The 57671-nt window shown below is 40.6% G+C and carries 49 protein-coding genes, 1 tRNA gene and 8 pseudogenes (1 of these 58 only partly in view); 3 read left to right on the forward strand and 55 right to left on the reverse strand.

Annotated elements, in window-relative coordinates; all coding sequences use genetic code 11:
* From HSISS2_RS05875 to HSISS2_RS11460, 13 genes and pseudogenes are all read right to left on the reverse strand, one after another.
* A partial coding sequence (locus HSISS2_RS05875) for a carbamoyl phosphate synthase small subunit (RefSeq protein WP_042767036.1) occupies positions 1–1057 on the reverse strand: 1057 nt, incomplete at its 3' end.
* Between the two features lie 164 nt (positions 1058–1221).
* Positions 1222–2148: an aspartate carbamoyltransferase catalytic subunit gene (locus HSISS2_RS05880; RefSeq protein ID WP_008534002.1), complete on the reverse strand. Its 927-nt coding sequence runs from the start codon at positions 2146–2148 to the stop codon at positions 1222–1224.
* A gap of 24 nt (positions 2149–2172) precedes the next feature.
* Complete coding sequence (locus HSISS2_RS05885; RefSeq protein WP_002889465.1) at positions 2173–3450, reverse strand: solute carrier family 23 protein; 1278 nt, start codon at positions 3448–3450, stop codon at positions 2173–2175.
* Between the two features lie 176 nt (positions 3451–3626).
* Complete coding sequence (gene pyrR, locus HSISS2_RS05890) at positions 3627–4148, reverse strand: bifunctional pyr operon transcriptional regulator/uracil phosphoribosyltransferase PyrR (protein WP_002886175.1); 522 nt, start codon at positions 4146–4148, stop codon at positions 3627–3629.
* A gap of 219 nt (positions 4149–4367) precedes the next feature.
* The gene (locus HSISS2_RS05895) at positions 4368–5258 is read right to left on the reverse strand and encodes an RluA family pseudouridine synthase (protein ID WP_021145856.1); all 891 of its coding nucleotides are present in this window, start codon (positions 5256–5258) and stop codon (positions 4368–4370) included.
* Positions 5230–5702, reverse strand: a pseudogene (gene lspA / locus HSISS2_RS05900) (signal peptidase II). Before lspA ends, HSISS2_RS05895 begins: the two are co-directional and overlap by 29 nt.
* Before the next feature lie 8 nt (positions 5703–5710).
* Positions 5711–6616, reverse strand: a complete 906-nt coding sequence (locus HSISS2_RS05905) for a LysR family transcriptional regulator (RefSeq protein WP_021145859.1) — start codon at positions 6614–6616, stop codon at positions 5711–5713.
* Between the two features lie 116 nt (positions 6617–6732).
* A complete protein-coding gene (locus HSISS2_RS05910) occupies positions 6733–7956 on the reverse strand; it encodes a hypothetical protein (RefSeq protein ID WP_021145860.1) in 1224 nt (407 codons plus the stop codon).
* A gap of 172 nt (positions 7957–8128) precedes the next feature.
* Entirely contained in the window at positions 8129–8836 is a 708-nt protein-coding gene (locus HSISS2_RS05915) for a PoNe immunity protein domain-containing protein (RefSeq protein ID WP_276201963.1), read from the reverse strand.
* Positions 8833–9882, reverse strand: coding sequence for a hypothetical protein (locus HSISS2_RS11820; protein ID WP_021145862.1), 1050 nt, complete (start codon positions 9880–9882; stop codon positions 8833–8835). The genes HSISS2_RS05915 and HSISS2_RS11820 overlap by 4 nt, the downstream gene beginning before the upstream one ends.
* A 175-nt stretch (positions 9883–10057) precedes the next feature.
* Entirely contained in the window at positions 10058–10501 is a 444-nt protein-coding gene (locus HSISS2_RS05925) for a hypothetical protein (protein WP_021145863.1), read from the reverse strand.
* Positions 10502–10596: 95 nt separating this feature from the next.
* Positions 10597–11382, reverse strand: a complete 786-nt coding sequence (locus tag HSISS2_RS05930) for a hypothetical protein (RefSeq protein WP_021145864.1) — start codon at positions 11380–11382, stop codon at positions 10597–10599.
* A 65-nt stretch (positions 11383–11447) separates the two neighbouring features.
* Positions 11448–12854, reverse strand: coding sequence for an MFS transporter (locus HSISS2_RS11460; RefSeq protein WP_021145865.1), 1407 nt, complete (start codon positions 12852–12854; stop codon positions 11448–11450).
* A gap of 287 nt (positions 12855–13141) precedes the next feature.
* Here HSISS2_RS11460 and HSISS2_RS05940 point away from each other — a divergent pair.
* Together HSISS2_RS05940 and HSISS2_RS05945 are read left to right on the forward strand one after the other, a co-directional pair.
* A pseudogene (locus HSISS2_RS05940) lies at positions 13142–13898 on the forward strand (peptidylprolyl isomerase).
* A 141-nt stretch (positions 13899–14039) separates the two neighbouring features.
* Positions 14040–14666, forward strand: a complete 627-nt coding sequence (locus HSISS2_RS05945) for a hypothetical protein (protein WP_021145868.1) — start codon at positions 14040–14042, stop codon at positions 14664–14666.
* Positions 14667–14749: 83 nt separating this feature from the next.
* Here the strand turns inward: HSISS2_RS05945 and HSISS2_RS05950 are convergent, their stop codons facing one another.
* From HSISS2_RS05950 to HSISS2_RS05985, 8 genes and pseudogenes are all read right to left on the reverse strand, one after another.
* Positions 14750–16141 (reverse strand): amino acid permease, encoded by a 1392-nt coding sequence (locus HSISS2_RS05950; protein ID WP_021145869.1) that lies wholly within the window; start codon positions 16139–16141, stop codon positions 14750–14752.
* A gap of 170 nt (positions 16142–16311) precedes the next feature.
* Positions 16312–16569: a DUF896 family protein gene (locus HSISS2_RS05955; RefSeq protein ID WP_002887595.1), complete on the reverse strand. Its 258-nt coding sequence runs from the start codon at positions 16567–16569 to the stop codon at positions 16312–16314.
* 47 nt (positions 16570–16616) lie between these two features.
* Positions 16617–18653 (reverse strand): glycine--tRNA ligase subunit beta, encoded by a 2037-nt coding sequence (glyS, locus tag HSISS2_RS05960; RefSeq protein ID WP_021145870.1) that lies wholly within the window; start codon positions 18651–18653, stop codon positions 16617–16619.
* 279 nt (positions 18654–18932) lie between these two features.
* A complete protein-coding gene (gene glyQ / locus HSISS2_RS05965; protein ID WP_042767038.1) occupies positions 18933–19823 on the reverse strand; it encodes a glycine--tRNA ligase subunit alpha in 891 nt (296 codons plus the stop codon).
* 232 nt (positions 19824–20055) lie between these two features.
* Positions 20056–20427: a GFA family protein gene (locus HSISS2_RS05970; protein WP_042767039.1), complete on the reverse strand. Its 372-nt coding sequence runs from the start codon at positions 20425–20427 to the stop codon at positions 20056–20058.
* Between the two features lie 278 nt (positions 20428–20705).
* Positions 20706–21946, reverse strand: a pseudogene (locus HSISS2_RS12200) (hypothetical protein).
* Between the two features lie 109 nt (positions 21947–22055).
* On the reverse strand, positions 22056–23204 hold the full coding sequence (gene nagA / locus HSISS2_RS05980; protein WP_021145874.1) for an N-acetylglucosamine-6-phosphate deacetylase: 1149 nt from the start codon (positions 23202–23204) through the stop codon (positions 22056–22058).
* Positions 23205–23289: 85 nt separating this feature from the next.
* Positions 23290–24921 carry a Na/Pi cotransporter family protein gene (locus tag HSISS2_RS05985; protein ID WP_021145875.1) on the reverse strand — a complete coding sequence of 544 codons (1632 nt, stop codon included), beginning with the start codon at positions 24919–24921 and terminating at the stop codon, positions 23290–23292.
* 446 nt (positions 24922–25367) lie between these two features.
* On the opposite strand from HSISS2_RS05985, the gene HSISS2_RS05990 reads away from it, so the two are divergent.
* Positions 25368–25874, forward strand: a complete 507-nt coding sequence (locus tag HSISS2_RS05990) for a YgjV family protein (RefSeq protein WP_008533980.1) — start codon at positions 25368–25370, stop codon at positions 25872–25874.
* A 19-nt stretch (positions 25875–25893) separates the two neighbouring features.
* Here the strand turns inward: HSISS2_RS05990 and HSISS2_RS05995 are convergent, their stop codons facing one another.
* The 34 genes and pseudogenes from HSISS2_RS05995 to HSISS2_RS06150 form a co-directional block, all read right to left on the reverse strand.
* Complete coding sequence (locus HSISS2_RS05995) at positions 25894–26715, reverse strand: Cof-type HAD-IIB family hydrolase (RefSeq protein WP_021145876.1); 822 nt, start codon at positions 26713–26715, stop codon at positions 25894–25896.
* A 23-nt stretch (positions 26716–26738) separates the two neighbouring features.
* Positions 26739–27395 carry a glycoside hydrolase family 73 protein gene (locus tag HSISS2_RS06000; RefSeq protein ID WP_042767040.1) on the reverse strand — a complete coding sequence of 219 codons (657 nt, stop codon included), beginning with the start codon at positions 27393–27395 and terminating at the stop codon, positions 26739–26741.
* 97 nt (positions 27396–27492) lie between these two features.
* Positions 27493–27798 carry a P-II family nitrogen regulator gene (locus tag HSISS2_RS06005; RefSeq protein ID WP_021145878.1) on the reverse strand — a complete coding sequence of 102 codons (306 nt, stop codon included), beginning with the start codon at positions 27796–27798 and terminating at the stop codon, positions 27493–27495.
* Between the two features lie 45 nt (positions 27799–27843).
* The gene (locus tag HSISS2_RS06010; RefSeq protein WP_021145879.1) at positions 27844–29079 is read right to left on the reverse strand and encodes an ammonium transporter; all 1236 of its coding nucleotides are present in this window, start codon (positions 29077–29079) and stop codon (positions 27844–27846) included.
* Positions 29080–29219: 140 nt separating this feature from the next.
* The gene (rsmI, locus tag HSISS2_RS06015; RefSeq protein ID WP_021145880.1) at positions 29220–30086 is read right to left on the reverse strand and encodes a 16S rRNA (cytidine(1402)-2'-O)-methyltransferase; all 867 of its coding nucleotides are present in this window, start codon (positions 30084–30086) and stop codon (positions 29220–29222) included.
* A gap of 2 nt (positions 30087–30088) precedes the next feature.
* Positions 30089–30409: a DNA replication initiation control protein YabA gene (gene yabA, locus HSISS2_RS06020; RefSeq protein ID WP_002887582.1), complete on the reverse strand. Its 321-nt coding sequence runs from the start codon at positions 30407–30409 to the stop codon at positions 30089–30091.
* Positions 30396–31200: pseudogene (ricT, locus tag HSISS2_RS06025) on the reverse strand (regulatory iron-sulfur-containing complex subunit RicT). Before ricT ends, yabA begins: the two are co-directional and overlap by 14 nt.
* Positions 31197–32072 carry a DNA polymerase III subunit delta' gene (locus HSISS2_RS06030; RefSeq protein ID WP_021145882.1) on the reverse strand — a complete coding sequence of 292 codons (876 nt, stop codon included), beginning with the start codon at positions 32070–32072 and terminating at the stop codon, positions 31197–31199. Before HSISS2_RS06030 ends, ricT begins: the two are co-directional and overlap by 4 nt.
* A gap of 8 nt (positions 32073–32080) precedes the next feature.
* Positions 32081–32709: pseudogene (tmk, locus tag HSISS2_RS06035) on the reverse strand (dTMP kinase).
* Positions 32710–32855: 146 nt separating this feature from the next.
* Positions 32856–32928: transfer RNA gene (locus tag HSISS2_RS06040), tRNA-Thr, on the reverse strand.
* Positions 32929–33032: 104 nt separating this feature from the next.
* The gene (gene tkt / locus HSISS2_RS06045) at positions 33033–35018 is read right to left on the reverse strand and encodes a transketolase (protein WP_021145885.1); all 1986 of its coding nucleotides are present in this window, start codon (positions 35016–35018) and stop codon (positions 33033–33035) included.
* Between the two features lie 393 nt (positions 35019–35411).
* Positions 35412–36170: pseudogene (tpiA, locus tag HSISS2_RS06050) on the reverse strand (triose-phosphate isomerase).
* Positions 36171–36422: 252 nt separating this feature from the next.
* Positions 36423–37619: an elongation factor Tu gene (gene tuf / locus HSISS2_RS06055; RefSeq protein ID WP_002887576.1), complete on the reverse strand. Its 1197-nt coding sequence runs from the start codon at positions 37617–37619 to the stop codon at positions 36423–36425.
* Between the two features lie 243 nt (positions 37620–37862).
* Positions 37863–39143 carry an FtsW/RodA/SpoVE family cell cycle protein gene (locus HSISS2_RS06060; RefSeq protein WP_021145888.1) on the reverse strand — a complete coding sequence of 427 codons (1281 nt, stop codon included), beginning with the start codon at positions 39141–39143 and terminating at the stop codon, positions 37863–37865.
* 262 nt (positions 39144–39405) lie between these two features.
* Complete coding sequence (locus tag HSISS2_RS06065) at positions 39406–39822, reverse strand: F0F1 ATP synthase subunit epsilon (protein WP_002887575.1); 417 nt, start codon at positions 39820–39822, stop codon at positions 39406–39408.
* Between the two features lie 12 nt (positions 39823–39834).
* Positions 39835–41241, reverse strand: a complete 1407-nt coding sequence (gene atpD / locus HSISS2_RS06070; protein WP_002887574.1) for a F0F1 ATP synthase subunit beta — start codon at positions 41239–41241, stop codon at positions 39835–39837.
* A 75-nt stretch (positions 41242–41316) separates the two neighbouring features.
* A complete protein-coding gene (locus HSISS2_RS06075) occupies positions 41317–42195 on the reverse strand; it encodes a F0F1 ATP synthase subunit gamma (RefSeq protein WP_002887573.1) in 879 nt (292 codons plus the stop codon).
* A gap of 18 nt (positions 42196–42213) precedes the next feature.
* Positions 42214–43719 carry a F0F1 ATP synthase subunit alpha gene (atpA, locus tag HSISS2_RS06080; protein ID WP_021145889.1) on the reverse strand — a complete coding sequence of 502 codons (1506 nt, stop codon included), beginning with the start codon at positions 43717–43719 and terminating at the stop codon, positions 42214–42216.
* A 15-nt stretch (positions 43720–43734) separates the two neighbouring features.
* Positions 43735–44271 carry a F0F1 ATP synthase subunit delta gene (locus tag HSISS2_RS06085; RefSeq protein WP_008533962.1) on the reverse strand — a complete coding sequence of 179 codons (537 nt, stop codon included), beginning with the start codon at positions 44269–44271 and terminating at the stop codon, positions 43735–43737.
* Positions 44271–44768: a F0F1 ATP synthase subunit B gene (gene atpF, locus HSISS2_RS06090; RefSeq protein WP_002887571.1), complete on the reverse strand. Its 498-nt coding sequence runs from the start codon at positions 44766–44768 to the stop codon at positions 44271–44273. The genes HSISS2_RS06085 and atpF overlap by 1 nt, the downstream gene beginning before the upstream one ends.
* Positions 44769–44788: 20 nt before the next feature.
* Positions 44789–45496, reverse strand: coding sequence for a F0F1 ATP synthase subunit A (gene atpB / locus HSISS2_RS06095; RefSeq protein ID WP_021145890.1), 708 nt, complete (start codon positions 45494–45496; stop codon positions 44789–44791).
* Between the two features lie 30 nt (positions 45497–45526).
* A complete protein-coding gene (locus HSISS2_RS06100) occupies positions 45527–45727 on the reverse strand; it encodes a F0F1 ATP synthase subunit C (RefSeq protein ID WP_008533960.1) in 201 nt (66 codons plus the stop codon).
* 538 nt (positions 45728–46265) lie between these two features.
* Positions 46266–46586: a hypothetical protein gene (locus HSISS2_RS10930; protein WP_021145891.1), complete on the reverse strand. Its 321-nt coding sequence runs from the start codon at positions 46584–46586 to the stop codon at positions 46266–46268.
* Complete coding sequence (locus HSISS2_RS10935; RefSeq protein ID WP_021145892.1) at positions 46541–47092, reverse strand: hypothetical protein; 552 nt, start codon at positions 47090–47092, stop codon at positions 46541–46543. Before HSISS2_RS10935 ends, HSISS2_RS10930 begins: the two co-directional genes overlap by 46 nt.
* A 139-nt stretch (positions 47093–47231) precedes the next feature.
* A complete protein-coding gene (locus HSISS2_RS10940) occupies positions 47232–48905 on the reverse strand; it encodes a hypothetical protein (RefSeq protein ID WP_021145893.1) in 1674 nt (557 codons plus the stop codon).
* Positions 48906–48977: 72 nt separating this feature from the next.
* Positions 48978–51629 carry a valine--tRNA ligase gene (locus HSISS2_RS06110; protein WP_021145894.1) on the reverse strand — a complete coding sequence of 884 codons (2652 nt, stop codon included), beginning with the start codon at positions 51627–51629 and terminating at the stop codon, positions 48978–48980.
* A 503-nt stretch (positions 51630–52132) separates the two neighbouring features.
* On the reverse strand, positions 52133–52657 hold the full coding sequence (locus HSISS2_RS11835; protein WP_021145895.1) for a hypothetical protein: 525 nt from the start codon (positions 52655–52657) through the stop codon (positions 52133–52135).
* A gap of 62 nt (positions 52658–52719) precedes the next feature.
* A complete protein-coding gene (locus HSISS2_RS06120; protein WP_021145896.1) occupies positions 52720–53289 on the reverse strand; it encodes a GNAT family N-acetyltransferase in 570 nt (189 codons plus the stop codon).
* The gene (locus tag HSISS2_RS06125) at positions 53276–53854 is read right to left on the reverse strand and encodes a flavin reductase family protein (protein WP_021145897.1); all 579 of its coding nucleotides are present in this window, start codon (positions 53852–53854) and stop codon (positions 53276–53278) included. The genes HSISS2_RS06120 and HSISS2_RS06125 overlap by 14 nt, the downstream gene beginning before the upstream one ends.
* A 394-nt stretch (positions 53855–54248) precedes the next feature.
* Positions 54249–54499, reverse strand: a pseudogene (locus HSISS2_RS06130) (hypothetical protein).
* A gap of 129 nt (positions 54500–54628) precedes the next feature.
* Positions 54629–55246, reverse strand: coding sequence for a PepSY domain-containing protein (locus HSISS2_RS06135; RefSeq protein ID WP_021145900.1), 618 nt, complete (start codon positions 55244–55246; stop codon positions 54629–54631).
* A gap of 111 nt (positions 55247–55357) precedes the next feature.
* Positions 55358–56242 (reverse strand): EamA family transporter RarD, encoded by an 885-nt coding sequence (gene rarD, locus HSISS2_RS06140; RefSeq protein ID WP_042767042.1) that lies wholly within the window; start codon positions 56240–56242, stop codon positions 55358–55360.
* Positions 56235–57095, reverse strand: coding sequence for a homoserine kinase (gene thrB, locus HSISS2_RS06145; RefSeq protein WP_021145902.1), 861 nt, complete (start codon positions 57093–57095; stop codon positions 56235–56237). Before thrB ends, rarD begins: the two co-directional genes overlap by 8 nt.
* Positions 57096–57177: 82 nt before the next feature.
* Positions 57178–57671, reverse strand: a pseudogene (locus HSISS2_RS06150) (homoserine dehydrogenase) (it continues 792 nt past the right edge of the window).

The raw sequence follows: 57671 nt of genomic DNA on the forward strand, positions 1-57671 counted from the left end.
CAATCAATTCCAAGAACTCATCAAAGAGATAGCTAGCATCGTGTGGACCAGGTGCTGCATCTGGGTGGAATTGCACTGAAAAGGCAGGGAAGTCACGGTGACGAACACCTTCAACTGACTTATCGTTAATCTCTTCGTGTGTTACCATGAGGCAATCTGGAAGCGTGTCACGGTCAATAGCATAACCATGGTTTTGGCTGGTAAAATCAACACGACCAGTCGCAATTTCACGAACCGCATGGTTAAAGCCACGGTGACCAAACTTCATCTTGTAAGCCTTGGCACCATTCGCCAAACTAAACAACTGGTGACCCATACAAATCCCGAAAATTGGAATTTTACCTTGGATGCCACGAATCATATCAAGTGCATATGGCACATCTTCAGGGTTACCAGGACCATTTGACAACATCACACCATCGGGATTAAGATGGAGAATTTCTTCAGCCGTAATATTGTGAGGGACAACCGTCACATTACAGTCACGTTTTGAAAATTCACGCAAGATAGAGTGTTTAAGACCAAAGTCAACCAAAACAATGTTTTTACCAACACCAGGTGCAGGGTAAGCTGTTTTAGTAGAGACCTGTTCAATATTATTTGTAGGCAAAACAGTGGCACGTAATTGATCTTGCAAGTGCTCAATACTGTCACCAGGATCAGCCATAGTTGCCTTCATGGTACCGTGTTGACGGATAATCTTAGTCAAGGCACGTGTATCAATACCAGAAATACCAGGGATGTTTTTAGCCTTCAAAAACTCATCCAAAGTCATTTGGTTACGCCAGTTGCTGGCACGACGGCTAGCCTCTGATACCACCACACCCTTAGTTGTAGGTGTGATTGATTCATAGTCATCACGGTTAACCCCATAATTACCAACAAGTGGATAGGTAAAGGTCAAGATTTGACCATTGTAAGACTGGTCAGTGATAGATTCTTGATAACCTGTCATACCAGTATTAAAGACGATTTCACCCGTCACATCCACATCAGCACCGAAGGCCTGACCTTCAAAAATTGTGCCGTCTTCCAAAATAAGTAAACGTTTTGCCATTATAGTAAATTGTTCCTTTCACTAAGATACAAAGGGCGTTAAAAATCTGAATGAAAAGCAAATCTGACAGAGAAGCTCTAGCTTCTAGAAAGATTTAGCTATTTTTCGAAGATTTAGCCCGTGTTCATTTTCGTCTGATTCTCTCTGGAATCTGTTAACGTTGTTTACGCTTTGCCATTTAAAATAGCTTCAATAATTGCCATACGGACAAAGACCCCATTTTGCATCTGAGCAACGATACGAGCCTTAGGCGCTTCCACCAAGCTATCAGCAATCTCCACATCACGATTAACCGGAGCAGGGTGCATGATGATAGCATGGTCTGCTAACTTGGCATAACGTTCTTCAGTCAAACCATAGAGAGCATGGTATTCTTCTTTTGAAAATCCCTTGTCATCCCCATGACGCTCGTGCTGAACACGAAGCAACATGAGCACATCCAGGTCCTCAATCACATCGTCAATGGCGACATGCTGACCATAGACATCAAATTCATTAGAGTACCAAACTTCAGGACCAGCAAAATACAGCTGAGCACCCAAACGCTTGAGAATCTGCATATTTGACTTAGCCACACGAGAATAAGTGATGTCACCGGCAATACAAACCTTAAGATTTTCAAAAGTTCCAAACTCTTCGTAAATGGTCATCAAATCAAGCAAACACTGACTTGGGTGTTGCCCAGAACCATCACCCCCATTGACAATAGAGGTCTGAATGGTTCTACTATCAATCAACTGCTTATAGTAATCAACTTCCGAGTGACGAACCACACAGATGTCCACACCCAAAGCAGACATGGTCAAAATCGTATCATATAGGGTTTCACCCTTATTCACTGAGCTTGTTCCAGCATCGAACTCAATCACATCCAAACCAAGTTTCTTCTCAGCCACTTCGAAGGACTTGTGGGTTCGAGTTGAATTTTCAAAAAAGAGATTGGCAGCGAAATACTGTCGATCCAGCTGGAAATCAGCTCTGCCATTTTTAAAATCTCCACCTCGACGAATCAGGCCCAAGACCTCTTCATTCGTGAGGGTTTCCATGGTCACCAAATGCTTGAGTGACACTTTTCCATCTGCAATCGCCATAGTTTTTCCTTTTAAAATGATTAACTAATCCTTGCTACCTTTATTAGGGTCTGGCAAGATTTGGTAAAGCAAGATACCGAGAATAGTCGAACTTGCCACACCAGTAATTTGAAGACCACCAAGGTCAATCATCAAACCACCAATACCTGATACCAAGATAACACTAGCAATCAAGAGATTCTTTTTATTATCAAAATCAATCTTATGTTCAACTAAAATTTTCATACCGCTAGCAGCGATAACCCCAAAGAGGGCAATGGAAATACCACCCAAAACAGCCGTTGGGATGGAACTCAAGAGAGCAGATACCTTACCGATAAAGCTCATCAAGACCGCAATCACTGCTGCACCTGCAATAACGTAAACTGAGTAGACCTTACTGAGGGCCATAACCCCAATATTTTCACCATAAGAAGTTACCGGAGGAGCTCCAAAGAAACCAGCAATGATTTGTGCCAAACCATCTCCAGACAAGGTATGGTCAAGACCTGGATCTTTGAAGTAATCACGACCAGTCAAACTGTTTAGAACCATGACATGGCCAAAATGTTCCGTCATTGTCACAAAGGCAATCGGAGCCATAGTTAAAATCGCACTTGGATAAAACTTGAAGTCGTAATTCACAAACGGAATATCAAAGCTTGGAACTTGGAACCAATGAGCAGCCGCAACTTTTGAAAATTGAACAAACTCATGTCCCGTTAACCAACCAAAAACCACTGAGAAAATATAACCAACTATCAAGCCCAACAAAATTGGAATAACACCAACAATTTTCTTGCCATACATGTTAAAGAGGATAACCGCAAAGAGAGTCACCATAGAAATTACAAGGCTGAAGACACTATAGGTGTCATTAACCATTGTCGCATCCTTAACAGCATTAGCCGCAAGACTTAAACCGATAACAATGATAATAGGACCGACCACGATTGGCGGAAGGACCTTATCAATCCAGTTATTTCCTGCGTACTTAACAATCAAGGCAACAATCAAGTAGACCAAACCACCAGCCATGGCACCTTGAGCCACCGCCGCAATACCATCAGACTTCATAAGCATCTGCATAGCCGCAATGTAGGCAAAACTAGACCCCATATAAGCTGGAATCTTATACTTAGTCACCGTCAAGTGAGCCAAAGTTCCCAAGCCAGATGAGAAAAGAGCAATGGCAGGATCAATCCCAACCAAAATCGGCACAAGCACCGTAGCACCAAACATGGCAAACAAGTGCTGGAATGACAAACCAACCAACAAACCAGGTTTCGGCATATCATTCACATCATATTTTACGTTATTCACGATATCAAAGGACTCCTTAAAATTAAGATACAGAGGGCGTATAAAGAGCAAAGTAAAATTAGGAAATCTGACGCCGAAGCTTTAGCTTCTAGGAAGATTTATCTATTTTACACAGCTCTTAGCCCGTGTTCAATTAACAAGATACAAAGGGCGTTTCACCCTATCCGTCAGTCAACTTAGCTTGGATCGATAATGTTGACGCTATCTTTACCATCAACTTCTGCGACCAAAACTTCGATTTCTTCTGACTCACTAGTTGGGATATTTTTACCAACATAGTCCGCACGGATTGGCAATTCACGGTGACCACGGTCAACCAAGACAGCCAAACCAACACGCGCCGGACGTCCATGGCTAACGATATTATCAATAGCTGCACGAATCGTACGACCTGTGTAGAGCACATCATCCACAAGGATAACATCTGTACCATCAATTTCAATAGGGAAAACAGATGTGTCTTGCTCAGCCTTAACATCATCACGGAAAGCCTTAGTGTCAAGCTCAATCAATGGCACATCAAGGTTTTCCAACTGTTTCAAGCGCTCTTGGATACGCTGTGCAATATAAACACCACGTGTCTTAATACCAGCCAAGACAATCTTGTCGAGATTTTTGTTACGCTCAATAATCTCATAAGTGATACGTGTAATGGCACGTTTCATGGTTACGTCATCGACGATCTCTTTTTTCTTCATAAAAAGAACCTTTCTAAATACAAAAAAATCCCCTCGAAAACAAGGAGATACACAAAAATATGAGTACAGTTCACCCGTACACTTCTCATGGCTCCTTGCCTGCCTCTCTGGACAGTGATTAAAGGACTTATTTAATTAGGTAAATTATAGCAAATTTCAGACTCTTTTACAAGAAAAAACGGACGCCCCTCCCAAGAAAGACTATCCGTTTAATAACTGTTACGCTTCTCTCAACTTCTCCAAAGTTTCCTTGAAAATAGCAGGTTCTTCTGCTGTAAATTCGACCAATTCTCCAGTCGTAGGATGCGTGAAACCAAGGGTCTTGGCATGTAGAAATTGTCCGTGGCCCTTGAGGGTCTTACGAGGCCCATATAGAGGATCCCCCGCCACTGGATGACCGATATAAGCCATGTGCACACGGATTTGGTGGGTACGACCTGTTTCTAGCTGCAGCTCCACCAAAGTATAGTTGCCAAAACGTTCCAAAACAGTAAAGCGAGTTACCGCAGGCTTCCCTTTGGCCGTTACCGCTTGCTTCTTGCGGTCCTTGTCTGAACGCCCAATCGGAGCTTCAATCACGCCTCGGTCGTTAGGCAGATTGCCATGCACGATAGCCACATACTTGCGCAGAGACTTCTTGTCCTTAAGCTCAGCCGCCAAAGCATTGTGGGCCTTATCATTCTTAGCAACCATAAGAAGACCAGACGTATCCTTGTCGATACGGTGGACAATTCCTGGACGAACCACACCATTGATAGACGAGAGGTCCTTGACATGATACATGAGTGCATTAACCAAGGTCCCAGATGTGTGACCAGCTGATGGATGGACCACCATGCCTTGAGGCTTGTTAACGACTGCCACATCCGCATCTTCGTAGATAATATCCAAAGGAATATCTTCAGCCTTGTACTCCAAGACCTCTTCTTCTGGCAATTCATAGGTGATGACATCACCCTCTTTAACCGCATACTTAGCCTTTGCCGACTTACCATTAACCAAGACCGTTCCAGCCTTGATGGCTTCATTGGCCTGACTGCGTGACAATTCTGTCAAATCTGCCAAGGCCTTATCCAGACGATTACCCGCCTCTTTTATGATGACTTCCATTTTCCTCTTTCCATAAGATTAAAATCAAGAGCAACACGCCCACCGTTAGATAGGAGTCTGCCACGTTAAATATTGCAAAATCAATAAAATCTAGCTGAACCATATCAACCACATACCCTAGATGCACACGGTCAATAAAGTTTCCAATACCACCTGAGATAATCAAAACCAAAGATAGGACCAGCCAAAGACTCTTCTGATAATTCTTAACCAGATAAACCAGAGCCGCACCAATCACCAGAACCGTCAAAATCACAAAGAAAATTTCTGATCCTGTAAAATCGAAAAGGCGGCACCACGGTTCTGTAGATAGGTCAAACTAAAAAGTCCCGGTATAGCCTTGATGACTTGGTTTAGAGCAATATTTGCCACAACCCAATGCTTGACCCACTGATCCAAACCAATCAGGGCCAGAATAGCCAAAGGAATCACAACCTTACGCATAAGTCCTCCTATGGTTTATAAGTGTCAAAGTAGTCAAACATAACATTGACAAACTTAAGGGCACAAGACGACAAGCTAATTCCCTTACGGCGGACATACACCATCTTGTTGTCCAAATTGTCCTCTAGCGGAATAACCGTAATGCCGTTTACACTTTGTGCATCTAGGAAACCTGACCCCGTCGCATAAGCATCTGTACGCTCCAAGATACCGTTCAAAGTCGCACGGTCCGTCACATTAAACATGAGAGACGAATCCGTCGTATCCACAAAGTTCTCAGAATAGTAAAGGTACTCGTCCTTCTCCTGAGTGAAACGCACCGTAGGCAAGGTTACCAGGTCATCCATAACCAGACTGTCTTTTTTAGCCAGCGGATGCCCCTTACGGAGATAAATGTGCGTCTTAAATGGAATCAAATCAATAGTTTCAAGACCTAGCTTGTCTACATTTTGCTGGATTCCCTTGCTATTTTGACGATTCAAATAGATAATCCCAATCTCACTGTGTCCCTTGGCTACCTCATCCAAAATCTGAATGGTCGTAGACTCAAAGATACGGAAATCCTTGTAATCAGGATAACGCTCTGAAAAAGTCGTAATCAAAGGCGGCAAAAAGTCATAGTGCTGGCTGGCAATCGAAAACTGATTGCCCTTCTCAGAAGCATTGAGATAGCGATTTTCAAAACTATCAAAACTGCGCACCACTTCAAGCGCACGCTCGTAAAAAGTCATTCCCTGACTGGTCAAGACAGCCCCCGTCGTTGTACGGGTGAAAATTTGAAAATTCAGCTCTTGCTCCAAATCCTTAATTGCTACCGAAAGGCTAGGTTGACTCACAAAGAGCTTGCTGGCAGCCTCACGGAAGGTACCGCTGTTGGCAATAGCTACCACATAACGTAGTTGTTGTATGTTCATGTGTGACACTTCTTTCTTGAAAAATCAATCATTTCTATTATACCAAATTTTATCTTCTTTTGTTGAGACTAAAAAAGCCCAGGCGACCCCGGGCTTGAGTGGCTAAGAAAGTAGCCTTATTCATCTGATTTATCTGTTAAGAAGTACTCGTTTTCACGTTTGTCGTAGTCAAACGTTAAGTGAACTGTCTTAAGTTTACCACTGTCGGGACTATAATCGTAGAAGCTAAGCGATACTTTTTGAGTGAGGTCTCCCTCATCAGTCTGAGTCAGCTCATGCGTACTAAAGCTAGCCTCAGAGTGGTTTGAGACAACATCTGAGAGGCGTGTTCCCTTAAGCAAGTCTGCTTGCGTACCCACCGTTAGCTTATCATAATCCTCTTTTGTCCAGTTGCTTTGATAGTCACTAACTTCCTTAACTTTATCATAGCCAAAGTCTGCAGAAGCATGCTCTAGGATGTAAGTACCATCTTTAGACTTGAAGGTCAAACGGACAAAGTTATCACTACCCCTTCCCTCTTTTGCATAAGTAAGATCTAGTGTCTGTGTCTCACCATCATTGCCCCACTCGGCATCCGTAGCCTTACCGTGAGCATCTAGGACCTCATCCAAAGTCAAAGAATCAACCTTCAACTCCTTAAACTGATCCTCTGTCCAGTCAAATTTATAATCTTTATCAATGTATTCATTTGCTCTGTAACGACTATCAGCCTCAAACTGATCGGCATGTTTAATGATATACTTGACCACTTGATAGCCTGTTCCACTAAGTGACGTCGTAAAGAAGATGATTGACATAACCAGAGCGATGATAGATAAGGTCTTGCGTGTTGACTTCACACTCAGCGCCATAGTCACAATCGCCAAAATGATAAGGAAGAAAGCAAAGAAGGTAAAGATGAAACCGATTGGAAGTGTCCAAGCCAAAACGGCAAATATAAGCCCCAAGACTAGGATAATAATCGGAAGAACGATGTTGACAAAAGTATTATTTTTGACTTCTTTAGATTTGTAATAAGGGTTTTCCAGAGGTATCTGACTTGCCTTTGGAGCCTCTATTTCTTGCTCTTTCTCCAGATTCAACTCAGGCATGTGATTAGGAGCTTCCTCCTCAAGTACCACTGGACCTTCAGCTGGTTGCGCTTCTGAGTCAGCAGACACCTCTTCAGTAGCTGCAGAACTATCCACCTGCTGAGCTTCAACTTGCTCAGACACTTGGGCAACTTCCTCCTCAGTAGCGATGACAAAATCCTCTTTCTTGGCCTCCATAAACTCCTCAGGACTTGGTTTACGACCATTTACGTCCTCAAAGTGACGCACCCATTCTTCTCTAGTTGCCATAGCTGACTCCTTTATCTCTTTTTCTTTATTTTATCATACTTTAATCTGGTCTTATGAAAATAAGGTCGGATATAAGAGAGAATTTTTTGAGACTGCCTGAAGTGCTTAAGTGACAAGCTATCTCATAGAAAATGGATGAAAGAAAACCACCTCGAGGGTGGTTTAGTCAATGTTACTGTTCTTCTTGAACTAGCAAGTCATAAGGGAAAAAATCCAAGTCTTTGAAGCGTTGGTCATAGATGCCACGGATTTTACAGAGTGCGGCTGTATCAAAACTCCAGTAACCGTAGTAAGCATCCTCTGTCTTATGTGTACCGTACCACGATGCCTCAGAGTGAGCATAATACCAGAACTTCTGCGCCTCGATGACACTATCCGCATCGTCTCCAATCATATTCAGGTATTCCAAATGAGAATGGAAATTCTCAACATCGCCCTTTAACAAGTAGAGGGCAAGTGTTTCGATAAAGCCGTCCTCATACTGCTCGCCCGAATCTACGAAAGACAGATACTTACTAAAGATTTTCTCAACATCTTCGATAAATTCTTCTTTGCGGTCTTCGAACAGAACAGCAAGAGATAGGTAATCAATTAATGTGTAAATACTCCCTCTAGTTTGATAGTATTTCTGATAATAATTGAGACTAATTTTAAACCATTTAAATACTTCATCTAGGGAATGTCCTAGAGAATAATTTATTCGTAATAATTTTTCAGCATAACCCGACTGAGTTAAATAATATTTATTTATATATTGCGGTAAGACACGTTCTTTGTGTTCTTTTCCTTCTCTCCTCTCAAATGTTTTCAAATTAAAATTTAGTCTTTTTTCAAAATACTCTACATCTTTATATTTATCTCTAAACATCATATTCCTCATTTTATTTTCTTAGCCATATCATCCAACTGATTAATAATGATATGCCCGCCTTGTTTAAGATTAAACAGATGACTTTGGACATCACCAAATTCCACAGCATCTTGAATAGCTGCTACATGTTCCTCACCAACCGCTTGTTCTAAGCGTTTATCAATCCATTCATAATCCATCTGATCAGTTCCGTCTGCTAATCCTTTGCTCAATCTTGATGTATTATACTTCGCTTCAGCGATGATATACGGTGGATGACCATTAGGATTGTAATAAACACCGTCAATTCCTTGGTGACCTCCCTCACCAAGATCAGTTACCATATCTTTGCTTATACGGTCGTAACCAAACTGACGATAGTACTCATCCTGAACCATTTCACCGAAGTTACCCTTCTTAAGATTTGTTGATAGGGCTTCTTCACCATTCTGAACTTTTAAGATTTCTGCCTGTTGCTTGGCAATTTCATCAATAGTGTGCACTTCAGAAGTCAATGGCACATTATCTTCAAGCATCTTTCGATGAATGTCATCGGTATGACTTTCCCACTTAGTACCATCCCAATGAACCTCAGGACTATTTTGAAAAGCGTCTGAAACAGTATTGTTGTGCCCAATACTGTTCTCCACAGCTTCACCACCAAACTCAGCACTTGCATGCTTACCAGCTTGTTCGCCAGTTTCTTTGAGAGCTTGGCTGACTTCATCGCCATGTTTGGCAAGAGCTTGACTTGCTTCGCCACCAAATTCTGCACTTGCACGTTTGCCTGATTGTTCGCCAGTTTCTTTGAGGGCTTGGCTGACTTCATCACCATGTTTGGCAAGGGCCTGGTTAGCATCGTCGCTAAACTCTGCGGCTGCTTTACGTCCTGCACCTGAACCACCAAGGATTCCAGACGCCACTTCATCCCAGTTGCCACCATTTGACTGATAGACACGAGCATTGTGCTTACCGATATTCTTTGAGACAGCACCATCCGCATAGGCAAAGGCATCCTCAACCTTTCCTGACAGACGGGCAAGGTCATCAGAAACGTTCGCACCGAGGTGAGTCAACTTGTTCTTGACACTCAGAGCGATATCCTTGCTAAGACCAGCACCTCAAGTCCCAACACGAGCCAAACCACGAGCAAAGTCGTCTAGCTTTTAGACAATAGCCAACTATTCAATTATACCATCTCCAGGCCACAAGAAAACCACCTCAGAGGTGGTTAAATTCTAATGCTACTACCTATTCTTGACTCTCTTTAACTTCCTCAAACCATTTTTCAAATTCTTTTCGAGGCAACAACTCTTCATCCTTATCGTATCGTCCCTCATAACTATACTTCGATTTCAAACTATTCGTTTCAGCATCGTAGACGAGCCACATTTCTGTGGGATGTTCACGATGATATTCACCGCAAACTTTAACCATGTTTTTTACATCTTTCACTCCTTCCCTTAACAATGAAGTCTGTAAGGTGGTATCTATTTTTAAACCTTCTTGTAAATATTCGTTCACTTCATGTTTATGGACAACATGTCCATTAACTTTATAAAACACATTGAAACTGTATAAGCTATCAGCTATTGCATAGATAAATATCTTTTCAGCTTGAGCACGAACATATTCCGATGCAAGCGAAATCATACTAGCCTGAACTTCCATAAATTTATCTTCAAATTGTTTCATTTTTATTCTCCATTTATATTAGGTAATTTTTTAGAAAATTCTTCCCCATCAATCTTATAATTCACTTCAAAACCTGTTGGTCTTCTCGAAGCACCCTAACCCAGCATCCTCCTATACTCCTTCGACTTCTCTCCATACCAGTCCTTAGCTGAGTAGCCAAACTGCTCTCTATATTGTTCAGAATATTTAAAGAGGTAATACCCTCGTAGCAAATCAATGGAAAAGACATAAGTCGCAAAGACAAATATGGCAGGCATGATAGGCAACAACACCGCATCAATGCTCCCTCTTAAATTACTCCCAGTGGAGCGGTCAAACAGCACAAGTCCGGCTGTAATCCCCGTTCCACCTAAAAAGACCAAGCCATCCGAAATCTTTTCAGTCACAAGTGCTACCATGGGGCTAAACTCTGTCTGATTTTGAACGGCTTCTTTCAGTTTACGGGGAACCGTTCGAATCAAATAATAAATGGAAAGAAGAAACATGACACCCGATAATATACTGACAATATTTCGTCGTGTCATCATCATTATACCAGCACATACCGTAAAGATAGCAAGTAAAATCACCATATAAAAGTAGGTGCAAAATTTCAGCTTCATCGGGCTTTTTCTGTGCCTTATTGAAAAGAGCAGATAGACCAGATACATGACTACATACAAGATAATCATGGGCCACTGAATCCAAGAAAATGTAGGATCTTGTTCAACGGTCAAGCCCTTTATAAACATCGGTGTGGCAATAGAAGAAAAGTAAAGAAGGATTGAAGTGATAAATAAACCAATAAAACGTTTCCAGCTACCTTTTTGATTGAGTTTTTCTACAGTCTCCTTAGTGACAATAGACTGACTTTGCTCATATGTGTAATTCAAGAATTTCAAAAGTTTTCTCCTTTTATTACGAAAAAACAGGAAGGTCTCCCCTCCTGTTTCCTTAATCAGCTTAATTAATCGCCATCTGGACCTGATTTATAAGTAAGGTAGAATGTATCACCATCTTCTGTAGTGTCAAATGACAAGTAAACACTCTTAAGTTTACCATCTTCAGCTTTAAAGTCGTTATAAGAAACGCTCAATTCTTTCTTGAACTCACCTTCACGAACGGTTGAGATGGTGTACTCAGCGTTTGAAGCTTTAGGGTGATCCTTAAGGATATCTTCGAGTTTTGTTCCGTTTGATGGATTACTGTAATCTCCCTTATTAAGAGCATCAAACTGTTCTTTCGTCCAGTCAGATTTGTATGAGTCATCAGTTTGTACAGCATCTGTAGGGAAGTTTCCTGAAGCATGTGACAAGATAAAGGTACCATCATACTGTTTCTTAAAGGTTAGGTAAACATGTTCACTATAGTCTTTGCCAGAATAAGTCATGCTCAAGTCATCACCTGACATTTGGGCATCTGATGCTTTACCATAAGTCTTCATAATTGACTTAGCAGAGTCTTTTCCAGCTTTCAATTTCTTGAACTTAGATTCATTCCAGTCAAATTTAGCATTTTTGTCAATGTAATCGTTGACGTCAGTGCTATCACCTTTTGAGTCAGATTTTGAATCAGATTTTGAGTCACCTTTTGAATTAGATTTTGAATTAGATTTTGAATCAGATTTTGAATCGCTGTCATCATCTTCATCATCTTTGTCAGCAACTTTTGATGTTTTGCTTGAGCCTGCATTGTCATTTGAGTTTTGAGAAATTTGGAAAATCAAACCACCAATAGAGACAAAGAGCATGACTCCAGCTACTGCCGTTGCAATGATAGAGAGCAATTTCTTGCTTGATTTAAGGCTAAAGATAAGTGAAACCACCGCCAAAGCTAGGGCAAGGACTGTCAAGATGATGAAGAGCCAAGCAGGACTAACAAACCATGACAAGATGGCAAAGATTACTGAAAGGGCAATCGCAACAATCGGCAAGATAAGGTTGAAGACAGGTTTATCTGCTGAGCTAGGTGCTGGATTAGGAACTGCTCCAAATCCTTGAGTTGTCGGAATAGAAGCCTTTTCAAACATGCTTGAATCAAATTGTGGTGTTGGTTGTTGAGCAGGCGCTTCTGAGAAGGCTGCTGTTCCAAATGGTGATTCATTGCTTACTTGTTCAGCTACAGCATCTTCAGCTGTTTCAGCAACATCAGCGATATCGTCTTCTTGAGCAACTTCCTCAGTATCTGAAACGACTTGTGCTGCAGGTGCTTCTTCAGTAGCAACCTCCTCAGCTGGGGCATCTGTAGATGCCGCTTGAGCAATCAAAGCGCTAGTATCAAAATCAGCTGCTTTAGCGTCCAAAAATTCTTGAGGGCTAGGTTTGCGCCCATGAACCGACTCAAAGAGTTCAGCCCATTCTGCTTTAGTTGACATAAAAATCTCCTTTTTTCAAGAAATGCAAACAAATGGACCCCTCAGCTTAGTGACGTTTTCCATAAGTAAAACATAGACACACAGCTTGCTTATCCGTGAGCATCCTACGTCTTTCAAAAGTTATGCCTCGCTCGCTGTTTGAGTGAAACAACCTTTCCCTATATCTAGTCCCTGTTCATTTTCTTGTTGATGTTTCTATTTTACCATAATTACAAACCTCTGTTAACCGTTTCCCAAAAGGTTTTTTCTGCTACAATAATAGGTATAATGCATCAAAGGAGTTATATATGAAAAACATTAAAAAGTACATTCTCTTAGTCCTTGTACTTGTTATTGCTTGCTTAGGATTTGTCTACCGTGAAAATATTGCACGTGCCATTCGTGGAGATGCCTACGTTGACAACAAGATATACACGAAACAATTAGAAAAAGCTCAAAAATCTGGTAAAGATGCCTTCCCTCAATTGTCAGACAAGGTTGGAAAGGACGAGGCTGAAGTTATCCTCCAGACATCAAAGGGCGATATAACTGTTAAGCTTTTCCCTACTCTGGCTCCTAAGGCTTCTGAAAACTTCTTGAAGCATGCCAAGGATAAATACTACGACGGTCTTACCTTCCACCGTGTCATCCAAGACTTTATGATTCAAAGTGGTGACCCTAAAGGTGACGGTACTGGTGGCGAATCTATCTGGAAGAAAGGCTTCGCTCTTGAGCCAACACCATTCCTCTACAACATTCGAGGAGCGCTTGCCATGGCAAATACTGGTGCTAAGGATTCAAATGGTAGCCAATTCTTCATCGTTCAAAACAAGGATGACCAAAGTAAACAACTTTCAAGTGCTGGTTATCCAAAACCTATTATTGACGCCTACAAAAAAAGGTGGATACCCAGCCGGTGATACCAAATATACCGTCTTTGGACAAGTCATCAAAGGGATGGATGTCGTTGATACCATTGCCAATCTTGAAGTCGATCAAAACAACAAACCAAAAGAAACGGTAACGGTTAACTCCATCAAAATTGTGAAAGACTACAAATTCTAGTAAAAAAACTTCGGGAAATTGATTCTCGAAGTTTTTTGATGACTTGAAATTTTTTTATTTTTGGAGGTTAATTCTTGACCTCGTTAAGGACTCGTGATAAACTATTGTTAGTTTATAAACTAACAGAAAGAGAGTTACACGATGAAAACAAGAGCAATTATTGAATTTAAAGACACTTACGCTAGCATGGAATGTCATAATCTTGGTTATCAAACCAAGGAAACAGCCCTGGCTATCATGTCACCTACTGGTCATATTCTATCAAGTACACCGCTTTTCAGAAAGGCTTATGGTTCAAAAATGACTCACATCGACCAGCTGCCTTTCCATATAGATAACCTCACTATTAAAGCGAGAGGTCTTAGCCAAAAGGCTAAAGCTAATTTGGAAGATTGGATTGCCCATACGATTATTCTTCCCATGGACTACGATAGATATTTTGCTCAACACCAAGAACTACTATACCTCTTGGCTGAATCCCCTGTCGTTGAATCAGTTCAGACCCTTACCTACAAAACGGTTAAGATTCAATTTTCAGAGTCGCTCAACGATGAACACATTCGTCAGCTTCAGGGATTTATTCTCAGAAAGGCTGGAATTTACAGCTACATTGGCACATCGACAGTCTCTGATCGTAACGCCCACCAGGCGCTTGAATGGGCCAAACTCGATATTAATGGCCGTTCGCATAACGATCACAGACCTGCTATTTTCCATCGCAACAAAGGGCTATGGGGTGGCTTCTTTCATCAAGAAAGCCTCGCTTAAATAAGCTTTTGGACACAGTACAAGTACCCTGTGTCTTTTTTGTGACACAAGAAAACTCACCACAAGGGTGAGTTAAACATGTTTTAGTTGTTGTGTTTCCAGTTACTATAAATACCGAAGATAATAATCCAGATTGTCGCTCCAATCGCACCGATATAAGTAGATTTTTGTAAGAAGAGACAAACAAATACAAACAAGAAGAAAGCAATTGTCACTGGGTTTAAAATCTTATAGGCTGGCATAAGGAAGCCATCTGGTAAGAACTCTTTAGATTGACGGTATCTCCAGTGAGCAAGCATAATCAAAACATAGATAGCAATGTAAACCCCTGATGATGATGCTGTAATCAAAGAGAAGGCATCTGATACACCAGGTAAGATGTTGATGAAGGCTGAGATACATACCACAACTGCTGAAGCAATGATGGCACGAGCAGGAATCCCTGTACGTGACAAGGTATCCAATTTCAACGTCTTCATCACTTTACTATTTGGTGTTTCCTTAGCAATTTGGAAAAGGTGACGACCTGTTGAGTAAAGCGTTGAGTTCAAAGATGAAGCTGCTGCTGTCAAGACAACGAAGTTAATGAAGGCTGCCGCCCACTTGATACCAACCATTTGGAAGACTGTTACAAATGGTGATTCATTAACTGGAAGTTGTTGCCATGGGAAGATAGCCATGATAGCAATGAGGGCACCCACATAGAAGATGACGATACGCACTGGGATTTCCTTAATGGCTTTAGGCAAGACCTTACGTGGATTTGCGGTCTCAGATGTTGTGACACCGACAAACTCAATGGCTTGATAAGCAAAGAAGACCATTTGGAAAGTCATTACAAAGCTTACCCATCCTTTAGGGAACATTTGGAAGCCTTGTGTAATGTTGGCCAGACTAGCATGTCCAGCCGGTGTTTTAAAGTCAGTCGCTACCATAAAGATACCAGTAGCAATCAGAGCCAAGATAGTGATGATTTTAATCATCCCAAACCAAAACTCTACTTCTCCGAAGATTTTCACCGCAATCAAGTTAACGGAACTTAAGATCAGTAGGAAGACTAGCTGAATCTCCCAAGCTGGCCAGTGAGGAAACCAATATTGCACATAGGTCGCTACGGCAGTGATTTCTGCCATCCCAAGGAATACCAAGGATACCCAGTAGGACCAACCTGAGAAGAAGCCCCAACCCTTACCAAGATATTTGGTAATAAAGTTGATAAAGGTATGTTGGTTGGGGTCCATATAAAGCATCTCACCGATAGCTCTCATCATGAAATACATGAAGACACCAGTCAGCAAATAAACAAAAATAATGGAAGGGCCTGTTAGGGAAATGGAACGCCCTGCTCCTAGAAAGAGACCTGTACCAATCGTACCAGCAATGGCAATTAGCTGAACGTGACGGTTTTGAAGACCACGTACCATCCCATTTTCAGTCTGGTTGTCGTCTTCTTTGTGATGTTGCTTTTGCGACATGTTTTTTCACTCCAATTCTATTTAACACGATTCATTAACTCGTGTTATTTTTCACATAACCTACATTTTACCATTTTTCTAGCAAATGGTCAATTTTTTATTCGGAATATTCAGAATCTTTCGAAGTAGAACAAGAGCTCAGACATCTCCAAGCTCCTATTCTTTTGGTTTTATGATTTGGGATCATCAAGGCTACGTCCGTGCAAACCTTTTTCACGTTGTACCTGGCGAAGCTTTTCAGGTGTAATATCGTTTCCTTCTTCGTCAACAATTTTGATCCCTTCGATGTGGTGACGAACGGAGCGACGATAACCTTCGATATATTCTTCACGAAGTTTGGCTTGTTCCACTTCTTCTTCTGGAGTCAAACCTTCCGCTTTTTTCTTTCTAGCAAGCTCATTGATACGAGCAATTTTTTCTGGTGTCATGTTAAGTCCTTTCTAGTTATCCCAAGAAAACTTAGGACAAACTCACCTTATTTTGTATTTAATTGGTTAAAGGCAGCGACTTTATTGGCTTTTGCTACTAGACTAGCAAGAATAGCTAAACGGTTATTCTTCAAAGCTTCATCTTCTGCCATGACCATGGTATTGTCAAAGAAGGCATCGATAACTGGGCTAAGAGCAAAGAGTTGAGCCAATTTATCGCTAGCTGATCCTGTCAATTCGAGACTTTCTGCTGCTTGAGCAAGAGCTTTTTCTTGGTCATTTTCAAAGAGATTAGTATCGACTGCTACTGAGGCATCTGCTTTTTCTGCCAAGTTGAAGGCACGAGAGAGTGACTCGACAGCCGCCTTGTAACCATCCGTCTTAGCAGCTTCTGAGAGGGCATTTGCTGCTTCAAGCATATCCGCAACAACGAAGTTTGAACCAGCAAGTACAGCTTCTTTGATGTCTTTTGAAGTACGTCCCATCATCTTGTCTACACGCGCCTTGATGAAGTTAAGCACTTCTGCTTGATTGTCATATGAAAGACTATCAAATGAAAGTCCATAAAGGCTGTCGATCAACTCATCCATAGGGATGTGCCAACCAAAGGCATCCAAGATACGGACAATCCCTTGTGTTGCACGACGAAGCGCATAAGGGTCGTTTGAACCTGATGGAATCAAGCCAACAGAGAAGAAGGAAAGAAGGGTATCCAATTTATCCGCAAGGGCAAGGATAGCACCAACCTTAGTCTCTGGAAGAGCTCCATCCGCTGAATCAGGAAGGTAGTGCTCACGAATAGCTGTCGCAACGGCTGCATCTTCACCAGCGAGAAGGGCATATTTTTCACCCATAATTCCTTGTAATTCATCAAACTCTCCGACCATACCCGTCAAGAGGTCAAATTTGTAAATTTCCGCTGCACGCGCTACGGCTGTCGTTTCTTCAGCAGTCAAACCAGCTTGTTTAGCCAATGATGCCGCAATGACACCAGCACGGGCCATGTGTTCTGAAAGAGAACCAATTTTTTCATGGAAGGTTACGTTGGCCAATTTAGCAACCAGGTCTTCAATCTTAAGTTTTTGGTCTTCACGCCAGAAGAATTCACCGTCTTCAAGACGTGCCACCAAGACTTTCTCATTTCCTCGAATGACATTTTCCAAGTGCTCAGCGTTCCCATTACGGACGGAGATGAAGTTTGGTTTCAACTTACCATCAAGGTCACGTACAACAAAGTAACGTTGGTGGGTTTCCATTGAGGTCACCAAGACTTCTTCTGGAACGTCCAAATATTTAGTGTCAAAGCTTCCCATAAAGGCAGTTGGGTATTCCACCAAGTTCAAGACTTCATTCAAAAGTCCTTCTTCGATTTGCACTTGCACGCCTTGTTCTGCTTCGATAGCTTTGATTTGCTCACGAATCATGTTTTCACGTTCTTTGCTGTCGGCAATGACGTAAACGGTACGAAGGTCTTCTTCATAAGAATCTGCATTGGTGATTTCCACTTCGTGACCGAGGAAACGGTGGCCGCGGCTCACACGACCTGACTTGATATCCAAGAAATCAAGGTCAAGCGCTTCGTCGCCCAAAAGAACTGTCAAGGTGTGAACAGGGCGGATGTATTCGAAGGTGTTGTTAGCCCAGTGCATGCTAACAGGGAAAGTCAATGAAGCAAGCACTTCTGGAACGCCAGCCAAGACTTCTTTGGCAGGTTTTCCAGCTTCATGTTTCGTCACGTAGACGTATTCTTCACCCTTAACTTCACGGAATTCGATGTCGTCTACAGTCAAGCCTTTTCCACGGACAAAGCCTTGCGCCGCTTTTGAGAAGTTACCTTCTGCATCCAAGGCGATTTTCTTAGAAGGTCCTTTAAAATCTTCTGTCAAATCAGATTGCTGATCAGCCAAACCAATGACACGGACTGCCAAGCGGCGAGGTGTTGAGAAGGTTTGAATACTTTCGTATGAAAGACGGTTGTCATCCAAGAAGGCTGCCATTTTTTCACCGAGTTGTTTTTCACTTGGTGTGACAACGTAGGCTGGCAACTCTTCAAGTCCTAATTCTACTAATAAGTTTTTTGTCATGTTTTTTCCTTTGCATCTTCTTCTTTTTGATAGGCGCCTTAGGTACTGGGGACGTCGCTAACTAACTTTGTGAGTCTGTAGGGAAATCTTTTATCTCCTTGATATAGATTTCCAACAGTCTCATCAAAGTGGATTTAACCAACTGATTTTTGAACCTAAGGTTTCAAAAATCCCCATATACCAGTACAGTGGTGCCTATCCCCTTAGCAAGTCTTTAACTTGCCTCTGGGTAGCCATATGGGCTCACTAGGTTCGCCCTTTTTATTTCTAATACTCTTTTTATTCTTCCTCTTCTGCTAGGAGTTTGGCGCGTGTGGCTTCGTCAAGAAGTGGGTAACCGAGTTTCTTACGTTCTGCGACGAAGGTCTTGGCTACGACACGGGCCAAGTTACGGATGCGGGCAATGTAACCGGCACGTTCTGTAACGGATACTGCTCCACGAGCATCTAGCAAGTTGAAGGTGTGTGAACATTTCAAAACGTAGTCATAGGCAGGGTGAACAAGGCCCAATTCCAAAGCACGTCCTGCTTCTTTTTCAAATTTTTCGAAGTTTTCCAGAAGCATATCTTGGTCAGAAACTTCAAAGCTGTATTTTGAGTGTTCATATTCTGGTTGAAGGAAGATTTCTCCATATTTAACGCCTGGAGCCCACTCAATATCGTAAACAGAGTCTACTTCTTGAATGTAAGAAGCCAAACGTTCCAATCCGTAAGTAACTTCAGAAGTTACCGGACCAGTTGCCAATCCACCAACTTGTTGGAAGTAGGTGAACTGAGTGATTTCCATACCGTCAAGCCAAACTTCCCAACCAAGACCAGCCGAACCAGTTGATGGGTTTTCCCAGTTATCTTCAACAAAACGGATATCGTGTTCTAAAGGATTAATCCCCAATTTTTCCAATGACTCAAGGTAGAGCTCTTGGATGTTTGATGGAGAAGGTTTCATAACCACTTGGAATTGGTGGTGTTGGTAGAGACGATTTGGGTTTTCCCCGTAACGACCATCAGCTGGACGACGAGATGGCTCTACATAAGCCGCATTCCATGGTTCAGGCCCAATGGCACGAAGGAAAGTATAAGGACTCATAGTTCCCGCACCCTTTTCATTATCATAAGCCTGCATGAGCATACAACCCTGGTCATTCCAGTATTGTTGCAAAGTAAGGATAATTTCCTGGAAAGTTAGTTTTTAGACATTATTTACTCCTTTTTCTCTAATTTCTTGCGACACGAGTCTGCCACGTCGATTATACAAGGCAAGACGAGTTAGTACTGCGTCTAGCTCAGGCACCCTAGCGCTGAGCGTGGGACAGTCCGACTGTAAGGAGGTCTCTGCCACTGACGCAGTGGAAGGTTAGTTTTTAGACATTGAATACTCCTTAATTTATATTATCTTTTTAGGTTTATTTATCAAGCAACCAAGAAAAAGCTGGATCCTGAAAAATATGACGTTTAGGAACAGTTTGTAAATTCTGATCGCATTCATCTATTGTACCTAATTTCAAAGCACAGACTTCTGGTATATTTTCTTGAACAGTGAAAATTTGACTATGACAGTTCTGACAGTAATAACGCTGTTTTCCTGGAGAAGAACTATAGGAAACAAGCTTTTCTTTTCCATGCAATACTAGATTTTTACTGCTAACTTTAGCATTAACTGTATAGGCAGACGCAGTTGCTTTCCGACAGAATGAACAGTGACAAAAAACTAATTCAGATAATTCCTCATCTAGAGTGTAAGTCACTGCTTTACATAAACAAGATCCTTTAAGCATTGTACTCCTTTCTACTTAGGCATTAGACAAATTCAAAAAGAACCGAATTTCAACACCCAAGCCTTGCGACTAGGGGCGTCAGAAACGCGGTTCCACCCTAATTTATTACTTCATTGTATTTTACTTTACTCAGCTCTTTGCTAAGAGAAAGCGCCACTTGCTTACTTTGCCCTACTTGGCTTTCACTATCCCAAGCTCGCTAGAAAAACGCCATAAGCCTTTCTTTCTTGTCAGTATTATAGCAGAAATAGATAAACTTGTAAAATAGAATTCTAATTCTACTTCTCATCAATCCCCAATTCCTGACGAACCTGAGCATGGGAATCCTCACGGAGTGTTTGATTGTCAATAATTGAGGCATCTCGAAGTTGTTCTGCCTTTTCCTTGTCCTGAGGCGTTAAATCTTGATCAGGATCATAAGCTTTCTCGACAATAGCTAAAAGATGATTTCGGATTTCTTTTTCCTTGCGAATCTTTGCTTTTTTACGATAACTTGCGACAACCAAGACAACCAACATCAGTAATCCCATATAACCGATAACGGGATACATGACTGCGACCAATTGACGAAAACCCATAAAGGATACAAGGAAACCACTGAGAGAAAAAGCAGTCACAAAAAACTTGAACCGTTTTTCACTACCAGCTGCAAAGCGTTTGCCTAGAGCATAATAGAGACTAAAAACAGTATTGAAAATCAAACCAAAAATCACGAAAGCATAGAGGGTTGCAAAGATAGGATTAACTTCCTTAGCAATAGCCAACATAGGCACATCTGACTTGACGACCTTGTCACTATTAGCAAAAAGAATCAGGGTCGTGATAAAGAAAATCACACCAACCATGAAGCCACCCCAGGCACCACTCTTTTCAGCTTCATTAATTTTGAAAATGGAGCCTCCCATAACGAAGGCCATAGCGATGGCAGACATGACACAAACAGCAAAATAGTTGACGACAGACATCCAAACGCTTGGGAAGGGGGATTGAATAGTTTGTGAAATCCTATTCATCTCTTCAAAATCCCAGTGGCGCCCTAAAACATTGGTCATAAAGATAACAGCAATCATTACCAAAATCATAGGGGTAAAGACTCCGATAACTCCGATGATTTTTTGAAATCTAAAAAGCTGACCACAATAGTCAAGGCCGTACAGAGAAAAGCTCCTACCCAAAATGGCATGCCAAATTGTTGATTCAAATTGGCTCCTGCACCAGCCGTCATCACAAAACCAAAGATAAAGCAGGTGATAATGAGCGCAATATCCAAAATGCGATATATAACAGGATGACTAATTTCAGCAAGAACGACCGAATGATCGTCCGATTGATAATAGCTTCCCAGAGCAATCATCAAACGGCCAAAACCAACATGTAGAACTCCTAGGACAATAACACCTATCAGACCCCAGGCTCCAAAGCTGACAAAATACTGCAAGAGATCCTGTCCTGAAGATACTCCTGCGCCAATCATTACACCGACATAGGCCAGAGCAATGCTCCAAATACGTTTTGACATATTACCTCCTGTAAAAATAAAAAGTATTTCTATTTTACACCTTTACTGTTACAATTCTGTAAAAAATAAGAAAAAACAGCACCCTTATATAAAAGCACTGCTTAGACCATTACTTTTCCCAAGCTTTACGACCATCGATAAAGGTTGCTTGTAACTCCAAAGAGTCATCTAAAACGATGAAATCGGCTGCTAGACCAGCTTTAAGACTACCACAAACATTTTCAAGGCCAACAGACTTAGCTGGAACATGACTCGCCATTTGTAAAGCTTGAGCAACCGTCACCAGACCCCAATCAACGACGTGCTTGACACCATCTTTAAGTTGTAGGATAGAACCAGCCAGGTTACCACCTTCCTTAAGGCGTGCCGTGCCATTTTCCACAATAACAGGAAGCTCACCCAGCATATAGTCGCCATCGGGACGTCCTCCTGCAGACATGCAGTCTGTAATCAAGGCAACATTTTGAGGCGTCTTCTGCTTGATAAGGACGCTACAGGCAGCTGGTAGAACATGGTGCCCATCCGCAATCAATTCACCAATAGTATCTGGACTATCAAAGGCTGCACCAACCATACCAGGCTCACGGTGACTAAAGCCACGCATCCCATTGTAAACGTGAACCCAGACTGAAGCACCAGCTTCCACTGCTGCCACGGCTTCTTCATAAGTAGCATTGGAATGTCCCAAGGCAATTGTCACACCTTGTTTAGTCGCTTCTTTAATAAAATCATCCACTCCTTCACGCTCAGGAGCCAAGGCCAATTTGATTAACTTTCCTTGAGCCGCTTCTTGCCAGGCTTGCAACTGTTCAAGGCTTGGATTGCCCATGTATTTTGGATTTTGAGCACCCTTGTAGGTTTCAGTGAAATAAGGCCCTTCAAAGAAGAGTCCTTGAATTTTTGCGCCTCTTTCCTTACCAGCTGTCTCAGCTATCGTTTGACAAATAGCCTTCAACTCCTCAAATGGTGCGGTCAAGGCTGTTGGCAAGAAAGAGGTCACACCTGCTGAAGGCAAGGCCTGACTCATACCTAAGAGACTTTCCGCCGAATTGTCCATAACATCATAACCCGCAAAGCCGTGAATGTGGGTGTCCACAAGACCAGGAGCAATTTGATAGTCACTGTAATCTAGCACCTCTGCACCTTCTGGTGCCTTTTTTGTCCACTCAGCAAAACGACCATCTGTGACTGCTAAGTAGCCACCTTCTTTGACCTTATGATCAAAATAAAATCGTTTGGCTGCAATATAATAAGTCATAGGACTACCTCTCATCAATTTTCTATGTTCTCAATACGCCTTCATTATATCAAAAAAAGCCGAGAAATGTTCTCGACTTTCCATATTAAATCACACCTTCTGTAACCTTTTCAACAAGGTTAATGGCATGGTCTGCGATACGTGTGTAATGCGATAAGTAATCAACATAGTTGATACCTGCCTGCGCAGTACATTCACCATTATTAAGGCGTTTGGTATGAATCTTACGCAATTGTTTTGCAAGTTTTTCCAACTCTTCATGACGGAGGATAACTTGACCAGCAAGCACCTTATCATCGTCCACAACGACACGAATACTGTCAAGTATAATACGATGAGTACGGTTATAGACATCCGCAAGTTCCGCCTTGGCTGTTTCAGAGAATTCAATTCCCTTGCTATGAATGTGTTGTGAAAGACTAGCACTAGCGACTGCAAGGTCACCAATACGTTCCAAGTCACGAACAGAATCCAGGACACTTGCCAAGATTTCATTTTCAGAAACACTAAGTGACTCGTTAGAAATATCAATCAAGTAAGTTGTCAACTCTTCGTCAATACTATTAACAGCTGTTTCATATTTTTCAACCTTGTCAAAGTATTTTTCATCTCCCTTATCAAAGAAAGCATATGAAGCTTCCAAAGACTGGATAGCATATGACGCCAAATGCACCAATTCTTTCTTGGCATTACCAAGGGCAATGGCTGGTGCTTGCGTGATAAGCAAACGGTCCAAATAAAGTGCTTTGTACTTATTAACTTCGTCCTCACCAGGGATGATCTTAGTTACCAAGTAAGCTAAAACTCCGATGAATGGGAACTGAACAATTGTATTAGCAATGTTGAAAGTACCGTGGGCAAAGGCAATTGTCATCTCTGGTGTCAAACCAAGTACAGACTTGAACCATTGAATTAAAGCTGTGAATGGCACCAAGAGAATCAAACACAAGACCGTTCCAATGACATTAAAGAGTACGTGAGCTCCTGCTACACGTTTAGCCGCAATGTTGGAACCAAGAGCCGCAAGAACCGCCGTTATAGTTGTTCCGATATTGTCCCCGAAGAGGATTGGAAGGGCACCTTGCAGATCAAGCAAGCCACCTGAATAAAGGCTCTGAAGAATACCAATGGTAGCTGCCGAAGACTGAATCAACATGGTCAAACCAGCACCAATGATGACTCCCATGATTGGGCGGTCACCTAAAGTTGCCAAGTAGTCTTTAAAGGCTGTGACTGACTTCAAAGGCTCTACCGCATCTCCCATCAGGTTAAGGGCAAAGAAGATTCCACCCACACCAAACAAGATACGACCTAGGTTGTTGAGCTTCTTATTACTCGTAAAGAAGAGAAGCGCCGCCCCAATGAAAAGCACCGGAAGGGCATAATCACCTAGCTTGAAACCAATCATGAAGGAAGTTACGGTTGTCCCGATATTTGCCCCCATGACAATTCCAATAGCCTGACGAAGACTCAAAAGTCCTGCCGAAACCAGACCTACGACGATAACGGTTACCCCTGAACTTGACTGAATCAAGGCCGTCATGACAATACCAATCAAGACCCCTAAAAAAGGATTACTGGTATACTTATCGATGTAAAAGCGTAACTTATCACCGGCTGCCTGTTGAAGACCATCCCCCATGTACTTAATACTGAAAAGGAAGAGTCCCAAACCACCGAGGAAAGAAAACACAATATCTTGCCAATTTACTGACACATTTTTGTCCTCATTATTCAAAAATTTTCGGTAAAACCGACCTTTCTATTGTATCTATTTATTAGGGAATAAACAAGGCTTTTCCTCAAAATAATAGAAAGAAACCAAGAAAATCTGACCTTCTTAGATATCTCATTTAACTCTCATGTTCATGATGTCTAACACCACTATTACTCATATCAGAAATCCATTAACGTCTGTCTCGAATATACTGTTTTTTCTTTGATACTTGTCACCAGGTTTCAAGCAAAGGCAATCGAAAAACATTACTAGCAGTGTTTTGAGAATTCCATAAATGAAAACTACCATAGCAGTACCATCATCCGTTGGCGATGTTTTTTCAGTTACTACTACATCTTTCGGGACTTATAAATAACCGATAAATATTCTTGAAATAAATCCTTCTTTCTTGTGATATAATAAAGGCAAAAATTGGAAGTGACATCATGACAATCTACCTTCTAGCACAAGTATTCTCAGCCATCGGAGCTCTCTGTGTCGCCATATCCTCTTTTGCAAAATCAAAAAATAAGATGCTCGTCTGGCAAATTACCGACTACATTTTCACTGCCACTGCCAACCTCTTATTGGGTGGCTATACTGGAGCTTTAACCATCAGTATTTCCATCATTCGAAATAGCCTGATGGTCAAAAAGAAGATGACCAAGACTATCTTAACCATCCTCATCATTATTCAAATCATCGTAGGATCCTATCTCAATCAGCTTGGACTTATTGGCTATTTGCCGATTATCTCTTCAGTTTCTTATAGTCTAGCCATCGCCATCACACGAAACCTTCAGTGGCTTCGCTGGGTCATTATTGAGAATATGTTACTCTGGCTAATATACGATTTGACCATTAAGGCCTATCCCGCTGCCATCACAGACATCACCATCACGCTAACCACTCTCATTGCCATTATCCGAAATCGAAAAACCTTTAGCAGATAAAAGCTAAAGGTCTTTTTTCTTATAAAGCCCAAGTACGAATAGCGTGGGCCACACCTGCCTGATCATTTGTCAAGGTTACATATTTACTCAAAGACTTGATGTCATCACTAGCATTTCCCATGGCAACGCTCTGACCAACAAATTCAAGCATCTCAATATCATTAGCAGCATCTCCCAAAGCCATAATTTGTTCGGAATCAATCCCCAACTTTTCAGCTAAATGCTTCAGTCCACTGGCCTTGGTTGCTCCTTGTGGCATAATTTCAAAGATATAGTCTTGACTGCGAACCGTACTATAGCACTTACTAAGACTTTCTTCCATGGCATTTTGGAAGTCATCAAGCGGTTTAGATTCCGCCATATACATGGCTTCAAAAATGACCTGACCTTCCGCAAAAATTTCTTCCAAAGATTTGGCCTCAGCCACCATATAGACTGTCCCAGCATCATAGGCAACTAAATCAGGCACTTCATTACCAACAACATAGTAGGTTTTTTCACCTGTCAAGGTTAGAGTTACGTCTGGAAAATCCTTACTCACTTGAAAAAGGTCTTCCAACTCCGTATGAGATAAGCTTTCATATTGAAGCAGGGTCCAATTTTTAGTTTCATAGGTCGAACAACCGTTGTTCATGATAATGTACTCTTCTTCACTAAGACCCAATTTTTCAAAATGGGGAACAATGCCTGAACGTGGACGACCCGTACAAAGGACAATCTTAATACCTGCCGCAGCGGCTTCCTGAATAGCCTGAATGTTTTCTACAGGTATCTCTTTTTGACTATCTAAGAGTGTACCATCCATATCAATGGCAATGAGTTTCACTTGGTTCTGATTCATATTCTTCTTATTCTCCTTTGACTCTAATAAGTGTCATAAATAGTTAACTGATATTGTTCAATGATGCTGTTCAACTTATCACCATAAGTCGTGTCAGTGGCATAAACGCCTGTTAGGGCCGCTGTTGCATCTTTATAGCTTCTCGTTTTGGAGCGGTGCACTCCCACATAGTAGCTTCCCTCGAGAAAGTCCACATAGTCCTGCAGCGAATTCTCAACGGAGCCATAGGAACGAAAGGCAGCATCGATATGGTAGGGATTTCCCTTACCATCATCCTCCCAGGTCGGTAGCGTTACACTTTGACCATTGTATTCTCCTTTAATTCCAAAGAAATTGTAGGAAGGCTTTTGACTTAATTGTGACTGTCCCGAGTCCGATTCTAGGATGGCCTGGGCAATCATGACTGAGGCATAAAGATCGTTTTTCGCTGCTAAATAGCGTGAAGTCTCTCCAATCTCAGCAATAAAAGCAACTGTCGTCTCATCTGTAGACGTCATATTCTTTTCCATTGTCAACTTTGGAAAATTCAAACTAGCTAGAAGCCCCAGCAAAGCAAGTAAGCCAATAATGATCAGGCTCCATTTCTGTAAAACTCTAGGAAAAAGCAGAAAAGACTTCTTTTTCTTCTTAGTCTTCTTAAATTTAGATTTCGACCTGCTTTTCTTTTTCCTTTTGCCAATCAGTCACCCCCTCCATCCTTAATAATCTCTTTTAGTATACCAAAAATCAACAAAAAAGGCCCAAACCAACTGGTTTAAGCCCTAATCCAATATGACATTAAATAGCGTCTCCACCCCGTTCGCCAGTACGAATACGAATGACATCATCAATAGGAACAATAAAAATCTTCCCATCACCGACTTCACCAGTCGCCACAGCACCACGGATAGCATCAACAACTTCATCAACTGCCAGGTCTTTGACTACTATTTCCACCTTAACCTTGGCCAATAAGGTTGGAACAATCCGTTGTCCACGAACGAACTCCGCAAAGCCACGTTGGGTTCCATACCCCAAGACCTGACTTACAGTCATTCCCTTGGCTAAACCACTACCAGTCAAGGCATTTTTCAAATCTTCCAATTTGTCCGAACGAATAATCGCTTCTATTTTTTCATCAGTATCCTCCTACGAATCCATACCCATAAAGGTTGGATAAGCTGTTTCCTTGTGTTCACAGTCATCAAGACCAATAGCTTCATCACGGTCACTGACACGTAAAGGCATATAACGGGCAATTACTTTTATGATACCATAGGTTACCAGCCCCGACCAAGTAGCTGTGAAAATAATGGCCAAAACTGTCACCAAAAACAAACGTGCATTCCCATAGATGAGTCCAACATTAGCCTTATCTAGGGCTAGATTTGGTGTTGTAAAAATAGCTGTAACCAAACCACCAAAGATTCCTCCGACACCGTGGCAACCAAAAGCATCCAAAGCATCATCATAGGCAAAGCGTTTTTTCAAGACAGAAATGGCATAGAAACAAACCGGACTAACCATAGCTCCAATTAGAATGGCACTCCAAATGGAAACGAAACCAGCTCCAGGTGTGATGGCAACAAGTCCGGCTACTAAACCAGTCGAACCACCGACCAAGGATGGATGACCTGTCACATATTTTTCAAGAGCTAGCCATGAAAACATGGCAGCTGCTGCAGAAACATGTGTGGTCACAAGAGCATGAACTGCTAAGCCATTGGCTGCTAGGGCTGAGCCTGCATTGAAACCAAACCAGCCAAACCACAGGAGACCCGCTCCCAACAGAACAAAAGGAACATTATGAGGACGGTGCTCTAGAATGCCATAGTCACGACGTTTCCCAACAACAATTGCCAAAACCAAGGCTGAAACACCAGAAGTAATGTGGACCACATCACCACCCGCAAAGTCAATTGTCCCCCACTTGGCAAGAATTCCGTCTCCCCATACCATATGTGCAAAAGGATAATAGACCAAAAGTAGCCAAAAGACTACAAAAATAGCTAAAGGGGTAAAGCGCATACGCCCTACTACTGAACCTGTCAAAATCGCCACACAGATAATGGAAAACATCATCTGAAAGGCTGCAAATAAGAGATCAGGAATGGCTAGACCACGACTTGAAGCCGTTTCAGAGACACCGTGTAAAAAGAGATGACTAATATTCCCAAAGAAATAGCCATGCCCCCCAAAAGAAAGTGAATAACCAGCAACAACCCACAAGAGGGAAGCAATTGCTAAGGGAAGAACAGACATCATCATGGTATTAATGACATTTTTTCGACGCCCAAGGCCACCATAGAAGAAGGCCAAAGCTGGTGTCATCAGGCACACCATGGCTGAACATATCAATATAAAGGCACTACTACCTGTATCCATGAAACCACTCCAATCCAAAGGAATTATTTTTTATGTTAGATAATATAACACAAAAATAAAGAGTCTACAAGTTTATTTATGGAATTTTTTGATAATTCTTTCTTTTCTGACATCTTATGTCGCCACAAAAAAAGAGCTTCTTAGACCCCATGAAAGAGATTATAAAGCTCTTGTCTATTTAGTTTTCGCTCTTTGGCAACCGTTTTTATAGCTTGATTAGGCTTCATACCGGAAGCAATTAAAGCTTCAACAGCCTCAATTGGAGTAACATCTGATGTCAGGTTTTCTTCCCTTTCTTCATCCGATGCACCAGCTACAATCAGCAAACATTCCCCCTTGAGAGGATTTGTTGCAATATAATCCAAAATTTCGGAGATGCTACCTCGCTGGTATTCTTCGTAAAGCTTGGTCAGTTCTCGAACTAGAGTCAGCTGACGATTGCCATAAACCTCACGCATATTTTCAAGAGTATCAGCTACACGATAAGGTGACTCATAGAAAATCTGCGTCTCAGGATAAGACCGTTTTCCCTTGAAGAAATCAAGCTGCTGACCCTTTTTACGAGGAAGAAAGCCATAAAAAATATGAGGCTGAGGTGCCAAACCACTGGCAATCAAGGCTGTAATCCCAGCTGATGCACCAGGTAAGGCCACCACAGGAATATCCTCAGCAATAGCAGCTTTAACCAAATCATGTCCAGGATCAGAAATGGAAGGCATACCAGCATCTGAGACCTGAGCCAGGGAAAGCCCTGACTTCAAGCGCTCCAATAAATCCGGAATTTTCTCATAAGCATTATGCTCGTGAAAAGAATACTGCTTGGTCTCAATCTCAAAATGTTTGAGTAATAGCCCCGTATTGCGCGTGTCCTCCGCACAAATAAGATCGACATCTTTGAGAGTTTGAACACTGCGAAAGGTCATATCCTGTAAATTTCCAATAGGAGTTGGGACAAGATAGAGGGTACCATAATGAGACTGCCCCTTAAAACTCTTTTGAACCTGCATCTTTAATCTCCGTACAACAATTCCGCACAGAAGCCACAGGCTTCATTATTATCACGACGTTGACCATAAAAATCTGGGCAAATATGGAAGCCATCATCATAAATCGCCTCGAGATTAACCTTACCATGAGACATTTTCGTGCCCGTTTCTTCTTGAACCACTTGACTCAAGTGCTCACGCAACTTGTCGTTTTCCAACTTAAGAGCTGTATTTTCATCAAGAATGCCTGAGAAGTTCGCCTTAATTGCCTCAACTTCTGCCAACATAGACATCAAATTTTGTGATAATTCTTCAAATTTATCATACAATTCACGCTTTTCCATTTAGCTGAACTTCCTCCACTCCATAGGTTAGGGGAGCACGCCCCTTATCAAATGCAACCTTAATAGTCCTTGCAATCACGTCAATAGCAACAACATGCCCCTTGCCATCCTTGGTTTCAATTTCATCACCTAAATCAGGATAACTCGCCTTACTATCTCTGTAAAAGTCATCTTCATAACTGAGACAACACATGAGACGCCCACAAAGGCCGTTCAACTTACCAGAATTTAAGGACAAACTCTGATTTTTAGCCATTTTAATAGATACTGGTGGGAATTCGCCCAAAAAACTAGAGCAACACAGGGCACGCCCACAAGGTCCTAAGCCACCATAAATTTTCGACTCCTCACGACTCGAAATTTGGTGGAGCTCAATACGTGTTTTAAAATAAGCTGCCAAATCCTTAAGTAACTGACGGAAATCCACTCGCTTTTCAGCCACAAAATTAATCAGCACATAAGAACCATTTAAAGGAAAGACGATATCAACCACCTTCATCTCCAGCTGATTTTGAAGAATTAAGTCAGCCACAACAGCCATACTCTTTTCAGCCTTCAAAAGGTTGTCATTATATCTAGCTAAGTCCCCCTCCTCAGCTAGTCTTTCAACCCGATTCAGATCATTAGGTAGACTAACCTCAGGAAAATCAGTATTCTCCACGACCACCTGAGCCAAACGCTTATCCTTTTTCCAAAACGACCACAAAGTCATCTTTGGCGTAGTGTCTATCTGGAATGACGTATTCTACCATTCCATTTTCTTCAAATTTGATTCCAATGACCTCTGTCATGATAATACCATATACTCCAATGCATTTTGAAAGCTGACATTGGCTAGCCACATGTTACGGGCCTCATAAACCAATTCAAGCCATCGTCTTGCTTTTGGATTTTGTATATCCTTCCCCAATTGATAAGTTAAGAAATCCCAAACCATTTCTTGCTCTGATTTTTCACCACACTGAACAGCCAATTTTGCAAGGTCCAAATAAAGCAAATCTTGATTAGCCAGCAAGGACTGTGTCAAACGCTCCACTGCATTAATCAAATCAAGAGCCTTATTATCCTTAGCCAAGTGCAAAGCTTGAGCTTCATCCTTGGCAAAGTCTGCCAAGACCTTAGCTTGACTAAGTAACAGGCCTTCCCTCTGTAACAAGTCCTCCAAATAGGCCCGATTCTTAGGAAAATAAAAGAGTTGCGCTCGACTTTTAATCGTCGGTAAGATACGACTATCATCAGCCGTCAAGAGAAAAATGTAAATCTGACTCTGGGGCTCCTCAATAAACTTCAAAAGACTATTGGCCGCATTGACATGCATCTTATCTGCATCACGAATGATAAAAACCTGAGCCTGTCCTTCAAAACTTGATTGACTAAACTCTCTGGTCAACTGCCGAATCGTATCTGTCTTAATAAGTTGCCCTTGAGGTTCCACCAATTTAACATCCGAAAACTCCCCTTGTGCAATCAAGCGACAGGGACGACAGTTACCACAAGGTAAACCATCTTCAGGCGTCAGACAAAAACGACTCTGTGCCAGCCAAATAGCCATATCGAAACTTCCGAAATCACCCGAGAATAGATAGGCATGACTCAAACGATTTTCTCTGATAATTTGTGAAAATTCTTCGAACAGCTTGCTCTGACTTTCAGCTAATTTCATTTTGCTCCTTACAAATAGCTCTTGATAATTTGCCAAGCATCCTCTATCACTTTATCAAAGGGTTGCGAAGAATCAATCAACTTGATCCGTTCTGGTTCGACCATAGCCAAGTCTAAATAACCTTTACGAACACGTTGATGCATATCAAGCTTTTCCAAATCCAAACGATTAACTTCACGCTCACCATTTGCTGCAATACGTTTCAAGCCAGTTTCGGAATCCACATCAAACAACAAAGTGACATCAGGCTTATGACCATCCGTCGCATAGGCATTTAACCAAGCAATCTCAGTCTGATCCAAGCCACGACCAGCACCTTGATAGGCAACCGATGAATCAATAAAACGATCCATGATAACCATATTACCTTTTCTAGCTCTGGAAGAACCTTTTCGACCAGATGTTGACGACGGGCAGCTATATAGAGCAAGAGCTCTGTCTTAGCATCCATAGCCGTATTATCTACATCCAAAATAACCTCACGGATTTGCTCTGCAATAGCCACTCCACCCGGCTCACGTGTCGTTATAACCTGACCAGGGTAAACTTCTTTTAAACGAGGTAAGAGTGCCTCTAAAACGGAGCTCTTCCCAGCCCCATCTGGCCCTTCTATTGAGATTAATAACCCTTTTGACATGATACTTCCTTTATTTTTTATTATCTTCTATTTTATCAAATTTTAGCTTAAATGAACATTCCCAAAATTATTATAGAGCTTTGAAAACTATATTAAAAAAGAAGTCTATAAAGACTCCCATTACACATCTCGAATGCTTCAAACCATGCCGATTGCAGGAATCGAACCTGTGACCTACGCGTTACGAGTGCGTTGCTCTACCAACTGAGCTAAATCGGCTAACACAGTCATTTTAGCACTCTCTCCCAAAATGTCAAGCGCCATGTAATATCACATCACATTGACATGAAAAAGAACTCGGACTAGCCAAGTTCTTTCGTTTCTTACAATGATTTATATAGTTGACTTGCATTTTCAACAGTGAAACCATACTCCTTAAAGATACGGTCACCAGGTGCTGAGGCACCCCAAGTATCGATAGTAAGTGTTTTGCCTGCAAGACCAACGTATTTTCCCCAACCAAAGCTAGTTCCAGCTTCAATAGCCAAACGTTTTGTCACAGCCGCTGGAAGGACATCTTCTTTATAAGCAGCATCTTGTTCATCAAAGAGATTTTGTGATGGCATAGATACGACACGAACATGAATACCTTCAGCTTCAAGAGCAGCTTGTGTATCAAGAGCCAATTTCACCTCAGAACCAGTGGCAATGATGATACCATCAAGATTACCTTTAGCTTCTGATATGATATAAGCCCCTTTATTGACACCAGCTTCAGCATTTTCAGCTGTACCATCAAGGACTGGCAAGTTTTGACGTGTCAAGACAAGCATTGTTGGACGTTCAGTCTCAGCCAAAGCACGTTTCCATGCAGCATTAGTTTCATTACCATCTGCAGGACGGATAACGTTAAGGTTAGGCATTGAACGCACACTTGCCAATTGTTCGATTGGTTCATGAGTAGGTCCATCTTCACCAACTGCTACTGAGTCGTGTGTCATTACATAAGTTACTGGCAGGTTTTGAAGAGCTGCCATACGTACCGCTGGAAGCAAGTAGTTTGAGAAGACGAAGAAAGTACCACCATAAACACGAGTACCACCATGAAGAGCAATACCATTCATCGCTGCAGCCATAGCAAATTCACGCACACCAAACCAGATATTACGTCCAGCATAGTTGTCTGCTTGGAAATCAGACTCAGCCTTAACCATGGTATTGTTTGAAGCTGAAAGGTCTGCAGAACCACCCCAGAATGAAGGAACTTGTTCAGAAATTTGTTGGATAGCTTGTTGGCTTGACACACGACTAGCTACAGCTGTGCCAAGTTCATGAGCGTTCAATTCAACAGTTGCTGACTCATTTGCAAAAGCAGCCTTGTATTCAGCAGCTAACTCTGGGTAGGCAACTTCATATTCAGCAAATTTAGTTTGCCAAGCATTTTCAGCAGCTTCACCACGGAACTTAATACCAGCTTGAAAACGACGAGCTACTTCGTCAGGAACAGTGAAGGCAGGTGCATCATAGCCGTACACGCTTTTGGCATGATCAATACCTTCTTGACCAATCGGTGCTCCGTGAACAGCTGACGTTCCTTGTCCTTCAGCTCCATAACCAATAATAGTTTTTACTTCGATGATAGACGGTTTATCTGTTTCTGCTTTAGCTTCTTCAATAGCTTTGGCAATGGCTTCCAAATCATTTCCATCTTTAACGAGAATGTGTTGCCAACCATAAGCTTCAAATTTAGCCTTAACGTCTTCAGTGAAAGCCATTGATGTTGGACCATCCAGTGAAATATCGTTTGAATCGTAAAGAAGAACCAATTTACCAAGTTTAAGGTGACCAGCAAGACTGGCAGCTTCTTGAGAAACACCTTCCATCAAACAGCCATCGCCATGTAGGGCATAAGTATAATGGTCAACAATATCAAAATCAGGTTTGTTGAATTTAGCAGCCAAATGCGCTTCAGCCATGGCCATACCAACAGCATTAGCAATCCCTTGACCAAGAGGTCCTGAAGTAGCTTCAACACCATCAGTATGATTAACTTCAGGGTGTCCTGGAGTCTTAGATTCCCATTGACGGAAGTTTTTCAAATCATCCATTGTCACCTTATAACCAGAAAGGTGCAATAAACTATAAAGCAAAGCAGAACCATGACCTGCAGAAAGGACAAAACGGTCACGGTTTGTCCAATTACGGCTAGTCTTTGGATTAACATTCATTACATGGTTCCAAAGTACGTAGGCCATTGGCGCTGCACCCATAGGAAGACCAGGGTGTCCTGAATTTGCGGCTTGAATAGCCTCAATTGAAAGCGAACGAATAGTGCTGACCGCCATTTGGTCAATAGCATCAAAAGTCATGATTTCTAATTCTCCTCTTCTTGGACAATGCAGAGCAAATAAACACTTAGGGTCTGTGCTCTAGTTATACTGCCTTTATTATAGCACATTATCTGACTATTTGGGCAATTCAATTCTATTTGAAAAGGCTTAAGTTCATTTATGACTAGACCTTATTTATCCGATTTACAAAGTGGCAGTTTTTGTATATGGATAGAATGACGTTTTGGAAACACGATTGAACTGATTATAAAAAATCAAAGATCCTTTAAGTGATAAATCAGTAGATAAATTGATTTTCAAGTTAAAAGCATAATGCTATCAATCATACTCCACCCGATACGAAATCCATAGCAACAGCGTGACTTTCCAAGACATAAGAAAAAGCCGAGGAAACCTCGACTTTATAAAAGATTATTTAACGAAGTCAAGCAATGCCAAGAAGCTATCAGCTTGAAGTGATGCACCACCTACAAGAGCTCCGTCTACATCTGGACAAGCCATGTATTCTGCAACGTTTTCAGGTTTAACTGAACCACCGTATTGAACACGTACTTTGTCAGCAACTTCTTGACCGAAGTCAGCAGCAACAACATCACGAACAACTTTACACATTTTTTGTGCATCGTCTTGTGAAGCTGATTTACCAGTACCGATAGCCAGATTGGTTCGTAAGCGATAACTGTTGAAGCTACTTGTTCAGCAGTCAAACCAGCCAAAGCAGCTGAAACTTGAGCACCTACGAATTCTGCAGCTTTACCAGCTTCATAAGTTTCAAGTGTTTCACCACAACAAATGATTGGAAGCATGCCATTAGCAAAGATTGCTTTTTGCTTTTTTGTTGATGTCTTCATCAGTTTCGTGGAAGTAGTCACGACGTTCTGAGTGACCGATAACAACATAGTCAGTACCGATTTCTTTCAAAACTTGTGGGCTAGTTTCACCAGTGAAGGCACCAGCATTTTCAAAGTAAGTGTTTTGCGCAGCAACTTTAAGGTTTGAACCTTTAGCAGCAGCAAGAACAGCTGTCAAGTCAACGGCAGGAGCCGCAATACCAGCTTCAACAAGATCAGATGAAGGAAGTTTTGATGCTACAGCTTCAACAAATGCTTTTGCTTCTTCTGGATTTTTGTTCATTTTCCAGTTACCAGCGATAAATGGTTTACGTGACATTTCACATACCTCTTCTTCTATTTATTTACAAGTTTATTCTATCACAAATCCCCTACTATTACTAGGATTTTAGGAAAATTCCGAAAACTATAGCCACTTCATACCGACTAATGACCTACAAAACTGCTTCTCTTCTAAGATACTTTCATAAAAAGAAGATCAAATAGGTAATTAAAAACCAAAAAGAGCCGAGTAAACTCGACTCTCTCAATTATTGTCTGACGAATAATTGTATTGGGAACTTAATATTAATTAAGCTTCGATTTCAGATACGATACCTGAACCAACAGTACGTCCACCTTCACGGATAGAGAATGTTGTACCTTGTTCAACGGCGATTGGGTGAATCAATTCAACATCGATAGTCACGTTATCACCAGGCATAACCATTTCAGTACCTGCAGGAAGTTCGATAGAACCTGTTACGTCAGTTGTACGGAAGTAGAACTGTGGACGGTAGTTGTTGAAGAATGGAGTGTGACGTCCACCTTCTTCTTTAGAAAGGATGTAAACTTCACCTTTGAATTTAGTGTGTGGGTGGATTGAACCAGGAGCAGCCAATACTTGACCACGTTCAATTTCATCACGTTGGATACCACGAAGAAGGACACCGACGTTATCACCGGCAATACCTTCGTCAAGTTGTTTACGGAACATTTCAACACCAGTAACAACTGCTTTTTGGATTTTTTCCTTGATACCAACGATTTCAACTTCGTCATTGACACGAACAACACCACGGTCAATACGTCCTGAAGCAACAGTACCACGACCAGTGATTGAGAATACATCTTCGACTGGAAGCAACAATGGTTTATCAGTGTCACGTTCTGGTTCTGGAATGTAATCGTCAACAGTATCCATCAATTCCATGATGATATCTTCGTATTTAGTATCACCTTCAAGAGCTTTAAGTGCTGAACCTTGGATAACTGGGATTTCATCACCTGGGAAATCGTATTCTGAAAGAAGGTCACGGATTTCCATTTCAACCAATTCAAGCAATTCTTCATCGTCAACCAAGTCAACTTTGTTCATGAAGACGATCAAGTGTTTAACACCAACCTGACGTGAAAGAAGGATGTGTTCACGTGTTTGTGGCATTGGTCCATCAGTAGAAGCTACTACAAGGATCGCACCGTCCATTTGAGCGGCACCAGTGATCATGTTTTTAACGTAGTCCGCGTGTCCTGGCGCATCGATGTGAGCGTAGTGACGTTTAGCAGTTTCGTACTCAACGTGTGCAGTGTTGATTGTGATACCGCGTTCGCGTTCTTCTGGAGCAGCGTCGATTGAAGCGTAGTCTTTTGGTGTGTTGACTGAGCTTGGAAGACGACGTGCCAAAACAGTTGTGATAGCAGCTGTCAAAGTAGTTTTACCGTGGTCAACGTGTCCAATTGTACCAATGTTAACGTGTGGTTTACTACGATCGTATTTTTCTTTTGCCATTTAGGAAAAGCCTCCAATAAAATATATTTTATAGATAGACAGTAGGCAATACAGTCTAACTTTACTCTACTATTCTATCAAAATGTCATAGAATTGCAAGTATTTTATATGGTTTTCAGATTTTCTTTTTATTTAGAAGCCATCATGAATTTTTCATTAAGAGATGATACTCTCGTACCATTACATTACTGACACCCATATATCATCTATCTTCTTTACCTACATGCAAAAAGAAGCCGAACTTCAACGGCTTCTTCTTAGAGGTACTATTTTTTCGTCTTGTTTTTCTAATTCCTGTGTCTGGCTCAACTCTTCTTCAATGGCTTGAACAATATTGTCACGCTTTTCGTTAGCAGCAATATTCAAGACAAAAGCAATCCCGACTGATGTCACTAAAAGCGAGTTACCACCTTGTGAAAGGAAAGGGAAGGTAACCCCTGTGGATGGAATCAAACCTGAGATTCCTCCGATATTGACAAAAACCTGCATAAGCAAAAGGGATCCGACGCCAAGAGCCATCATAGAGTTAAATGGATTTCTAGCCTTAACCCCTACAATCATAATCCGAAGAATGAGGAAGAAAAGCAGAGCAAGGATTAAACCTGCACCAATAAGACCTAATTCTTCGATAACAATTGAAAAGACAAAGTCAGTTGTAGCTTCCGGTAGATAACCTGTTTTCTCAATTGAATTTCCGAGGCCAAGACCGAACCAACCCCCATTACTCATAGCATAATAAGAATGGGATAACTGAAGACCTGAACCTGTTAAATCCTTAAAAGGATTGAAATAGGCTGCAAAACGCTTGGCAACATAACCAAAGATTGGTACTTTGGACATGGTTTTTACCCCAACCAAAGCGATTAGTCCCAGAAATGCAGATGACAGACCAACAATACTAGCAAAAAGAGCTGTAAACCAGCGATACCCAACCCCTGAAATTGAGAACATAATGACCGTTGTTAATACAATAATGGCCGCATTCCCCAAGTCAGGTTGGATAGCAACTAAGCCAATCATAACCAATAAATAATACCGCCAGTCATTAAGTTGACTACGTTTTCTAGGAATCCATCTATTCTTAGTTAAGGCCTGATAATCATAGCGTTCTATCGCAGACTGTTTCTTTGAAAATGTGTGTGCTAAAAACCAAACTACAATAATCTTAAGGTACTCTGCTGGCTGGAATGACAAGGGACCAAGTACAATCCATCCATTAGCACCGTTAATTTCTTTGGTAAAAAACTTAGCAACAACCAGGAGAAAAACTTCAAATAAAATAACGGTTCCTAAAACTTTATCTTTTCTGAGGAAATTCAATTTCAACCGATAGATGAAAAAGATAAAAAATAAGGACACTAGCCAAAATAATCCTTGGTTGATGACGGATGCAAATGGGTTAGCACCAAAACTTACTAAACGAGCACTCGTCGTTGAATATACCACAATCAAACCGACTACGGACAAGATTAAATAAGGTATTAAGATGGTATAGTCCAAAAGATGCTTCTTTTCAATTTTCATATCTTAAAAAACTCATACTTTCTATTACGTCACTCTATAGTTTACAAAAACACAAAGCTAACAGCTTATATTATAACACTTTGATACCTTAAACTAAAGCAAAAGCTTAATTAACCGTTTTCAAACATTAAATTTTTCAAATCACCTTATAATAAATCCTTTTTGATGCAACTCTTACTAATACAGCTCTATAGTCTTCAATCAACACCGCACTCTTTTAACTCATATAAAAAACGAGAACAAAGTCTCGTTTTCTTTACTCTTATTTAGTACCGACACTGATACGGTTAAGTGCTCTACGAAGAGCAACTTGAGCACGTTGAACTTCGTCAACACGATCAGATTTAGTTGCTTCTTCCAAGTCACGTTCGGCACGTTGCTTGGCACGTTCGGCACGAGAAACGTCAATGTCGCGTTCACGTTCAGCTGAATCGGCAACGATAGTAATGAGGTCATCTTTGACTTCAATAATACCACCATTTACGGCAATCCAGTCAACGTGGTTCTCATCATCCACACGACGAACCTTGAGTTCATCCACTTCAAGTGGTGCAATCAAGTTAATATGGCCTGGCAAAATACCAATTTGACCATCTTTAGTAACCGCATGGATAAAGTTGGCGTGGTGGTCGTATTTAAGACCATCTGGAGTTACCACTTGTACGGTCATTTGTGCCATATCTTCACCTCATTAGTAGCCCATTTCTTTAGCTTTGGCTACTACATCCTCAATTGGGCCTACGCTACGGAAGGCATCTTCAGGAAGATTGTCATACTTACCTTCAAGAATTTCTTTAAAGCTACGAACAGTTTCAGCAACTGGTACATAAGAACCTGGTTGACCTGTGAACTGTTCAGCAACGTTGAAGTTTTGTGACAAGAAGAATTGGATACGACGTGCACGTCCAACCAATGTCTTTTCTTCGTCTGACAATTCATCCATACCAAGGATAGCGATAATATCTTGCAATTCACGGTAACGTTGAAGCACACGTTGAACTTCAGTCGCAACAGCATAGTGTTCTTCACCAACAATTTCAGGTGAAAGAGCACGTGAACTTGATGCCAATGGGTCAACGGCTGGGTAGATACCCATTTGAGTCAACTTACGTTCAAGGTTAGTTGTTGAATCCAAGTGAGCAAATGCTGTAGCTGGCGCTGGGTCAGTATAGTCATCGGCTGGAACATAAATGGCTTGGATTGATGTAACAGAACCTTTTTTAGTTGATGTGATACGTTCTTGCAATTGACCCATTTCAGTAGCAAGTGTTGGTTGATAACCAACGGCTGATGGCATACGACCAAGAAGGGCAGAAACCTCAGAACCTGCTTGAGTGAAACGGAAGATGTTATCGATGAAGAGAAGCACGTCTTGACCTTCGACATCACGGAAGTATTCCGCAATTGTTAAACCAGTAAGGGCAACACGCATACGTGCTCCAGGTGGTTCATTCATTTGTCCAAAGACCATGGCTGTTTTCTCAATAACGCCTGATTCTTTCATTTCCCAGTAAAGGTCATTACCTTCACGTGTACGTTCACCAACACCTGTAAACACGGAAATACCACCGTGCTCTTGTGCGATGTTGTGAATCAACTCTTGAATAAGAACGGTTTTACCAACACCGGCACCACCGAAAAGTCCGACTTTACCACCTTTAAGGTAAGGGGCAAGTAAGTCGATAACTTTAATCCCTGTTTCAAGGATTTCAGTAGATGTTGACAATTCATCAAAGGTTGGTGCTTTCTTATGAATTGGTTCACGCTCTGCATCATCTGCAAAAGGTGCATCCAAGTCAATCGTATCACCAAGGACGTTAAAGACACGTCCAAGAGTATCCTTACCAACTGGAACACTGATTGGACGACCTGTGTCCAGAACTTCTAGTCCACGAGTCAATCCATCAGTAGATTCCATGGCAATGGTACGAACCACACCTTCTCCAAGTTCAAGAGCTACTTCGAGCACGATACGTTTAGACTTTTCTTCATCAGTGTAAACGACCAATGCATTGTTAATCTCAGGAAGCTTTTCACCAGCTGCAAACGCTACGTCTACAACAGGACCAACAACCTGAGCAATTTTGCCTGAGCTCATTGTTTTCTCCTTATGATAGTTTTCTGGATGACAATCATCCCTTTTTCTTGTATGTCAAATAAGACAAATCTTTAGCTATTCAAGTGCACTAGCACCACCAACAATTTCAGTGATTTCCTGAGTGATGGCAGCTTGACGCGCACGGTTGTATTGGATTGTCAAATCGTTAATCACATTCTTAGCATTATCAGTGGCAGTCTGCATTGCAGTCATACCAGCTGCATGCTCAGCTGTTTTGGCATCTACGATAGCACCGTAGATAAGACTCTCAGCATACTGTGGTAAGAGTTGATCCAAAATAGTATCACGATCTGGTTCCAACTCAAATTTGGTCAATACATGACCTTCAGATTCATTAGGATCCAAATCAGCAATAGGAAGCATTTGTTCCACACGAACTTCACTAGTCAGACTGTTGACGTGGTGGTTGTAACACACATAAAGTTCATCAAACAGTTCGTTTTGATACATTCCTACAGCTTTGGAAATGATTTTACCGACTTGATCAAAACTAGGTTGATCTTCAAGACCTCGAAGTTCAAAAGCAACATTCATGTTACGGGCTTTGAAGAAATCAGACCCTGTTCCACCAATAGAAATGATAGCATATTCATCTTCAGAATCATGGTCACGTTTAATCATGTCCAAGACAGCTTTAAGAATTGTTGAATTGTAACCTCCAACCAATCCCTTATCTGAAGTAATGACAATGTAACCTGTCTTACGAACTGGACGTGCATCCAACATTGGATTTGACGAACCATTAATCAATTCTGAATGTAGAAGATCTGTTGTGATCTGTCTAATTTTTGAGGCATAGATTTGGAAATCTTTAGCAGCTTGCTCAGAACGTGTCAATTTTGAGGCAGAAACCATTTGCATGGCTCCTGTGATTTGACTCGTTTTCTTAGTTGAAGCAATTTTTGCTTGGATTTCTCTTAGAGAGCCTGCCATATGCTGTCCTCCCTATTTCTATTTGTATTCTGACTGATCTTTGAAAGCTTGGATAGCTTCATCAAGTACAGATTCCTCAGGAAGATCCTTAGTTTTACGGATAGTTTCAAAGATGTCTTCGTGATGGCTATCAAAGTAGTCATAAAGTGCTTCTTCAAAATCCAAGATTTGATCAACCGGAACACTATCCAAGAAACCGTGTGTCAAAGCGTAAAGGATAACAACTTGTTTCTCAACTGGAAGTGGTTTATGAAGCGGTTGTTTCAAAACTTCGATTGTACGACGACCACGGTTCAATTTCGCTTGAGTCGCAGCATCCAAATCTGAACCAAATTGCGTAAAGGCTTCAAGTTCACGATATGAAGCCAAGTCAAGACGAAGTGTACCAGCAACCTTCTTCATCGCTTTAATTTGCGCTGATCCACCTACACGTGATACAGAAGAACCCGCATCAATGGCTGGACGAATACCTGAGTTAAACAAGTTTTCTTGCAAGAAGATTTGTCCATCTGTGATAGAGATAACGTTTGTTGCGATGTAAGCTGAGATATCACCGGCTTGCGTTTGGATAATTGGCAAGGCAGTGATTGAACCACCACCAAGATCATCTGAAACCTTAGCTGAACGTTCCAAAAGACGTGAGTGGAGATAGAAGACATCCCCTGGATAGGCTTCACGACCTGGTGGACGACGGAGAAGCAATGAAAGTTCACGATAAGCCACGGCTTGTTTAGATAAATCATCATAAACAATCAAGACGTGTTTGCCGTTATACATAAACTCTTCGGCCATTGCTACACCAGCGTAAGGCGCAATGTAAAGCAATGGTGATGGTTGTGATGCAGAGGCAGTCACAACGATTGTGTAATCAAGAGCACCATGTTTACGAAGCGTTTCTACTTGTGTACGAACAGTTGATTCTTTTTGACCAATAGCCACGTAGATACAGATCATATCTTGACCTTTTTGGTTCAAGATTGCATCAATGGCTACTGACGTTTTACCAGTTTGACGGTCCCCGATAACCAATTCACGTTGACCACGTCCAATTGGAACCAAGGCATCGATGGCCTTAAGACCAGTTTGCAATGGTTCAGAAACTGATTTACGCTGCATAACACCTGGAGCAGGTGTTTCAACTGGACGGAAACCTGTTGTTTCGATGTCACCAAGACCATCAACTGGTTGCCCAAGTGGGTTTACTACACGACCAATAAGGGCTTCACCAACTGGAACTTCCATGATTTTTCCAGTACGTTTAACAATATCGCCTTCACGAATTGCAACGAAATCCCCCAAGATAATGATACCAACATCATTAGTTTCAAGGTTTTGGGCCATACCATAGGCACCATTTTCAAATTCGAGCAACTCACCACTCATGGCATTATCAAGACCACGAGCACGTGCGATACCGTCACCGATATAGGTAACGACACCAGTTTCAGTGACGTCAAAGTTTGGCTGGAAGTTTTCAATTTGCTTTTTAATTAAAGCGCTAATTTCTTGTGCGTTAATTGCCAAAAGTCACACCACTTTCTATTTCAAATTCGTTTTAAAGGCTTGCAATTGACTACGAATTGACGTGTCAACAACCTTATTTTTTGCTTTGATGACGAATCCTCCAATGAGGTTCTCATCAATATTTTCTACTAAACGACGTGTCTTAATCTCAAATTTTTGTGAAACAATCGCCAAAAGTCGTGCTTTTTGGTCTTCAGACAAGGGACTTGCTGAGGTCACAGTGACATCGTAAGTGTTGTCTTCTTGATCAAAGAGCTTAAGGACCAACTTCAACACATCATAGAGAATGTTAGCTCGGTCATTAAGTAAGATTACCTCAAGAAAGTTGTTCATATATACTGAACAAGACTCTTGAAACAAACTCAAACTTTCTTTCTTAGCCTCGCTTGTCACATTTTCCTGTGACAAAAAGGTTTTTAGTTTTGTTTCAGCAAAAACGGTTAGGATTTGCCTTACTTCTTCTTGGATTGTTGACACGGCGTCTTGTTCAAAAGCGACTTCTACCAGACTTCTGGCATACTGCTCAACAAGAGCTTGTGTTTTCTTATCCATTAAGCATCTCCTAATTGATCAAGATAGCTATCAATCAAGTCAGATTGCGCTTTGGCATCAAGGTTTTGTTTCATAACTTTTTCTGCCAAGAGGACAGTCAGGTCTGCTACTTCACCTTTAACACCAGCAAGTGCTTCCACACGACTTTGAGCGATGTCTTGATTAGCTTTATCTTTTAAGCGTTTAGCTTCATCATGTGCTTCTGCAATGATTTTTGATTCTTGAGTTTTACCAGTTTCCTTGGCTCCATCAATAATTTGAGCTGCTTCTGTGCGAGCACCAGCTAACTCATCTTGACGTTTTTGTGCCAAGCTTTCTGCTTCTTGACGAGCATTTTCAGCACTATCAATATCTGTGGCAATTTTCTTTTCACGAGCAGCAAAGATTCCTGTAATTTGATCCCATGCGAATTTACGAATGAGGTAATACAAGAGAAAAACAGAGCCGAGCGTAATAATGATATTACCAAGTGTCGTACTATTAATTAGTAATGACATTTAATTTCTCCCTTTCTTAATTATTCTTCGTTGACTTTATCACCAATGTAGTTAGAACTTAGGATAATAAAGACGTAGGCTTGAATGAAACCGATAAAGGTTGAAAAGGCAACCCAGACAAGGTTCAAAGCAAAGGATACAGGTGCTGCAAAAGCAGACCATGTCACCAATTGAAGAATCAAGCCAGTTAGTACCTCACCAGAATAAATATTACCAAACAAACGCAAAGCCAATGATGCAAGGTTGGTTAATTGTTCCAAAATATTCATTGGGAGCATTGCTGGATATGGTGAAAGGTAGCCTTTGAGATAGCCTTTAACCCCTTTTTTACGAATCCCCTCAATATGACTAATGAGGGTAATAATCAAAGAAAGAGTGATAGTAACACCGAAATTCGATGTTGGAGAAGACCAAAAATTGTAATGCTCACTTTTAACAGATACAAGCAGACCTATGTTGTTTGCTGTAAACACAAAGGTGAAAATTACAAACAAGAGCAAACTATAATTCTTCGTGAATTTTCCAAGATTTTGAGAAATGGTACTGTTCACAAATTCATAGATAAACTCAAGTACATTTTGTTTTCCCTTTGGTTTAATAGACATCTTACGACTTGCCCAAAAAACCACTCCAAAAACGATAATTACTGTCAAGAGAGACATGGCAAGGACAGTCAAGTCAAAATCAATCCCAAATACTGAGACGGTTGGATTACTTGTAGTTTCCAATGCTCATCCCTCCTTCATCTTTTAATTTGTCTATTTGACAATGTAGCTAAGGGCAAACAGTACGAAGAAAGTACCTTCGATAAAGGCAACACCAGTAAACATCAATGTTTGAAGTTTGCTGAACATCTCAGGTTGGCGAGCTGCAGCTTTAGCGATATTGGCAACGAGGATACCCTCACCGATAGATACACCCATAACGGCCAAACCGAGGCCTAAGATAGTTAAACTCATAGTAGAATTCTCCTTTTAAATTTTTTACCTTGTTATTTTAGTCCTATTTTTCATGAAAGTCAATGAATTGACAGTTTTTTGGACGTTTTCACTGACTTTGCCTAACGTTTTCGTTTTGTTTGCATAAGCGTTTACTTATAATAAATAACTTTCTTCTTATTTCACAAAAACAAGCCTAACCTATTATGGTTAGACTTGTTTGGGAGATTTAATGAAAAAAAGAAAGATTCACTGTCTGACTTAAAGTCAGAACAAGTGAGCGTTACCGAACGACGTTCAGTAATACTTATTAGGATGGTTATAGTATAGCTTGGGTTGCCTAAAGAAAGCTGAAGGGGGGTGGATAGTTTAACTGTTAAGTCTGATGCGCATACTTATCAAACTCATTGGCATACACACCTCTGAACTCATTGGTCTGTTCAAATCTCAACTAAATTCCCCAAACACCTGAGAAGAAGCCAGCAATGTTGTACTTCTCAGAGCGGTTCGAACTAACAGAGTCTTTATATTGTAAACGGCTTTCCAAAAATTAACAAAACTATTTATAACGATATTTCCGTATTCTCTTTATATCAATCTTACTATCCTCAATATTTAAAACATCATTTAGATTAGAAATTATTTTTATTTTATTAGGAGTTGAAACTATTTCAAAATCACAAATTTTTCCAGAAACACCATCTACATAATCTTCTGTTGTCATATTGAAAAAGTTCAATTGACGCTCTAATTTATTCTTGAATCCATTGATAAATTCTTTATCTTGATATAAATCAGAATAATAATTATCAATAAGTTTCAAAATATAAAAATCTAAAATATTACTACTATTACCAAAGAGCCATTTAAATTCTCCCATTGAATCAAATATAATTCTATTGTTATAGATAGAATTATTTTTAAAATATGTTCTAATTTTAGTAATCCAGTTAAAGATAATTTCTTGGCAATATCTTGTATATTAATATCTCCTTCAATTAAAATATACTCAATCATATATTGCAAATCATTTTTATATAAGTTGTTACAATCTTTTGTAAACAAACCAGTTACCTTATCAGTTAAAATAAAATAGTCTACACAAATTTCATTATTGAATTCATTATTTTTAAAATCTTCAAACCTATTTCTAGGGAGAGAACTTCTTTCAGTTAACAACCACTGAGTATACAATATTTTAAATTTTGTCATTCTGTGTCTATTTCCAAATTGATCAAACCAAGTAATGGTAGTGATTTTATCATTACGAGTATTCCATAGTATGTCTAAAAATTCTTTTGTAATACGATGTTTGATATCGATTCTTAATAAAATATTTTTAGCTTTATTAAATAAATAATCTTGATGTTTTTTATTTTCATCCATTATTTTTTGATATGAGTATCATAAAAATTAATATTATTATCCCAAAGTTCACCATCTGTGTATAATAATTGATATAGCATGAATGCCAAGCAATACTCTTCATTCATACTCAAGATAAGTTTCTGTATTTTTTGAGCCTTTAATTTTTGTTTTTTTGTTCCTCACTATCATCTGCTTTAACTTTCAGTTGACTAAAATCTTCAATTCTTCCTCTGTCCAGGTAATTAAAACAAATTTTAGAATAAAACATACTGTTATAGAAATCATTACGTTCGTTCCCAAAAAATTCATCTGATAACTTTTCAAATTTGGGAAGAGAAAACTCCCTTTCGCCTCGCTCGTATTGTTTGAATAGCTGATTTAATTTAAAACGTAAGAGGTCTTCATTTTGTTTTTGTAATTCTTTCTCATCATTGGAATTTTTAATAGACTGTAATTCACTCTTCAAGTCTTCAACTATTTCATTTAAATTGATGGTTTTGTTATTAATAAGAGTCTCAAATAGATATTCTTTGATTTTATAATCACTTGATTGTCTATAATTTGCTCTCGTAGGTTTCTCAATTTGTAAAACTTCAAATGTATCATCCTTTTTCTCAAGACTTTGGAAAACTCTAAGATCCTGCTCAATTAGTTCTTTCCATGTACTCGAAAGAATATTATCCTGAAATTCCTTGAGAAATTCCCATTTATATTTGCAATACTTTCTATAGAATTTATAGAAATCAGATATTTCCTTAGATGGAAGCTTTCCTAAATATTCATCGATTGAGTAAGCTAAGTTATAATTTCTCCAATATTCTTTATGAAAGATAGAAAATACAAAGTCATTACGCTCCTCTACATCAATTAATAAAAACCGATTTTCTAGAAATACGGGTACAAAATTATCGACATATTCATCTGGTTTTTTATATACTTTCCAAAATAACTCCTTCATTTCTCTTTGAAGAGAGATAGAAATTTCCTCATCAACACTTGTTTTACTTAATTCTCTTATTTTTTTCATCTCAGCAGATGACGAATCTTGTTTTTGAATTTTTTTATGAATCCCTTCGGCGTTTAATCTAAAAACATTATAAGCAACCCTTATATTCAATTTAAGTAGATAGATATAAATTAAGATTACTATTCCTGAACTTGCTTGCCAAATATACTCAAGATAATCTGGTTGATGAATAAAATTACTTAAAACAGGCATTGCAACTGTGAGGAATAAAAGAATATGGAATAATTTTGTCCGAGTGAATCTTGACCAAATTGATTTATCTAGCATGAATTTAGTTTTGCTTACTCCCAGATAATAAGCCTTATCATTTTCCGTTAAAAATTGAAGAAAACCAACGTATATACCATACAGACTAAATACTCCTATTTCAAAACTAATTAACTCAACGATATTGGTATCCGTATTTTGAAACGAAACTGTGGGCACTTTAAAAAACTCTTGAACATAGATTAATGTTATCAGCAATAAAAGCAAGACAATCTCACTTATATCTCGCATATTAATACTAATTTTATACTTTAGATAATCCTTAAGATTAATGTACTTCAATATAATATTTCGAAGTAGAGGTATACTCAATCCAACAATTCTTAATCTCCATAAAATATCAGATCTAGAATAAAACAGCAATATTATGAAAAGAGTAATATCTAAATTTTGCATTGATGTAAAACTTAAACAACTTGATTGTTTACATAACAAATACAAATAACCAATTGCTATCACTAAGTCCTGTTTTTTCCAACCATTAATAAACGAATTAATAGAGAATAGAAATAAGAAAAGTCCGATTAAAATAAACATATACCCTCCGAGATAAGTTTTCTCTCTTCAAATTATATCAAAAAAACACGGCAATTCGCCGTGCTTCTGTGCTTATTTAACCAATTTCTTCATTTCTTCAATACGTACTACTGTTGCATCGTATTTAGCTTGGTAATCTTCTTGTTTGTCGCGTTCTTTTTGGACGACTTCTGGTTTGGCGTTGGCTACGAAGCGTTCGTTGCTAAGTTTCTTACCAACCATGTCGAGTTCTTTTTGCCATTTGGCTAATTCTTTTTCAAGACGAGCCAATTCTTCTTCGACATTGAGGAGGTCTGCCAGTGGCAAGTAGATTTCTGCGCCTGTGATGATGCTGGACATAACCAAGTCAGGCACTTCGACATCTGCTGCAATTTCCAAGTGTTCTGGGTTTGTAAAGCGTTTGATGTAGTTGACGTTGTCATTGAAGAAGGCATCGAGCTTGCTGTCGCTTGTCTTGATCAAGATAGTGATTGGCTTGCTTGGCGCTACGTTAACTTCTGCACGTGAGTTACGGACTGAACGAATCACGTCTTTAAGAGCTTCAACGCCAGCTGCCGCTTCTTCGTTTTCAAATTCTGGACGAACCACTGGGTATTCAGCCGTCACGATAGTTCCTTCAGAGATTTGACCGTAGATTTCTTCGGTCACGAATGGCATGATTGGGTGAAGGAGACGCAAGATTTGGTCCAAGGTATAAAGAAGGACAGAACGAGTGATAACCTTTTCGTCTTCGTTATCGCTGTAAAGCACTTCCTTAGTCAACTCAACATACCAGTCCGCAAACTCGTCCCAGATGAAGTTATAGAGGATGTGACCAGCCACACCAAACTCAAACTTATCAAAGTTTTCAGTGACTTTACCGATTGTTTCGTTGAGGTTATGGAGAATCCAACGGTCTGTGACGTTTCCTGCTTGACCAGCAGCGACTTTAGCCACATTTTCACGTGCCGCATCAAGGGTCAATCCTTCATTATTCATGAGGATGTAACGAGAGATGTTCCAGATCTTGTTAATGAAGTTCCAAGAAGCATCCATTTTCTCGTAAGAGAAGCGCACATCTTGACCGGGTGCAGAACCGTTTGAAAGGAACCAACGAAGGGCATCGGCACCATATTTCTCGATAACATCCATTGGGTCAATACCGTTACCGAGAGATTTAGACATCTTACGTCCTTGCTCGTCACGGATAAGACCGTGAATAAGGACATTCTTAAATGGTTGGCGACCTGTGAATTCCAATGATTGGAAAATCATACGAGATACCCAGAAGAAGATGATATCGTAACCTGTTACCAAGGTTGAAGTTGGGAAGTAACGTTTGAAGTCTTCTGAGTCGACATCAGGCCAACCCATGGTTGAGAATGGCCAAAGGGCAGAACTGAACCAAGTATCCAAGACATCTTCATCTTGTTTCCAGCCGTCACCTTCTGGTGCTTCTTCGCCGACATACATTTCACCCTCAGCATTGTACCAAGCGGGGATTTGGTGACCCCACCAGAGCTGACGTGAGATTACCCAGTCGTGGACATTTTCCATCCATTGAAGGAAGGTATCATTGAAACGCGGTGGGTAGAAATCAACCTTATCGTCTGTGTCTTGGTTTGCGATGGCATTTTTCGCCAATTGGTCCATCTTAACGAACCATTGCGTAGACAAGCGTGGCTCAACAGGCACACCTGTACGCTCTGAGTGACCAACTGAGTGAGTCATCTTTTCGATTTCAACGAGGGCACCGATTTCTTCCAATTTCTTAACAACTGCCTTACGTGCTTCAAAGCGGTCCATACCGTTGAATTCGCCAGCCAATTCATTCATGGTACCATCATCGTTCATGACGTTGACTTGTGGCAAGTTATGACGTTGACCAACCAAGAAGTCGTTAGGGTCATGGGCGGGAGTAATTTTAACCACACCAGTACCGAATTCAGGATCTGCGTGTTCGTCCCCAACAATTGGGATTGGTTTGTTCAAGATTGGCAAGATAACATTTTTACCAATCAAATCTTTGTAACGATCATCATTTGGATTAACGGCTACAGCAGTATCCCCAAACATGGTTTCAGGACGAGTTGTTGCCACTTCAAGGGCACGTGACCCATCTTCCAACATATAGTTCATGTGGTAGAAGGCACCTTCAACATCCTTGTGAATAACCTCGATATCAGAAAGAGCTGTACGGGCTTTTGGATCCCAGTTGATGATAAATTCACCACGGTAAATCCAACCTTTTTTGTAAAGTTCTACAAAAACCTTACGAACCGCTTTTGACAACCCTTCGTCAAGAGTGAAACGTTCACGAGAGTAATCCACTGAAATTCCCATCTTGCCCCATTGTTGCTTGATGGTTGAAGCATACTCGTCTTTCCATTCCCAGACTTTATCAAGGAATTTTTCACGACCGAGGTCATAACGAGAAATGCCACTTTCAGCCAAACGAGCTTCAACCTTGGCTTGAGTGGCAATCCCAGCATGGTCCATACCAGGAAGCCAAAGCGTATCAAAACCTTGCATGCGTTTTTGACGGATAATGATATCCTGCAAAGTTGTATCCCAAGCGTGACCAAGGTGAAGTTTACCAGTTACGTTTGGTGGTGGAATGACGATGGAATAAGGCTTCGCCTTTTTATCGCCTGAAGGCTTGAAAACATCTTCGTCAAGCCATTTTTGGTAACGACCAGCCTCAACCTCGGCTGGATTGTATTTAGGTGAAAGTTCTTTAGACATGTGTGTTCTCCTTAATTATTAGTTTTTTAATTAATTTTTTAATTGGCTTCTTTTTTAATTTCTTATTTAGTTTCTTGCGTATTTTTATCTGTTCTTTTTTAGTTTATTAACATCTTCTTTTGTTATATTATATTTTATATCCCATAATCTTTGTTTCAATCTATAGTTTAAATTATAAATTCCGTAATATTTCAACTCTAAATCTGTCTTATTTTTTTCTATCTTTTTTATTTGAGAAATATATTTATGACTGATATCGAAAATTTGATAAAGGACAAAAATTTCTGAAGAAATTATAATTAACACGAAGATTACTGGCAGGATGTCTACTAGCAAATTTACTTTAATCAGATTATAATATTTTAACAAAACAATTGTTAAATAAAGTGAATATAAATAAGGGAATACAAACGCTATTACAAACACTATTACGAAAGTAATTTCTTCTTTTAGCAAATCAAAATTAAGCTTCGATAGCAATTTTATCAGGAAAGGTTGCAAAATTAAAAAAATAGTTGAAAAAAAGATAGATATATATTGAGTTTGTTGTTTACATTGTTTGCCCAGAAAAACATTATTGTATTTAAAAATATCAGTCCCCATCTTAATAGATTCCATAGGGAATCACGACCAATTCCTACCTCATTTTTCGAACGTTCCCAATCATATTTCAGGAGTAGTTCTAGGTATTGACTAAGCTTTTGTGACTTTTCCTCTGAGTAATCAAAATCACTTAAAAAATCCCAAATATGGCCATCTTTCAAATAATAATCATTAATATATTTTACATTCATATCAGAGCCATATGGATTGATTTGTGATTTAAGTCTACTAACTGCAGATTTCCTATTTTTCCCGTCTAGTAAATCAACAATTATCAACTTTATACTTTTTCTCCATTCTGTTCTTTCCTTAGTAATATAATCAAGCCAATTTCTCTTACTACTATTTATAAATACTAAAATCGCACTTAATACAGCTCCTATTCCTGTTCCACTAATTAGAGTAATAATCTGGCTTATTTCCAATCTTCTCACCTCTCTTTCGAAATTCTTCAAGACATCCCATCTGTTCGAAATTTTCAAAGAGTTCAACTACCAATTTCTAATTCCCACTCACTACTCAGCAAGCCATATCTCAACTCATCACAGCGATTGCCTTGGGCATCTTTCCGATCTCGGATGCGAGCTTCAAGGGTAAATCCAAGTTTTTCTGCGACTCGTTGACTTTGGAGATTATAGCTGAAACAAACAAGCTCTATCTTGTGAAGACCTAGTTCTCTAAAAGCTATGTCAATCAAAACACGCGCCACTTCTGGCACATAACCTCGCCCCCAATAGTCTGGGTGCAAGGTATAGCCAATCTCCAGCACATCGTCTTCGTGGCGATGGTTGAAGTCGACAGAGCCAATGACCTTATCCGTCCCTTTGACCACTATGCCATAGCCTTCTGGGAGATTGTCTTTTTGATTACGCTCAGGAAGGATATGTTCTAAATAATAGATTTCCTCTTCGAGAGTCTTAACAGGTGGGAAACCTGCTGGGTAGGAGACTTCTGGACGACTGGCAAATTCAAAGATTGCCTCTGCATCCGCCAATGTACGATTTCGTAAGACTATTCGCTCCGTTTCGATTCGTTCTGGTAACTCAGCTCTTTTCATCCCTCTTCCTCGCTTTCTTGATAAAGCTTCCCATGGGGTCGACACGATTATCTAGATAGCGATAGACACGTTTATGACCATCTCCCATAAAGTAAGTCGGTGCAAAAGAATCATTACGGAAATGTCCTTTGTCATCTAACAAATCAGATTCCGCAAGGCGGTCTAGGATCTTAGCAAAGATATGACAGATGCCATCTTCCTCAATAATTCTGTCGACCTCACAATCCAGAACGACTGGACAGGCATTCAGGATAGGTGCTTGTGTCAAATCAGAAGGTTGAAAATCTATGCCGAGTTTAGCAATCTTCTCACGATGACTAATAAATCCAGCCTGCTCCATCTCCAGCATAAAATTTTCATCAGGAATATTCACTGTGAACTTCTGATAATATTTAATCTGGTCTGCAGCATTTTCCTCACTACCGACCCCTATAACGAGCCAATCTCCTAGACTATAAGAAGAACTACAAGTCGTCACATTATAGCCATAGGTCTGGTCCTGGTAACCCAAGATAAAAATGGGAAAACCATAGTAGAGCTTACTTGTTTTAAAAGATTGTTTCATGACGACCTCCTTCGATAGGAACGTAGACCTCACTTTCGCTCCGTCTGCATCAATATCTTTAAATTCACCTGCGACCTTCGGTCTTGGTTCTTTAAAAGCTATAAAAAATCCCTGCCATAATCATGACAGGGACGAATATGTATCCGCGGTACCACCCAGTTTTGAGTGGTAACCACTCACAGCTTTCTTGATTCAATTTGACCATCAGCAACCAGCTTTGACATTTGTGCGGATTTCTCAGTACCACCGCTTCCTGTGACAAATGGGCTTCAAAGCACCTCTGAATACTTTTATTTTATCACAATTTCAAGGCCAAGACAAATGAAATTGTGGGGCCCTGAAGTTGCAAATAAGTCAGACTACAGATTTCACCTTTGAATAGGAATCCAATCCCTCATTTTATTCTCATTAGAAAAACCCTGTCTACTGACAAGGTTTTCATCTTATTTTCTTCCTTAGCTCTTTCTTCTTTTAGCCATTGTTCATAGCTTTCAAGTAGATTTATAGCCATTGGGTTGCCAAGGCAACTGAGAAGGCTTCCGTCCCTTCAGTTGTTTCATTTTGGACTTCCAATTTACTTTCTTCGTAAATGGCTTTGAGAGCCTTGTTGCTAAGCGTGTCTTTAAATACTTGGAATTCTTTCATGGTCAAAGCCTCCTTGATTCTACGGCACTCTCTAAAATGACTGTTACCGTTTTCACTTTAAGTTTACACCATTTCAGAGAAATTGCAAGATTTTTCCTTAATAAAGAGAACTTTCACACTATCTACGACCTATTGGGCAGCTGCAGTAGCTCCTGTGAGATACTCTGTTGTGTAGGCAGCGATAGCTCCTGACTCGGCATTAACTACATATTTATAACGTAGGCCACTAGCTGCATAATCAAAACTTATATTATAAACTTTACCGTCTCCTTCAGTCTTCAAGTCTGTCGTCAAATTAGTAACAGAACCTGCAGCTAAGCCGGCATGATTAAGAGCTGTCGTTTGAGCAGCGTCTTTAGATACCGGTGGATTATCTTTGTCTTCGCTAGGCTGTGTCTTGTCTTTATCGTCATCACTCTTTTGAGCAGCATCTTCATCATTAGACGTTGGATGGTCGCTCTTCTGATTCAAAATAGACCCAGATTGACCATCAATAGTGTAATCAAAGTGGTTGTCTGGTGTTGTGAAACTCACCTTATAACTGCCACGCAAGCCTGTACGCTTTTTTGAGACTGTTGATTGAGATATCTCAGAAGTTTTGACGCCTGCATTTTTGTAAGCAATGTCTGCCACATCTTGTTCTGACAAGCGATAACCTGAGCCGTTAAAAATAAACAAGACTGCAGCGATGGCAACTGGGATAGCGAGCAGAATCAGATAGCCCACTAGATTTTTCATTTTTCGCATAAAATTCTCCGCTATTTTAATCTAATACTACTATTATATCTTAAAGTTCTAAAATTGTCAGATAAACTTGGCCTTTATTTATAACAAACTCATAAAAATCCCTGACAGACATCAGGAAATTCTACGAATAGTCACTAATTGACCGGTCACGAAGACCAAGATAGCTATCCAGATAAAGATGAACCCCTTCAATTCTCCCACAGTAACAGTCTCACCAAAAATGAGAATGGCCACAAGTAGTTGAATGGTAGGATTAAGATACTGGATAAAGCCGATAAGGTTAAGCGGTGCCCTTTTAACTGCCTCTGAGAAACAAAGCAAGGGAACAGCCGTCACCACCCCCGAAATGGCTAAGAGAAACATTTCCAAGGTCGAATAAGATGAAAATAACTCCGGTGAAAAGAAGGCCAAATAGACTGCTACAAAAGGAAGAAGAAAACCACTTTCCACTAACATAGCCACATCACTAGACAACTTGACCCCCTTCTTAACCAAGCCATAAAAACCAAAACTCAGGGCTAAGCCTAAAGAAACCATGGGAAGTTTTCCTGTGTTGACAACAAGAACCAGCACTCCTATAAAAGCTAAGACTACTGCTGTCCACATGGTTCTGCTCAATGATTCACGAAGAAAAACGAGAGCAAATAGGATAGACACAATAGGCATAATGTAATAGCCCAGGCTGGCTTGTGTCGCTTGCCCATGACCCACAGCATAGATATAAATCAACCAGTTGGCTGCTATGAGAAAGCTGGCAAGCAACATACGAAGCAAGGCCTTCTTATCCTGCCAAAGTCCTACAAGTTCGACTTTAAAACGTGTATTTTGTTTAGCTATTAGTGCATAAACCAGCATGGTCACTACAGTAAAGACAATCCGCCATGAGAAGGTGTTATAGGCTGAAACACCTGCTAAAAGCTTCCAAAAAAGGGATAAAAATCCCCATTGAATATAGGTTGCTAGTCCAAAGAACAACCCTTGATTCTTTCTAGTCAACGACAACACCTGCTTTATCCACAGATAGGATGAAGGTTTCACCATCTAAACCAAGACCATCGATAGCCGTTTTAAGAGCCTCAGCCTGATCATTTGGTGTTAAGGTCATAACTGTCGGACCAGCACCTGAGAGATAGGTTGCATAGACACCGTATTGGCCTGACAATTGCTTAATGGTCGCAAATTCCTTGACCAATTTTTGGCGATAGCGTTCGTGGAACATGTCTCCTTGGATGGCACGTCCCGCCTTAACTAAATCTCCTGCAAAAAGAGCTGCAATGGCAACATTGGCAATAGATGATGCAGCCACAGCTTCTTTATAAGACAAGTCACTTGGAAGCACCCCACGTGAATCAGAGGTCTTGAGTTCATAGCTCGGAATAAAGGCCACGAAGGCACATTCTGGAAAATCTGCCACGATGCTATTAACATGTTCATCCACATAAGAGGCTACAACAAGATTCCCAAAGATAGCTGGGGCAACATTGTCTGGGTGACCTTCAATCTTGGTCGCAATGTCAAGTTTATCGTCGTCTGAAAGTTGCAAGTCTGCCAATTGATTGGCTAACTCAATCCCTGCGACAATAACTGAGCTTGAAGAACCTAGCCCACGCGCCAAGGGAATATCCGATGTCATCACCAATTTATGGGGCTGCAAATCGGACTCAACTTGCAAGGCTGTTGAAATGAGGAGGTTATTTCCATCTGAAGGAATATCTCCCAAATCATGTTCAATATGCCATGCATCTGCCGGTTCAAGCACCTCAATTGTCAAATATTTAGAAACGGCAACACCCACAGAATCAAAACCTGGACCAATATTGGCAGATGTTGCTGGAACAGTAATTTTCATAATAACACACCAAAAGGAGGAAAGCCATTAGCGACTTTTCTCCTCAATACCTTTCTTATACGCACCAGTATAGGCTTATCAATTAGTTAGACAAAACTTTCAATGTGTTGACAACAGTGAAGTCTTCTGCTGCTTCAAATTTTTCAGTAACAGCTTGGAGTTGCGTCTTAGACATAGCGTGTGTAATCACAACGATACGAGCTGTTGTGCCATTTGCTTTTTGTTGCAAAACTTGCTCAAACGAAATATCTTCTGAGTTGAAGATTTCAGACAAGTGAAGGATTTTACCTTTTTCGTCTGGCGTATCAAGGGCAAAGTAATAATTGCTCTTAACGTCCGCTGGATTAGCCAATGGCAAGTCACGACGGAACTCGTTGAATGGTTTACCAACATTGCCATCTGAAAGACGACGAGCAATACGGATAATGTCCGCCAAAACAGATGTTGCTGTTGGTTTTTGACCAGCACCTGGACCGTAGTACATTGATTCACCGATACCGATAGATTCAACAAAGACTGCATTCATAACATCGTTTACACTAGCAAGTGGGTGATTTTTTGGCAAGAATGTTGGTG

It is taken from the genome of Streptococcus sp. HSISS2 (genome assembly GCF_000448665.1).
Taxonomy (GTDB): Bacteria; Bacillota; Bacilli; order Lactobacillales; family Streptococcaceae; genus Streptococcus; species Streptococcus raffinosi.

Coding starts and splice junctions, on each gene's coding strand:
- HSISS2_RS06120 (WP_021145896.1), bottom strand. CDS start 53,289: ATGAAAAGAGCTGAGTTACCAGAACGAATCGAAACGGAGCGAATAGTC.
- HSISS2_RS06075 (WP_002887573.1), bottom strand. CDS start 42,195: ATGGCAGGCTCTCTAAGAGAAATCCAAGCAAAAATTGCTTCAACTAAG.
- HSISS2_RS05950 (WP_021145869.1), bottom strand. CDS start 16,141: ATGTCGCAAAAGCAACATCACAAAGAAGACGACAACCAGACTGAAAAT.
- HSISS2_RS11460 (WP_021145865.1), bottom strand. CDS start 12,854: ATGTCAACTAAAGCAGAATGGGCTGAACTCTTTGAGTCGGTTCATGGG.
- HSISS2_RS05955 (WP_002887595.1), bottom strand. CDS start 16,569: ATGACACCAGAAAAAATTGCTCGTATCAATGAGCTTGCTAGAAAGAAA.
- pyrR (WP_002886175.1), bottom strand. CDS start 4,148: ATGAAGAAAAAAGAGATCGTCGATGACGTAACCATGAAACGTGCCATT.
- HSISS2_RS06085 (WP_008533962.1), bottom strand. CDS start 44,271: ATGGATAAGAAAACACAAGCTCTTGTTGAGCAGTATGCCAGAAGTCTG.
- HSISS2_RS10940 (WP_021145893.1), bottom strand. CDS start 48,905: ATGTTTATTTTAATCGGACTTTTCTTATTTCTATTCTCTATTAATTCG.
- HSISS2_RS06110 (WP_021145894.1), bottom strand. CDS start 51,629: ATGTCTAAAGAACTTTCACCTAAATACAATCCAGCCGAGGTTGAGGCT.
- tuf (WP_002887576.1), bottom strand. CDS start 37,619: ATGGCAAAAGAAAAATACGATCGTAGTAAACCACACGTTAACATTGGT.
- glyS (WP_021145870.1), bottom strand. CDS start 18,653: ATGACAAAAAACTTATTAGTAGAATTAGGACTTGAAGAGTTGCCAGCC.
- HSISS2_RS05895 (WP_021145856.1), bottom strand. CDS start 5,258: ATGGAAGTCATCATAAAAGAGGCGGGTAATCGTCTGGATAAGGCCTTG.
- HSISS2_RS06030 (WP_021145882.1), bottom strand. CDS start 32,072: ATGAAATTAGCTGAAAGTCAGAGCAAGCTGTTCGAAGAATTTTCACAA.
- HSISS2_RS10935 (WP_021145892.1), bottom strand. CDS start 47,092: ATGGATGAAAATAAAAAACATCAAGATTATTTATTTAATAAAGCTAAA.
- thrB (WP_021145902.1), bottom strand. CDS start 57,095: ATGAAAATTACTGTTCCAGCAACATCTGCCAATATTGGTCCAGGTTTT.
- yabA (WP_002887582.1), bottom strand. CDS start 30,409: ATGGAAAAGCGTGAATTGTATGATAAATTTGAAGAATTATCACAAAAT.
- HSISS2_RS06065 (WP_002887575.1), bottom strand. CDS start 39,822: ATGGCACAAATGACCGTACAAGTGGTAACTCCAGATGGTCTTAAATAC.
- HSISS2_RS05945 (WP_021145868.1), top strand. CDS start 14,040: ATGAAAACAAGAGCAATTATTGAATTTAAAGACACTTACGCTAGCATG.
- HSISS2_RS05910 (WP_021145860.1), bottom strand. CDS start 7,956: ATGGCAACTAGAGAAGAATGGGTGCGTCACTTTGAGGACGTAAATGGT.
- HSISS2_RS05995 (WP_021145876.1), bottom strand. CDS start 26,715: ATGAATCAGAACCAAGTGAAACTCATTGCCATTGATATGGATGGTACA.
- HSISS2_RS05915 (WP_276201963.1), bottom strand. CDS start 8,836: ATGAGGAATATGATGTTTAGAGATAAATATAAAGATGTAGAGTATTTT.
- HSISS2_RS05990 (WP_008533980.1), top strand. CDS start 25,368: ATGACAATCTACCTTCTAGCACAAGTATTCTCAGCCATCGGAGCTCTC.
- atpD (WP_002887574.1), bottom strand. CDS start 41,241: ATGAGCTCAGGCAAAATTGCTCAGGTTGTTGGTCCTGTTGTAGACGTA.
- rsmI (WP_021145880.1), bottom strand. CDS start 30,086: ATGCAGGTTCAAAAGAGTTTTAAGGGGCAGTCTCATTATGGTACCCTC.
- HSISS2_RS05970 (WP_042767039.1), bottom strand. CDS start 20,427: ATGCTTAAAGGATCTTGTTTATGTAAAGCAGTGACTTACACTCTAGAT.
- tkt (WP_021145885.1), bottom strand. CDS start 35,018: ATGACTTTTGATGCTATTGACCAAATGGCGGTCAGCACTATTCGTTCG.
- HSISS2_RS05880 (WP_008534002.1), bottom strand. CDS start 2,148: ATGGCGATTGCAGATGGAAAAGTGTCACTCAAGCATTTGGTGACCATG.
- HSISS2_RS05905 (WP_021145859.1), bottom strand. CDS start 6,616: ATGAACATACAACAACTACGTTATGTGGTAGCTATTGCCAACAGCGGT.
- HSISS2_RS06135 (WP_021145900.1), bottom strand. CDS start 55,246: ATGCGAAAAATGAAAAATCTAGTGGGCTATCTGATTCTGCTCGCTATC.
- HSISS2_RS06010 (WP_021145879.1), bottom strand. CDS start 29,079: ATGGATACAGGTAGTAGTGCCTTTATATTGATATGTTCAGCCATGGTG.
- HSISS2_RS05925 (WP_021145863.1), bottom strand. CDS start 10,501: ATGAAACAATTTGAAGATAAATTTATGGAAGTTCAGGCTAGTATGATT.
- nagA (WP_021145874.1), bottom strand. CDS start 23,204: ATGACTTATTATATTGCAGCCAAACGATTTTATTTTGATCATAAGGTC.
- HSISS2_RS10930 (WP_021145891.1), bottom strand. CDS start 46,586: ATGGGAGAATTTAAATGGCTCTTTGGTAATAGTAGTAATATTTTAGAT.
- atpF (WP_002887571.1), bottom strand. CDS start 44,768: ATGTCATTACTAATTAATAGTACGACACTTGGTAATATCATTATTACG.
- HSISS2_RS06125 (WP_021145897.1), bottom strand. CDS start 53,854: ATGAAACAATCTTTTAAAACAAGTAAGCTCTACTATGGTTTTCCCATT.
- HSISS2_RS06100 (WP_008533960.1), bottom strand. CDS start 45,727: ATGAGTTTAACTATCTTAGGCCTCGGTTTGGCCGTTATGGGTGTATCT.
- HSISS2_RS06060 (WP_021145888.1), bottom strand. CDS start 39,143: ATGAAAATTGAAAAGAAGCATCTTTTGGACTATACCATCTTAATACCT.